At 55.4% G+C, this 57,671-nt stretch carries 48 protein-coding genes, 7 pseudogenes and 1 other annotated feature (1 of these 56 cut by a window edge); of the genes and pseudogenes, 31 read left to right on the top strand and 24 right to left on the bottom strand.

The annotated features are described in order from the left end of the window. The first annotated feature begins 133 nt into the window (after positions 1-133). Complete coding sequence (locus I8E17_RS32090) at positions 134-607, top strand: nuclear transport factor 2 family protein (protein ID WP_209160288.1); 474 nt, start codon at positions 134-136, stop codon at positions 605-607. A gap of 373 nt (positions 608-980) precedes the next feature. Here I8E17_RS32090 and I8E17_RS32085 read toward each other — a convergent pair whose 3' ends face one another. Then, complete coding sequence (locus I8E17_RS32085; RefSeq protein WP_209160286.1) at positions 981-2,165, bottom strand: acetyl-CoA C-acetyltransferase; 1,185 nt, start codon at positions 2,163-2,165, stop codon at positions 981-983. Between the two features lie 45 nt (positions 2,166-2,210). Continuing rightward, positions 2,211-2,855, bottom strand: a complete 645-nt coding sequence (maiA, locus tag I8E17_RS32080; RefSeq protein WP_209160284.1) for a maleylacetoacetate isomerase — start codon at positions 2,853-2,855, stop codon at positions 2,211-2,213. Positions 2,856-3,101: 246 nt separating this feature from the next. Here maiA and fahA point away from each other — a divergent pair, with 246 nt between their 5' ends. The 4 genes from fahA to I8E17_RS32060 are packed head-to-tail and all read left to right on the top strand — an operon-like array spanning position 3,102 to position 6,681. Beyond that, complete coding sequence (gene fahA / locus I8E17_RS32075; RefSeq protein ID WP_209160282.1) at positions 3,102-4,361, top strand: fumarylacetoacetase; 1,260 nt, start codon at positions 3,102-3,104, stop codon at positions 4,359-4,361. A gap of 12 nt (positions 4,362-4,373) precedes the next feature. Beyond that, positions 4,374-5,324: an MBL fold metallo-hydrolase gene (locus I8E17_RS32070; protein WP_209160280.1), complete on the top strand. Its 951-nt coding sequence runs from the start codon at positions 4,374-4,376 to the stop codon at positions 5,322-5,324. Positions 5,325-5,350: 26 nt separating this feature from the next. Continuing rightward, on the top strand, positions 5,351-6,055 hold the full coding sequence (locus I8E17_RS32065) for a CoA transferase subunit A (protein WP_209160278.1): 705 nt from the start codon (positions 5,351-5,353) through the stop codon (positions 6,053-6,055). Further along, a complete protein-coding gene (locus I8E17_RS32060) occupies positions 6,055-6,681 on the top strand; it encodes a CoA transferase subunit B (RefSeq protein WP_209160277.1) in 627 nt (208 codons plus the stop codon). Before I8E17_RS32065 ends, I8E17_RS32060 begins: the two co-directional genes overlap by 1 nt. A 914-nt stretch (positions 6,682-7,595) precedes the next feature. Here the strand turns inward: I8E17_RS32060 and I8E17_RS32055 are convergent. The 4 genes and pseudogenes from I8E17_RS32055 to I8E17_RS32040 form a co-directional block, all read right to left on the bottom strand. Next, a pseudogene (locus tag I8E17_RS32055) lies at positions 7,596-7,885 on the bottom strand (sugar isomerase); the annotation flags it as partial. 470 nt (positions 7,886-8,355) lie between these two features. Continuing rightward, entirely contained in the window at positions 8,356-8,877 is a 522-nt protein-coding gene (locus I8E17_RS32050) for a lyase family protein (RefSeq protein ID WP_209160273.1), read from the bottom strand. Between the two features lie 404 nt (positions 8,878-9,281). Further along, positions 9,282-10,991, bottom strand: a complete 1,710-nt coding sequence (locus I8E17_RS32045; protein ID WP_209160271.1) for an FAD-dependent oxidoreductase — start codon at positions 10,989-10,991, stop codon at positions 9,282-9,284. A 13-nt stretch (positions 10,992-11,004) separates the two neighbouring features. Further along, positions 11,005-11,757 carry a glucose 1-dehydrogenase gene (locus I8E17_RS32040; RefSeq protein ID WP_209160451.1) on the bottom strand — a complete coding sequence of 251 codons (753 nt, stop codon included), beginning with the start codon at positions 11,755-11,757 and terminating at the stop codon, positions 11,005-11,007. Positions 11,758-12,328: 571 nt separating this feature from the next. Between I8E17_RS32040 and I8E17_RS32035 the strand changes: the two genes are divergently transcribed. The 5 genes from I8E17_RS32035 (at position 12,329) to I8E17_RS32015 (ending at position 17,900) form a co-directional block, all read left to right on the top strand. After that, entirely contained in the window at positions 12,329-14,806 is a 2,478-nt protein-coding gene (locus tag I8E17_RS32035; protein WP_209160269.1) for an ATP-binding cassette domain-containing protein, read from the top strand. Continuing rightward, complete coding sequence (locus I8E17_RS32030) at positions 14,803-15,804, top strand: ABC transporter permease (protein ID WP_209160267.1); 1,002 nt, start codon at positions 14,803-14,805, stop codon at positions 15,802-15,804. The genes I8E17_RS32035 and I8E17_RS32030 overlap by 4 nt, the downstream gene beginning before the upstream one ends. Positions 15,805-15,848: 44 nt before the next feature. Beyond that, positions 15,849-16,508, top strand: a complete 660-nt coding sequence (locus I8E17_RS32025) for an EthD family reductase (protein ID WP_209160265.1) — start codon at positions 15,849-15,851, stop codon at positions 16,506-16,508. A 41-nt stretch (positions 16,509-16,549) separates the two neighbouring features. Then, a complete protein-coding gene (locus tag I8E17_RS32020) occupies positions 16,550-17,305 on the top strand; it encodes a sulfite exporter TauE/SafE family protein (RefSeq protein WP_209160263.1) in 756 nt (251 codons plus the stop codon). 370 nt (positions 17,306-17,675) lie between these two features. Next, positions 17,676-17,900: a hypothetical protein gene (locus tag I8E17_RS32015; RefSeq protein WP_209160261.1), complete on the top strand. Its 225-nt coding sequence runs from the start codon at positions 17,676-17,678 to the stop codon at positions 17,898-17,900. 202 nt (positions 17,901-18,102) lie between these two features. Here I8E17_RS32015 and I8E17_RS32010 read toward each other — a convergent pair whose 3' ends face one another. From I8E17_RS32010 to I8E17_RS31995, 4 genes are all read right to left on the bottom strand, one after another. Further along, entirely contained in the window at positions 18,103-19,197 is a 1,095-nt protein-coding gene (locus tag I8E17_RS32010) for a substrate-binding domain-containing protein (RefSeq protein ID WP_209160259.1), read from the bottom strand. Positions 19,198-19,328: 131 nt separating this feature from the next. Continuing rightward, a complete protein-coding gene (locus I8E17_RS32005) occupies positions 19,329-20,837 on the bottom strand; it encodes an aldehyde dehydrogenase family protein (protein WP_229002315.1) in 1,509 nt (502 codons plus the stop codon). Positions 20,838-20,889: 52 nt separating this feature from the next. Next, positions 20,890-21,981 carry a substrate-binding domain-containing protein gene (locus I8E17_RS32000; RefSeq protein WP_209160257.1) on the bottom strand — a complete coding sequence of 364 codons (1,092 nt, stop codon included), beginning with the start codon at positions 21,979-21,981 and terminating at the stop codon, positions 20,890-20,892. Continuing rightward, positions 21,981-23,606, bottom strand: coding sequence for a choline dehydrogenase (locus tag I8E17_RS31995; protein WP_209160255.1), 1,626 nt, complete (start codon positions 23,604-23,606; stop codon positions 21,981-21,983). Before I8E17_RS31995 ends, I8E17_RS32000 begins: the two co-directional genes overlap by 1 nt. 520 nt (positions 23,607-24,126) lie before the next feature. Here I8E17_RS31995 and I8E17_RS31990 point away from each other — a divergent pair. Both I8E17_RS31990 and I8E17_RS31985 read left to right on the top strand, forming a co-directional pair. After that, complete coding sequence (locus tag I8E17_RS31990) at positions 24,127-24,930, top strand: helix-turn-helix domain-containing protein (RefSeq protein ID WP_209160253.1); 804 nt, start codon at positions 24,127-24,129, stop codon at positions 24,928-24,930. 20 nt (positions 24,931-24,950) lie between these two features. Further along, a complete protein-coding gene (locus I8E17_RS31985) occupies positions 24,951-25,769 on the top strand; it encodes an IclR family transcriptional regulator (RefSeq protein ID WP_209160251.1) in 819 nt (272 codons plus the stop codon). A 151-nt stretch (positions 25,770-25,920) separates the two neighbouring features. Here the strand turns inward: I8E17_RS31985 and I8E17_RS31980 are convergent. Continuing rightward, positions 25,921-28,304, bottom strand: a pseudogene (locus I8E17_RS31980) (penicillin-binding protein 1A). Positions 28,305-28,523: 219 nt separating this feature from the next. On the opposite strand from I8E17_RS31980, the gene I8E17_RS31975 reads away from it, so the two are divergent. Next, on the top strand, positions 28,524-30,284 hold the full coding sequence (locus I8E17_RS31975) for a penicillin-binding protein 2 (protein WP_209160250.1): 1,761 nt from the start codon (positions 28,524-28,526) through the stop codon (positions 30,282-30,284). On the opposite strand, the gene I8E17_RS31970 is transcribed toward I8E17_RS31975, so the two are convergent. Continuing rightward, positions 30,278-30,895 carry a TetR-like C-terminal domain-containing protein gene (locus I8E17_RS31970; protein ID WP_209160248.1) on the bottom strand — a complete coding sequence of 206 codons (618 nt, stop codon included), beginning with the start codon at positions 30,893-30,895 and terminating at the stop codon, positions 30,278-30,280. The two genes, I8E17_RS31975 and I8E17_RS31970, sit on opposite strands and share 7 nt — an antisense overlap. A 415-nt stretch (positions 30,896-31,310) precedes the next feature. Between I8E17_RS31970 and I8E17_RS35335 the strand changes: the two genes are divergently transcribed. The 3 genes from I8E17_RS35335 (at position 31,311) to I8E17_RS31960 (ending at position 34,058) form a co-directional block, all read left to right on the top strand. Then, complete coding sequence (locus tag I8E17_RS35335) at positions 31,311-31,592, top strand: gluconate 2-dehydrogenase subunit 3 family protein (protein WP_209160246.1); 282 nt, start codon at positions 31,311-31,313, stop codon at positions 31,590-31,592. A gap of 178 nt (positions 31,593-31,770) precedes the next feature. Continuing rightward, positions 31,771-32,727: a glyoxylate/hydroxypyruvate reductase A gene (locus I8E17_RS31965; RefSeq protein WP_209160244.1), complete on the top strand. Its 957-nt coding sequence runs from the start codon at positions 31,771-31,773 to the stop codon at positions 32,725-32,727. Between the two features lie 99 nt (positions 32,728-32,826). Then, positions 32,827-34,058, top strand: a protein-coding gene (locus tag I8E17_RS31960; RefSeq protein WP_229002307.1) for an IS3 family transposase whose coding sequence is annotated in 2 segments (ribosomal slippage) — positions 32,827-33,121 and positions 33,121-34,058 — 1,233 coding nt in all. Because the reading frame shifts where the segments join, the coding sequence is not laid out codon by codon here. Beyond that, positions 33,111-33,227 (top strand) — a sequence feature (AL1L pseudoknot). It overlaps the preceding gene by 117 nt. Positions 34,059-34,153: 95 nt before the next feature. On the opposite strand, the gene I8E17_RS31955 is transcribed toward I8E17_RS31960, so the two are convergent. Together I8E17_RS31955 and I8E17_RS31950 are read right to left on the bottom strand one after the other, a co-directional pair. Next, the gene (locus I8E17_RS31955) at positions 34,154-34,564 is read right to left on the bottom strand and encodes a TetR/AcrR family transcriptional regulator (RefSeq protein WP_209160242.1); all 411 of its coding nucleotides are present in this window, start codon (positions 34,562-34,564) and stop codon (positions 34,154-34,156) included. Between the two features lie 9 nt (positions 34,565-34,573). Beyond that, entirely contained in the window at positions 34,574-34,678 is a 105-nt protein-coding gene (locus I8E17_RS31950; protein ID WP_229002314.1) for a TetR family transcriptional regulator, read from the bottom strand. A gap of 10 nt (positions 34,679-34,688) precedes the next feature. On the opposite strand from I8E17_RS31950, the gene I8E17_RS31945 reads away from it, so the two are divergent. The 3 genes and pseudogenes from I8E17_RS31945 to I8E17_RS31935 all read left to right on the top strand — a co-directional run. Beyond that, on the top strand, positions 34,689-35,366 hold the full coding sequence (locus I8E17_RS31945; RefSeq protein WP_209160240.1) for a hypothetical protein: 678 nt from the start codon (positions 34,689-34,691) through the stop codon (positions 35,364-35,366). Continuing rightward, a pseudogene (locus I8E17_RS31940) lies at positions 35,248-35,846 on the top strand (reverse transcriptase/maturase family protein); the annotation flags it as partial. The gene I8E17_RS31945 and the pseudogene I8E17_RS31940, both read left to right, overlap by 119 nt. A gap of 61 nt (positions 35,847-35,907) precedes the next feature. Further along, positions 35,908-36,435, top strand: a pseudogene (locus I8E17_RS31935) (DDE-type integrase/transposase/recombinase); the annotation flags it as partial. A gap of 102 nt (positions 36,436-36,537) precedes the next feature. On the opposite strand, the gene I8E17_RS31930 reads toward I8E17_RS31935, so the two are convergent. Next, positions 36,538-37,446 carry a LysR family transcriptional regulator gene (locus I8E17_RS31930; protein ID WP_209160235.1) on the bottom strand — a complete coding sequence of 303 codons (909 nt, stop codon included), beginning with the start codon at positions 37,444-37,446 and terminating at the stop codon, positions 36,538-36,540. Between the two features lie 168 nt (positions 37,447-37,614). On the opposite strand from I8E17_RS31930, the gene I8E17_RS31925 reads away from it, so the two are divergent. From I8E17_RS31925 to I8E17_RS31905, 5 genes and pseudogenes are all read left to right on the top strand, one after another. Further along, positions 37,615-38,961 carry a VCBS repeat-containing protein gene (locus tag I8E17_RS31925; protein ID WP_209160234.1) on the top strand — a complete coding sequence of 449 codons (1,347 nt, stop codon included), beginning with the start codon at positions 37,615-37,617 and terminating at the stop codon, positions 38,959-38,961. A 670-nt stretch (positions 38,962-39,631) separates the two neighbouring features. Further along, positions 39,632-39,859: a transposase gene (locus tag I8E17_RS31920; RefSeq protein WP_209160237.1), complete on the top strand. Its 228-nt coding sequence runs from the start codon at positions 39,632-39,634 to the stop codon at positions 39,857-39,859. Continuing rightward, complete coding sequence (gene tnpB / locus I8E17_RS31915) at positions 39,856-40,200, top strand: IS66 family insertion sequence element accessory protein TnpB (RefSeq protein WP_012478067.1); 345 nt, start codon at positions 39,856-39,858, stop codon at positions 40,198-40,200. The genes I8E17_RS31920 and tnpB overlap by 4 nt, the downstream gene beginning before the upstream one ends. A gap of 74 nt (positions 40,201-40,274) precedes the next feature. Continuing rightward, positions 40,275-41,409 (top strand): annotated as a pseudogene (locus tag I8E17_RS31910) (IS66 family transposase); the annotation flags it as partial. 247 nt (positions 41,410-41,656) lie between these two features. After that, positions 41,657-41,941, top strand: a complete 285-nt coding sequence (locus tag I8E17_RS31905) for a helix-turn-helix domain-containing protein (protein ID WP_209160233.1) — start codon at positions 41,657-41,659, stop codon at positions 41,939-41,941. Here the strand turns inward: I8E17_RS31905 and I8E17_RS31900 are convergent. Beyond that, a protein-coding gene (locus I8E17_RS31900; protein ID WP_209160232.1) for an IS630 family transposase occupies positions 41,913-42,859 on the bottom strand; the annotation gives its coding sequence in 2 pieces (ribosomal slippage) (positions 41,913-42,520 and positions 42,520-42,859; 948 coding nt in all). The two genes, I8E17_RS31905 and I8E17_RS31900, sit on opposite strands and share 29 nt — an antisense overlap. A 27-nt stretch (positions 42,860-42,886) precedes the next feature. On the opposite strand from I8E17_RS31900, the gene I8E17_RS31895 reads away from it, so the two are divergent. Beyond that, complete coding sequence (locus I8E17_RS31895) at positions 42,887-43,420, top strand: hypothetical protein (RefSeq protein ID WP_209160231.1); 534 nt, start codon at positions 42,887-42,889, stop codon at positions 43,418-43,420. 172 nt (positions 43,421-43,592) lie between these two features. On the opposite strand, the gene I8E17_RS31890 is transcribed toward I8E17_RS31895, so the two are convergent. The 3 genes from I8E17_RS31890 to I8E17_RS31880 all read right to left on the bottom strand — a co-directional run bounded on the left by I8E17_RS31890 (position 43,593) and on the right by I8E17_RS31880 (position 46,610). Then, entirely contained in the window at positions 43,593-44,768 is a 1,176-nt protein-coding gene (locus I8E17_RS31890; protein ID WP_307777826.1) for an alkene reductase, read from the bottom strand. Positions 44,769-44,821: 53 nt separating this feature from the next. Continuing rightward, positions 44,822-45,547 (bottom strand): EthD domain-containing protein, encoded by a 726-nt coding sequence (locus I8E17_RS31885; protein WP_209160230.1) that lies wholly within the window; start codon positions 45,545-45,547, stop codon positions 44,822-44,824. Between the two features lie 301 nt (positions 45,548-45,848). Next, positions 45,849-46,610 (bottom strand): FadR/GntR family transcriptional regulator, encoded by a 762-nt coding sequence (locus I8E17_RS31880; RefSeq protein ID WP_209160229.1) that lies wholly within the window; start codon positions 46,608-46,610, stop codon positions 45,849-45,851. Between the two features lie 129 nt (positions 46,611-46,739). Between I8E17_RS31880 and I8E17_RS31875 the strand changes: the two genes are divergently transcribed. From I8E17_RS31875 to ugpC, 6 genes are all read left to right on the top strand, one after another. After that, the gene (locus I8E17_RS31875) at positions 46,740-48,044 is read left to right on the top strand and encodes an extracellular solute-binding protein (protein WP_209160228.1); all 1,305 of its coding nucleotides are present in this window, start codon (positions 46,740-46,742) and stop codon (positions 48,042-48,044) included. Between the two features lie 23 nt (positions 48,045-48,067). Next, complete coding sequence (locus tag I8E17_RS31870) at positions 48,068-49,003, top strand: sugar ABC transporter permease (protein ID WP_209160227.1); 936 nt, start codon at positions 48,068-48,070, stop codon at positions 49,001-49,003. Positions 49,004-49,107: 104 nt separating this feature from the next. Next, positions 49,108-49,884, top strand: coding sequence for a carbohydrate ABC transporter permease (locus I8E17_RS31865; protein WP_229002325.1), 777 nt, complete (start codon positions 49,108-49,110; stop codon positions 49,882-49,884). Positions 49,885-49,888: 4 nt separating this feature from the next. Continuing rightward, positions 49,889-50,440, top strand: a complete 552-nt coding sequence (locus I8E17_RS31860; protein WP_209160225.1) for an RpiB/LacA/LacB family sugar-phosphate isomerase — start codon at positions 49,889-49,891, stop codon at positions 50,438-50,440. Continuing rightward, entirely contained in the window at positions 50,437-51,225 is a 789-nt protein-coding gene (locus I8E17_RS31855) for an RraA family protein (protein ID WP_209160224.1), read from the top strand. The genes I8E17_RS31860 and I8E17_RS31855 overlap by 4 nt, the downstream gene beginning before the upstream one ends. 122 nt (positions 51,226-51,347) lie before the next feature. Then, positions 51,348-52,469, top strand: coding sequence for a sn-glycerol-3-phosphate ABC transporter ATP-binding protein UgpC (ugpC, locus tag I8E17_RS31850; RefSeq protein ID WP_209160223.1), 1,122 nt, complete (start codon positions 51,348-51,350; stop codon positions 52,467-52,469). A 92-nt stretch (positions 52,470-52,561) separates the two neighbouring features. Here ugpC and I8E17_RS31845 read toward each other — a convergent pair. From I8E17_RS31845 to I8E17_RS31825, 5 genes and pseudogenes are all read right to left on the bottom strand, one after another. After that, a pseudogene (locus tag I8E17_RS31845) lies at positions 52,562-53,449 on the bottom strand (IS3 family transposase); the annotation flags it as partial. Positions 53,450-53,454: 5 nt separating this feature from the next. Next, complete coding sequence (locus I8E17_RS31840; protein ID WP_219256749.1) at positions 53,455-54,816, bottom strand: IS110 family transposase; 1,362 nt, start codon at positions 54,814-54,816, stop codon at positions 53,455-53,457. Between the two features lie 230 nt (positions 54,817-55,046). Continuing rightward, positions 55,047-55,280 (bottom strand): annotated as a pseudogene (locus I8E17_RS31835) (transposase); the annotation flags it as partial. Positions 55,281-55,423: 143 nt separating this feature from the next. Continuing rightward, positions 55,424-56,854, bottom strand: coding sequence for an aldehyde dehydrogenase family protein (locus tag I8E17_RS31830; protein ID WP_209160220.1), 1,431 nt, complete (start codon positions 56,852-56,854; stop codon positions 55,424-55,426). 159 nt (positions 56,855-57,013) lie between these two features. Next, positions 57,014-57,671: the 3' portion of an alcohol dehydrogenase gene (locus I8E17_RS31825; RefSeq protein WP_209160219.1), read on the bottom strand. It continues 392 nt past the right edge of the window; only the last 658 of its 1,050 coding nucleotides appear in the window; its start codon lies off the right edge, out of view; its stop codon occupies positions 57,014-57,016.

Here is a 57,671-nt window from a genome sequence, read left to right as displayed (position 1 = left end):
TTCCCTGACGCGGCATGCTGCTACTTCAAAAGCAAAGACGCTCTCTGCCGCGCACGCTGGTGACGCACGCCTAATAAAGCAAGTGGTCTCTGGCCACGCTATTCCCTGCTTCATTCAATGAAAGGACTACGAAATGTCGGAACAACCCAATATCGCCGAGCAGCTACAGAGGCTCATTGATATCGAGGAAATCAGATCACTTCGAACCCGCTACAGCCATGTGCTGGACAGCGGAAAAGTTGAGGGTTTCCATGATGTATTTACGGATGACGCTGTTGTCGCTGTCACTGTAGGTAAGATGGAAGGCATCGAGGCGATTAAAATGGGGCTCGGAGAGGCTTACGAAACGTTCGACTACCGCAAGGCCCGCAACTATCCGTTCATGCACGCCGTGACTAATCATTCAGTTTCGATCACGTCGACAGTTGAGGCCGAGGGTTTCTGCTACCTCCTAGATTGGGTTACCGGGCGAGAGGCTGGACACCCAGTCCTCCTTCTCGGCTTGTACGCTGACAAATACAGGCGAGAAAACGGGAAATGGAAAATTTATCACACGAAACTTGATGTCGTTTGGCAGCACGAAGACTTGGGGCCACTCAGCCGCTAGTCCGTCATCCCTCATAGCTGCGCAGCAAAGAGCTGCGCGGCTTAGAAGTCTTTCGCGTTCTGACTCATCTGAGACCTTTCACCGGGTTCGACCTACAGGCTTTCATTTGCGGTGATGCGTACTCTCCAGTCATCTTCGAAAGATACGTTTGAGCGAGATATGCTTGTGTGCTGACAGAGTCGCTTTGAACGGCGCTCTCGTTTCTTTCGTATCGATGAAGTCTGAGCATTGAACGTCGCAGAAGACGCTTCACGCCAACCGGCCCCATATCAGACTACGCAGTGACAAATTCTTGCGGCGTAACAGGGCGAGGATTTGCCCTGCCCGTGGTCGGTGGTTCTTATTCCTTGAAGTTGCCCTCAGCTCAGCCCCTTCATCGAAGGGCTTCAAAGCACATCGCAATGCCCATCCCGCCTCCGATGCACAAAGTGGCTAGTCCCTTCTTTGCGCCACGCCGACTCATTTCGAAGAGGAGCGTGTTTGCTATTCTGGCTCCTGAAGCTCCGATCGGGTGACCGATAGCGATTGCGCCGCCGTTCACGTTCACGATTGCTGGGTCCCAGCCAAGTTCCTTCCCTACCGCGCAAGCCTGAGCAGCGAAGGCTTCGTTTGCCTCAATGAGATCGAGGTCGGCGATACGCCAGCCTGCTTTCTCAAGCGCCTTTCTCGACGCGGGAGCAGGTCCGATGCCCATCACCGAAGGATCGACGCCTACGGTTGCCCAAGAGGCAATCCGCGCAAGTGGCGTAAGGCCTCTGCGAGCAGCTTCAGCCTCGGTCATCAGCACGAGAGCTGCTGCACCGTCATTAAGTCCCGAAGCGTTTGCAGCTGTGACTGTTCCTTCTTTATCGAAAGCAGGTCTGAGTTTACTAACGCTTTCCAAGGTGGCGCCATGGCGAATGTATTCGTCGCTGTCGACGATGGTGTCGCCTTTTCGGTTGGGCACGACAACCGGAACGATCTCGTCTTTGAAGCGGCCCGCCGTCTGGGCAGCCTCTGCCTTTTTCTGAGATGAAACCGCGAACTCGTCTTGAGCCGACCGCGAGATATCGAACTGTTTGGCGATGTTTTCGGCAGTTATACCCATGTGATAGAAGTTGAAGGCGTCCGTGAGACCGTCTTTGATCATTGTGTCAATGAGCCTCAAGTCACCCATTTTTGCCCCCGCCCGAAGGTGAGCGACATGCGGTGCAAGTGACATCGATTCCTGTCCGCCAGCGATGACAATAGACGCGTCACCCGTTATGATTTGCTGCATACCCAAGCCTACTGAGCGAAGCCCGGAGCCACAAACCTGATTTACACTCAAGGCCGTTGCTTCTTTGGGGATTCCGGCCTTAATCGCAGCCTGGCGCACAGGGTTCTGTCCTTCGCCAGCTTGAAGCACTTGTCCAAAGATAATTTCGTTAACTTCGGCAGCATCGATTCTGGAGCGCTCGATTGCCGCCTTAATCACCGTTGCACCTAGTTCATGAGCAGGCATGTTCGCGAAAGCACCGTTGAACGCACCAACGGCGGTGCGGGCCGCGCTCGCAATAACGATTGATGGAGTGGTCATGGGTTCTCCTGTTTGCAGATTGTCGGCCTGTCGAACCGGTTGTCGTCAGGCCGTTTCGGTGTTTGCCACGTCGGGATGAGCGGCTCTGAATGCCTCCAGTTCCAGCAAACGGGCGTTGATTTGGGTGGTCAGAGGATACGCCGATAAGTTAACCCCCCAACGAGCTGCATTGTAGATCTGGGGAACGAGGCAGATATCCGCGATTGTTACAGAATCCCCACCACAATAGAGGGTCGGCGGGGCTTGCTCCAACATCCCTTCAAAGCCACCCAGCCCCAGCGAGATGAAGTGTTTCATCCAATCCGTTGTTGCAATTGCCGAATTGGAACGCTCGTTTGCAAATTTGGCGACGCGCTGATTGCACACGGGAGCGATGTCCATGGCAATTGCATGCGCAAGCGCCCTGACCCTTGCACGGGCTTCAGTAGCCTCTGGAAGGAGGCTCAGTTTTCTTGTCTCATCAAGATATTCGACTATGGAAAGCGACTGGGTTAGCAGGAGCCCGTCGATCTCAAGTGAGGGAACAAGACCCAGCGGGCTCCTCGATAAGTTGTCACTGCTGACTTGCTCGCCGCCTAGCAAGTCGACTTTCGTCGTCGAGTAGGAAATGCCTGCAAGGGCAAGCGCAATCCTGACTCGATATGTAGATGATGATCTCCAGTAACCGTAGAGCCGGACTTCCGCGGTCATGACCACCTCCCTTTTTTGATGGCGCGACATTTAGCTTGACATAGTTACGCTTTCAACTATCCCTAACAAATAAATTCGCTATTATCAAATTCATTTGTTTGTAAGCGCTGGCCCGGTCCTCAGCATTTGCGAACGATAAGGCGACCGGATGCCGTCGGGGGCTATCCCCAACCGGCGGCTCGGAAAGGACGTTGCGGAAGTCGGTGCTATTGCCTGCTTCCAATGTAAAAAAGGGAGGAGGCAAGAATGCCCTTACTTCGGTCTTGGGTGGATAGTGCTAATTCTGCGACATGCGCGTTTCCGCTCAATAACTTGCCATGCGGCGTATTTTCGACAGATACGAATTTGGCGCATTGCGGCGTCGCGATTGGCGACAAGGTTCTCGACGTCACCACATTGGAGGAGGCTGGTCTTCTCAAGCTTGGGAAACCGGCTTTCGAAAAGCCTTCCTTCAACGCACTGATGGCCTTGGGTCCCGACAGCTGGCGGAATTTTCGCCAGCTTTTGGTTGAGTTGCTGCTTGATGGATCTCGTTGGCAAGCAGCTGTTGCTCCGCACCTGCACGATCTAAAAGACGCGAAGCTGCATCTCCCCTTTGAGGTCACGGAGTACACCGACTTCTATGCTGGACGAAATCATGCCTTCAACGTCGGCACGATGTTTCGCGGCCCGGAAAACGCGCTTCCGCCGAACTGGCTTCACATCCCCATTGGCTATAATGGGCGGGCCTCCTCGGTCGTGGTATCGGGCACAGAGGTTCGTCGCCCATGGGGGCAAGTCAAGGGTCCTAATGATCTCCAGCCGCGGTTCGCTCCGTCGAGCCGATTTGATATCGAGCTTGAACTTGGAGCGATCGTCGGAACACCTTCAACCTACGACGAGCCCGTTTCCGTCGAGCAGGCCGACGCGATGATCTTTGGCTATGTCTTGCTCAACGATTGGTCTGCGCGAGACATTCAAGCGTGGGAATACCAGCCACTCGGTCCCTTCCAGTCCAAGGCAACCGCGACGACGATTTCGCCATGGATTGTGATGAAGGCCGCCCTGGAGCCATTCCGCGTCTCGACGCCGGAACGAGAAGTTCCACTGCTGCCGTATCTAAACGAGCCGCGCCCCCTGCTGTACGACATTTCGCTTGAGGTCGGGCTTCGGCCGAAAGACGGAAATGAGACAATCATCTCTACTACAAATTACCAGGAGATGTACTACTCCGCAGCTCAACAGCTTGCCCACCACACGACGTCCGGCTGTTCGATGCGGACTGGCGATCTCCTTGGCTCGGGCACCATTTCTGGTCCGACCAAGGAAAGCCGCGGCAGCCTCCTGGAATTAAGTTGGGGAGGCAAAGAGCCGTTTGAGCTGCTCGACGGCGCGACGAGGTCATTCATCGAGGATTACGACACGTTGACACTTCGTGGATCGTCGCAGGGCGATGGCTACACCATTGGCTTCGGCGAATGCGTCGGCACCGTAATCCCGGCACGCACCAATCCCTACTCTTCTTGAAAGGAACCCCCAATGGCTAAGGCATTTGCGTCGCAAGGCGACATGACTGAGAAGAAGATCAGCTTCACTGAGATTGGTGAAGGCCTGTATGCGTTCACGGCGGAGGGTGACCCAAACTCCGGTGTCATCATTGGTGACGATAGCGTGATGATCGTTGAGGCCCAGGCAACGCCCCGTCTCGCGCAGAAGGTGATTGATTGTGTTCGAACCGTCACGGATAAGCCGATCAGCCACGTGGTTCTTACGCACTACCATGCCGTCCGCGTTCTGGGTGCGTCGGCTTTCAAAGCGCCCCAGGTCATTATGAGCGAAAAGACCCGCTCGATGGTTGTTGAACGCGGTCAGGAAGATTGGGATAGCGAATTCCAGCGTTTCCCGCGTCTTTTTGAAGGGCACGAAAGTATTCCTGGTCTGACGTGGCCGACAACTACCTTCAACGGCAAGATGACTGTTTTCCTTGGAAATCGTCGTGTCGACATCATGCAGCTCGGCCGCGCTCACACTGCAGGTGATACGGTCATTCACGTCCCGGACGAAGATGTAATGTTCACAGGCGACATCGTCGAAGCCCATTCGGCTTGCTACTGCGGCGACGGACACTTCGGAGATTGGAGCGGCACGCTTGAAGCAATTCGTGACTTCAACCTTCATGCGATTGCGCCGGGCCGTGGCGATGCGCTGATCGGTCATGAGGCTGTGAACGGAGCAATTGACCGGACGAAGGACTTTATTGAGTCCACCTACCACCCCGCCAAGCGCGTGGCCGCACGCAATGGAACCCTGAAGGACGCCTGGAACGCAATCCGCGAGGCTTGCGATCCGAAGTTCAAGGACTACGCGATCTATGAACATTGCCTGCCCTTCAACGTATCTCGTGCTTACGACGAAGCTCGGGGCATCGATACTCCGCGGGTTTGGACCGCACAGCGGGACATGGAGATGTGGGAGGCCCTCCAGGGCTGAGGTTCGGCGATCGGAGGAGGACTGATATGAAAAAAATTCATCCGGATGCCGCAAGTGCGGTGCAAGGTTTGCTGAAAGACGGCATGACGATTGCCGCAGGCGGCTTTGGTCTGTGCGGCATCCCAGAGCTGCTTATCGCTGCATTGACCAGAAGTGGCGTCAAAGATCTCACTATTGCCTCAAACAACGCGGGCGTTGACAACTTCGGCCTTGGTCTGCTGCTGCAAAACCTTCAGGTCAAGAAGATGATCTCCTCCTATGTGGGCGAGAACGCCGAGTTTATGAGGCAATACCTGAGTGGAATCCTCGAAATTGAATTCAATCCGCAGGGAACCCTGGCGGAGCGAATGCGAGCTGGCGGCGCTGGCATACCGGGCTTCTACACAAAGACTGGTGTTGGCACACTTGTTGCTGAAGGCAAGGAGCACAAGGAATTCGACGGTGAAACCTACATTCTTGAACGGGGAATCGTCGCAGATCTTTCCATCGTGAAAGCTTGGAAGGCCGACACGACCGGCAATCTTGTCTTCAGAAAGACCGCTCGCAACTTCAATGTCCCGGCGGCCACCTGTGGTCGCGTCTGTATCGCCGAAGTCGAGGAAATCGTCCCGGTTGGTCAACTTGACCCCGATGAAATCCATCTGCCCGGCATCTACGTACACCGGCTTATCCAGGGCGCCCATGAAAAGCGGATCGAGCAGCGAACGACACGACAGCGGGAGGCGGCGTAATGGCTTGGGATCGCAACCAGATGGCCCAGCGGGCTTCCAAGGAACTTGAAGATGGCATGTATGTAAACTTGGGGATCGGCATCCCTACGCTCGTGGCAAACTATATTCCCGACGACGTTCACGTTACGCTTCAGTCGGAAAACGGAATGCTAGGCATGGGACCATTCCCGATCGAGGGAGAAGAAGACGCCGACCTGATCAACGCTGGCAAACAGACGATCACGGAACTTCCCCACTCGGCCTTCTTCGACAGTGCCACTTCATTCGCTATGATCCGGGGTGGCAAGATCGATATGGCAATCTTGGGTGCGATGGAGGTGTCTGAGAATGGCGATCTTGCCAACTGGTTGATCCCGGGAAAACTTGTTAAGGGTATGGGCGGCGCGATGGATCTTGTCGCTGGGGTTCGAAAAGTCGTCGTTGTTATGGACCATACGAGCAAAACCGGCGAGCCGAAGGTCTTGAAGAGTTGTTCCCTGCCTCTCACGGGGAAAGCCGTAGTCGACAGGATCATCACCAATCTGGCCGTATTTGATGTTGTCGATAACGGCTTAAAACTCGTGGAGATCGCACCAGGTGTGACGCTCGAAGAGGTGCAGAAAAATACTCAGGCAAGAATTGTCTAACGCTGAGAAGGCTTTAACCGGCAATAAAGCGTCTTTGCGGGTTAGCAGCAACTCAGCTGAATCGCCCGTGACCCTAGGTCGCGGGCGATTCGTCACCTTATTCGGCGTCCTCAAGTCCTGGTTCAAACGGCAAAACTTCATTCCCAAATCGAAGCTTCCTTCACAAGGTCGCTTCAACAAACTAGGCCTACAGTTGCGCACTGCCCGGTAACTCGGGACTAAACTGCCTGGCTACACCAATGAAGCATCGCCCTTTCTTTGCAGGCGAACCGAATAGTTTCCAAGATTTCGCCACTGCCACGACGTATACCAGGTGGAGCGCCAGCTTCTGGCGAAGCCATGCAAGTTTCCGGACGGTAATCACGATCCTAGACCAAAGCAACCGATCGAACTTAGGTCAGGGCAATTATCGACAAGGCTGTCAATACAGCGGCCCGTATCGATGTACCGCTCAACAACGCCCGTTTGATATCTTGGCGTCATTGGATCGGATCAAGGTCGACGCATGGGCCACATGAGCAACGTCAACTTCCAAAGCCAACAGGCGCAACGTGGACTGTCTTATCCAGACGATGTTGATCTTTCTATATCTTGCGGAAACAACCGATATGCGTACAGGTTATCGCCGCCGCATCCCTACCTGCTTCGAGTGCCGCCTGAAGCGAGCCACCAACGAGACGACGCGCAACAAAGTCGGCTGTGAACGTGTCTGCGACACCCGCTTTGCCAACGACCGTCACAGGAACGATGCCGGTTTCAGCAAACTCGGCTCCGTTGCTCGCGACACTTTTATGCTGACCTCGTGTGACCACGACGAGTTTGCTCCTTTTGACGGATTATCGTGCATTATCTTTCCCGCGTCTGGGGATTTTCACCTTCATGATCGAAAGAGCGACCAACAACGATTGCGATTAAAAGGATTCGCAAGAGGTGTCGTCTTCAGCGAAGTTAACGAACACCTGATCTCCGCCCTTCCCAAGAGGCGTCTCCTGGTGATCGACAAAGGTCACTACAGTTGCACCAATCTCTTTGAGCTGTCCCGGAAAGCGCGATTTGGAGGTTAGATTGTGCGAGCCGCTGATGACGAGTTTGGCGGGCTAGTCAAGGAAAGGCCGGAAAGGACGGCTTCCGCTGCAGTAACTGGGCTGCCGGCTGCGTCAGGTAGGCAACGCCGCCAGGTGCCGAGGAAGTAAATGTTCTCTGCGTCGTCGAAATTTAGCATTTTCAGGTTCCATCATGATATTGCAGGGTGGAGAATGGTTAGTGTCAATGCCGCGTGAACGTTCCCCAGAAATGCACTAATGGGGGTATTGCTCCGGTACTGACAGTTAGAAAGCGGCGAGTGTACAGATTTCGACGGCAAGCTTTGTTGAGGTGGCGGCTAAAAGTTCCTGGTGATCGCGAACGAAGGATGAATGCGCCACCGACGACGTGATGAGCGTCGCGGAGAAACATTTTGAATCGCTTGACCAAACCGTTGGCTTGGTCGGTCGCCGTCGTGAAGTTATTCTAGCACCGTTTGCGCAATAATTCCAAATTGGGTTCCGCCGTTTCGAAGACGACACGCAGCAGATCGAGGCCATCTTCGAACAGGTGAAGCGACGCCCATACCTCGGCTATACCCTCGCGCACCGAGGCCAGACCGATCCAATAATTGCTGCCCTTGACCAAAGCCTAGCTTCCGATGAGCGCTCCAATGATACGGCCCGGCGTTGCCCGGAAACACTCAAGTGCGAGCATGTTCTTCTTTTTTGGCATGATGCTGGACGTGCCGGCCACATGATCGGGAAAGGAAAGCGCTGAAAACTCGTTGGTGCAAAACACGTAGAGGTCCTGCGCCACGCGACTCAGCATCGAAAGTGTGCCGATGACAAAATCACGCCAGCCGACCGTGTCAAGGCAGTGTGCAACGATGCCATCAAAGCCGAGTAGCTCAGCGGTCAGTGAACGACTAATGGCAAACGTCGTGCCGGCCATGGCTGCGACGCCCAGCCTGCAGAGGTTGATCCGCTTGAAGTATTCCTTGAACCGTTCGTTTTCGCGTTCGAGGGCTCCAGAAACATTGGTCAGGTAGTAGCCGGATGTGATTGTCTGCGCTGGCTGCAAGTGCGTATAGCCAGGCATAATGGTGGAGCGGGCTGTGCCAAGCTTCTCAATGACGCTGAGACAAAAAGCGCGGGCATGCAGCCGATCCAATTAATGCCTGATGGCGATCCCCGGCCTTCTCAATGAAAACGACCGACCCCATGCTGGTCCCAGCCGGACAGTACGTGTTTATGAGGGCAAGATTTCGTCTCGGTATATTCGTCGGCATCAAGATCGGCAACTTCCCAATAGGCCTAATCATCAAGTCGCACGCCTATGATGCCCCTCCGAATATGTCTGAGATGCTCCCATGAGAGGAAATCGGTGGCTCAAACGAAAAGCCGAAGCGCTCACTCGCCTTGTCCAAATAACAAAGAGGGCGTGCAAGACGAAGCCGTGCGGAATATCGAAATATTTGCAAGGTTTTACAGAGCGCAGTCTGCCTATTGAACCGCCACAACGACATGACACTCGAGCGTCTGGGAGCATCCATGGCCCGGATGCTCCCGTCTTAGTCAGGTATTTGATCCCGACATGTGGCGGGCCGCAATATACCCAAACGTCAGAGCGGGACCAAGCGTGATTCCGCCACCTGGATAGTTGCCGCCCATGATAGATGCGGCATCATTGCCCGCCGAGTATAGGCCCTCAATCGGCCTCCCGCCCGCGTCCAGAACTTGGGCGTTTTCGTTGGTCCTGAGACCAGCGAATGTTCCGAGATCGCCTACATAAAGACGGACAGCATAGAACGGGCCATTCTGGATGGGAGCAACGCACGGGTTTGGTTTATGCTCGGGATCACCTAGCGAGCGGTTGTAGCTGGTCGACCCCTTGCCGAATTCCGGATCTTTCCCGTCCTTGGCGTGAGCATTGAAATTCGCCACCGTCTTTTCGAGAGCGGCGGGGTCTGCGCCAATTTGTCGAGCAAGATCCGCGATCGTCTTGCCGCAGAGCAGGTAGCCCTGCTCAATCAGCTTCTTGTATGGCACTGGAGCGGGTTTGGCGAAGCCCAGGCCGTACTTTCTGAAAGTCCGATGGTCAGCAATGAACCAGGCAGCGTTCTCTGCACCCTCACCGCCTTCTTCTTTGCAACGATTTATCATTGCCTGGCAGAAGTCATGATAGCTGTTCGCCTCGTTGACGAAACGCTTGCCGGAGCGCGTAACAGCAATCACCCCGGGCTTCGAGCGGTCAACGAAGTGCGGGAATGTGCCGAGCGTTCCATCGCTCTTTAAAGGCCTTGAGATCGGCACGAGTGCTGAAGAATATGGTAGATCGGTTTGTACCGTCGCGCCCACCGCTTCTCCCATGCGAAGACCGTCGCCGGTGTTCCCTGGAGGTGCTGGCGAGACATGTTCGTAGCCAGAGGGCGAGTGAGGCATCAGTTCGCGTCTCCGAACCGGGTCCTGTGGGAAGCCGCCCGCGGCGAGAACAACGCCTTTGCGGGCGATGACCTCTACGGGACCGTTCGGGCGATTAACGATTGCGCCCGTCACACGCCCCTTGGCGTCGCGGACAAGCGACTTGACCGGAGACGAGGTCCAAATCGGTACGTTCTTATCGAAAGCCGACTTCGCAAGGCGCCCAATCAGGGCGTTGCCATTGGTAAGCCGCATTGGGCGCCCATAAAAAGCAACATCTCGAAGGAATTTCGCGAACAGCTTGCCAACATAGAAAGCTGAAATTGGAGAGCGCATTACGTTGAAAAAGTGAAGCAGCTCTTTGCCTGAGCCGATCATCATCCCAAGGATCGTGATTTCGGCGAGTGGCGGGCGGAGATACTGCACGTTCTTGCCGAGTAGTCGCGCATCAAATGGACGAGCGACGATGGATCGACCACCGTCAATACCGCCAGGAGCGGTCGGGTGATAGTCCGCAAAGGTAGGGCCAAGATCAAACTCAAGGCTGGTGTCATTCTCAAAGAATTCGACCGCCTTCGGTCCGGTTTCCAAGAATGCGTCCACCTTTCGCTCATCAAAGAATTCACCAGTTTCGTGCTTCAGGTAGGTCTTTGCCTTGTCAAAGGAGTCCTGCACCCCGGCTCTCTTTGCAGGAGCATTACAGGGAATCCACATCCAGCCGCCCGACCGGGCCGTGGTTCCGCCGAAGACAGGCTCTTTCTCGGCGACAACCACGCTAAGCCTGCGGTGAGCCGCCGCGACGGCCGTTGAAAGGCCACCCGCGCCTGATCCTACGACCAAAACATCAACTTCATGACGCTCCATTTTTAAAACTCCATCAAGATGCAAGGTAGCCGCCGTCAACGGGCAGTAGGGCGCCCGTTACGTAGCTTGATGCGGCTGAGCAAAGAAAAAGGATCGGACCGACAAGCTCTTCGGGTTTGCCAGGACGACCCAAAGGAGTATGGGCCATGAAGCGGCCAATAGCCTCCGGATTTTCCCTCGTTGCAACCGTCATGGGAGTCTCGATGACCCCCGGCGCCACCGCATTGACGCGGATCCCGTGCTTCGCAAGGTCGTGGGACAACGCTTTAGTGAGCTGAAGAACTGCGCCCTTGGAAGCCGCATATGCAGAAAGTCCAGGCCCAGCAGAAACCGACATGATCGAAGCAAGGTTGACGATCCGTCCGCGTGTAGTTTTCAGTTGCGGTAAGAACGCCAAAATCATCTGCATGACGCCCGTAGCGTTCACGGCAAGGACAGCGTCCCAATCGTTTGCGAACGTCTCAGACTCGGGCGCGGTTCGCCGAATGATGCCTGCATTATTGACAAGAATACTCACTGGGCCGAGCGCCATTTCTATGGCGGCTGCAACTGCGAAACAGCTTTCAGTCTTGGTGACATCGAGCGCAACCGCGACGGCGTCTCCACCCTGGGATTTGATCTCATCGACAACCGCCTGCACGGCGGTTTCCTGGATGTCGCAGCAAGCGACCTTTGCTCCGGCGGCCGCAAGACCTATAGCGATGGCCTTGCCATTCCCTTGAGCGGCTCCCGTTACAACGGCAACCGCTCCCTGAATATCAAGCATGTTTCCTCCCTCGCCCAGCGACTTCTTTGTCACGCCAGCGCGAATTCGATAGTTACGAACTCTTTTGATTATATCCAACAAAATGACTTTGCCAATACCGAATGATCGGTGAGGCGGTTTAAATCGACAGAGGGTGGCGTTCGGCACGCCCGTTCGGGTGGCGTCGAATGTTTTGCAGCAAGCAGTTCACGCGCAAACAAGTCCAGCAGCGACGTCAATCGAATCCATCCGTCGATATTGCGCAGCGGCAGACTAAGTCACCGACAACATCACATCTGCGTTTGGCAAGGCCACTAGGAGTACAGGGGCCCGTCAGATCTCAAGGCCTCGGTCGGGATGGCGGCCATTCTCCCAGATATTCACAACCGCCTAATCACGAACTAATATCATATTGACAAATCACTTCATTAATAGAGAATAAAAATTGGAGGAAGGCCATTAAGGTGGCCCTACGGTCGCTATGGCGGCCGGGTATTGGAGAGATTCGGGAGGAACTCATGAAGCGCCATTCCACGAGCCGGCGGCGCGTAGTCGCCGCCTCGCATATCAATTTCTTGAATGGGGTGCTGTCATGAAGGACAACGCCGTTATTCTGGAAATGAAAGCCGTTTCGAAGCACTTCGGTGCTGTCAGGGCGCTCCACGGGATCACATTTGATGTCCGTGCAGGCGAAGTTCACGGTCTTGTAGGGGAAAACGGTGCTGGCAAATCCACGCTCATGGGCGTTGCTTCAGGCGCCCTGATCGCTACAGACGGTAACGTCTGGGTTGCCGGAGAAGAGGTGCGCGGCGATCCTCAGAAGGCTAGAAACCTTGGCTTGGCAATTGTCCGCCAGGAGCCTGCTTTGATGCCGGACTTATCAGTGGCGGAGAACCTGTTCCTTGGTCTGCCGGAAGCTCGTAGGCCGCGCCTTGCTAGATTAAATTCTTGGGCTAGAACCCTCTTACAGCGCTGGAGTGCCAACGTGGCAATCGATGTTAGGGCGCCAATCACTACGCTTAACGCAGAACAACGCTTTATTGTTGAAATCGTCAAGGCACTCGCTTGTGAACCAAAGCTCTTGGTCCTCGATGAGCCAACTGAGCACCTCGCCACGGAGGACGTGGAGCGCCTCTTCGCTCGTATTCGTGAGGTTACCGCTCGCGGTGCTTCGGTAATCTATATCTCGCACCGCATCCGAGAAGTTCAAGCGATCGCCAACCGCTTAACCGTCCTTCGTGACGGAGAAGGCCAAGGGACGTACGACGCCGCCTCCCTTTCCGAAGACCAGATCGTGTCTCTCATCGTCGGCACCTCCCTAGACAGGACGTTTCCGTCGAAAGCTGAAGGGCGCGAAGGCAAGGTCGTGCTTGAAACCGCTCAATTCTCCGGCCCAGGCTTTTCTGAAGTCAGTCTAACTGTACGCGCTGGCGAGATTGTTGGTCTAGCGGGGATCGACGCGAACGGCCAACGCGAGTTCATGCGAGCACTTGCCGGTACCAATCGTGGAAGCGGAACAGTCGCTATTGATGGCCGAGACGTCAAGATACCGTCGTCCAAGGCTGCGATGGCGCTTGGAATCTCGTACCTGCCAGGCGATCGTCACCGGGAAGGTATCTTTGCTGACCTAGCGGTACGCGAAAATTTTTCTATCCGGAGCCCAAGACAGGACTTAAAGGGCGGTCTGATCAGCGCGGCCTCGGAAGAGCGTCGCGCCAATAACGCAGTTCGGCGCTTCAACGTCAAAACGCCTGACATTGAGACGCCTATTCGCTCCCTTTCAGGTGGCAACCAGCAAAAGGTGGTGCTTGCCAGCGTTCTCGCGTCCAACCCGAAGGTCCTTCTGGTCGACGAGCCCACACAGGGCGTTGACGTGGGCGCCCGCGCGGAAATCTACAAAACACTCCGCGAGGTCGCGGCGAAAGGGATCGCAATCATACTTGTTTCGTCCGATCAGCAAGAGGTTGCAGGACTGAGCGATCGAGTGGCAATTTTTTCCCGAGGCCGGATCGTCGAGACCCTGGCAGGCGAGCGGGTCACCGAAGACAACATAACGGCTTCCGTGCTGAAGGCTACCGGTCAGCGTGACAAGCACCATAGAGCGGTTGGGGCAGTATGGAAGTGGGCCGCTGGCAACAGCGCTCCTCTCATCATGGTTGCGGTTGCTATCCTCATTCTAGGCGCTGCCGCAGCCGTATGGAACCCCTTTTACATTTCACCACGAAGCCTCACAGGCATGATGACGCTTGTTGCAACGCTTGCTCTTGTCGCGTACGGGCAGCAATTGCTTCTACTGGTTGGTGGTATCGACCTCTCAGTCGGTCCCTTAATGGGCCTTTGCCAAGTGGTTGCGTCCTTCTACCTACTTGAGGAACTCGGACCTGGATCTCACCTGACGGGTTGGACACTCCTGATTCTTGTTGCCATCGCAGTCGGTCTGATCAATTGGCTTCTAGTTGAGCCGCTAGGCCTTCATCCTATGGTAGTAACGCTGGCCACGTTCATGGCAGTGCAGGCAGTTTCCCTCATTCTGCGTCCCGTGCCGGATGGCATGATCGACTCCGACATCATGATGGCGCTGGGCACAAAGATTGGCATTTTACCCGTCATCTTTATTGTGGCACTGCTGGTTGGCCTCTTCCTGGAGTTCGTCCTTTATCGAAAGACCTTTGGCCTTTCCTTGCGGGGTCTAGGCTCGCGCCAGGAGGCCGCCCGCACAGCCGGTATTCGGCCCGCCACCACCCGCCTTCTGGCTTACGTCGGGTGCTCTTTGCTCGCTGGTATTGCTTCAATCACGATGATGCCTCAGGTCGGTATTGGTGACCCGCGTGCGGGCCTCGGCTACACACTAGGTTCGATCGCAGCCGTGGTTATCGGCGGCGCTAGCCTGTTCGGCGGACGTGGTTCGTTTGTAGGCGCCTTCCTCGGTGCGATCTTCATCACCCAGGTAAACTCAGTGACCTCATTCCTGAGCCTTGACCAGGCTTGGCAATCATACCTGCTGGGGTTCCTCATTCTCGCAGCGGTGGCGCTCTATTCTAAGAGCCGCCAGAAAGTGGTGCAGGCATGACCCAAGCAGCAGTCCGTGAGAAAAATGTTGTGACCACACTCACGACCGGCGAGCGGCTCCGCCGCACGACGTTCAATGAATTCACCTGGATTTGGGGCGGAACCGCGTTGATCTTCATCGTCAGCGCAATCCTTGCGCCCGGTACAGTGCGAGTTGCATCCATATCTTCTATGCTTCCCTTTGCGGCGATCCTTGCCATCGCCGCGGTGGGACAGACCATCGTTATTCAGCAGCGCGGTCTCGACATGTCGCTGCCTGGCATCATGACGATCTCTGGATTGTTGCTGGCCAAATTCGGGTTCATGACAGGCTCGCTCCTACTCGCAGTACCCTTGACGTTGGTTTGCGCTTGCCTTTTCGGAATTCTGAACGGGCTGCTTGTTGCCAAAGTCAACATCACTCCGATTGTTACGACTCTGGCGGTCAATGCGATCCTGCTTGGTGCTGTTCGAACAATCTCGGGTGGCAGCCCGATGTCGGCTCCGCCTGAACTGGCCGCGTTCTCGCACTATCAGATTCTAGGCGTCCCCATGACGCTCATCCTGGCACTGCTTTTCATCGTCTTCATCAGTGTAGCCACAAGACGCACGGTCTATGGTCGCCGCTTCGTTGCAGTTGGCGCCAACCCTGCTGCAGCAGCTGCCGGGGGTATGCCAGTGCTTCCCTACCAGGTGGGAACCTACGCAATAGCTGCGATCTGCTTTGCAGTCGCAGGTATGCTCTATACTGGCTTCATTGGTTCAGCGTCGCAGACAGCCGGTAACGACTACCTCCTCCCCGCCATCGCGGCAGTTGTCGTGGGCGGCACGCCCTTCACTGGTGGACGCGGAAGTGTTGTGGCAAGCGGCGTGGCCGCTCTGTTCATGGTTCAGCTTGGCCAGATGGTGCTGGCCCTTGGCGCGGATACATCCGTGCAGCTACTCGTTCAGGCGCTTTCAATCATCATTGCGGTTACGATCCGCTACATTCCCTCGGCGCTGAGCGTGTTGCGAGCCTGAAGGTCGCAGGGGGGGCGGTTCTAGGTATGCGAATGGAAAGTGGAATGATCTCTGTTTTTGGCTTGATGCGCTTCAACGATGGCTACACCATAAAAGACGCAAAAGGTTCGGCGGCTAACCGCTCTGAGACTAACCAAAAGTCTCAGCTACCGGGTTCGAAATTGAATCTCGTTTCTGATCGAAATCAGCTCGGAATCACCTACCAAAGAGGTGGTCTTGAGTTGGATGCTATCTCACAGTTCAAGCTTACCGACGTCTCCGCTGGCTTCTCGGCGGCCGAGGCAGGCGAGATGGACGTTGGCGCAGGGCTGTCGCAGGAGGGTCTCAAGGATATTTTTGTGCTCACGGCTTTCGCGGACACCGTGATTGAACCGCCGACGAACGGGACATTCGTAAAGCGCATGTCACTTCTGACCAAAAGATCCGATGTCGACCTTGAGCGCTTCCGCAGCGAATGGTTTGGTGTGCATAGTATCCTGCTGCGACGCATGCCGGGCATTTTGGGGTACCGTCAGAATTTCATCATCGATTCGCCGCCGCATGGCGACCGGACGCCTATTCACGGGATCGCGGAGCTTTGGTTCGAGACCCGGGACGCGATCGATCCAGCGTTTCGGTCCGACAAGGGGATTACCACGATGACGCATGCCAAGGAGTTCATAGGCGAGATAACAACGTTCATAGTCGAGCCGCTCGACCTATAAGACTAGCGCTCTCCTAATAGCGACTTCCTGAAGGTGGCACGATGCATCCGGATCTTTGGTTTTTCGTGGTCGCTACAATTGCGATCATCATACTTGGTTTATCAAAAGGTGGATTTGCGGGCATCGGCATGATCAGTACTCCGATGCTGGCGCTCGTTATGGGGCCGCTTGAAGCCGCCAGCTTCATGCTCCCGGTCATGCTCAGTCAGGACGCAATAGCGGTCCTTATGTATCGGCGTATCTACAATCGCAAATCTCTCGCCGTTTTGCTCCCAGGTGCCGTTCTAGGTGTTATCGCCGCGTACCTTCTAGCTTCAAGTGTGGCGGAATGGGTAGTGGAGCTTGTCCTCGGCGTCGTCTCATTGGCTTTCGCACTTTGGCAGCTGTTAACGACTTGGCGCGGCGCGCCCATAAAGGCGGACTCGAAAGGAAATTCTACGCTGGGCATTGCTTGTGGTGCCGGGGCGGGCTTCACCAGCACTATCGCTCACGCGGGTTCACCGCCGTTCCAATTTTATGCGATGCCGTTGCGACTTAGCCGGGACGAATATGTCGGTACGAGCGTATATTTCTTCGCCATCTTGAATGTCATGAAGCTTCCAGTATTTTTCTCATTAGGACAGTTCAATACGGCAGAGTTGCCCCTCATTGCAATGTTCATTCCCATTGCGATGGTCTCCAGTTGGGTGGGCGGCAAGCTCGTTCGGTACGTCAGTCCCGAAAAATTCAATATGCTGATTATTATCTTGCTGATTGGGGTGAGTTTTGCGCTGATCTTTCAAGGGCTAATGGGTTAACCGACACTGCGCGGCCTTGCCATCTCCTACTTGATGTATCTGATCATCTTGGGTGTACTCGGTGTCGCCGTTGCGGTTTTTGTCGCCAACGACTTGACGCTCTTATTCGGAGTTCTGTGACAGGCTTCCTATGGGCTGCAATGGGCATGGCCCGGTGCGCTGTTCGCTGCGCACGACCGTTCGCAAGCGTCACATCATGGCTATCGGCATGTTAATCACGGCTTTGGCGGCTTGGCCAGTGGCAGCTGGGCTTGGATTTGGCGGGCCGGCGATTAGCCTTATGCTGGCCGGCGTCATATCCGGTCCCATCGATCTTGCTCTTCTGACGCTTCGCTAGCGTCGAACCGATCCACAACAACTCGGACGCGTCATGTCGATTTCGGTGAGCCTGAATCTGGCTGGTTTCCCTCTCGGCTCCGCCTTGGCCGGCAGGATGTCATCGCTGTCGACGACAGTCCTGCTGGCGGGCATTGCAGCTGTCGTTGCGGCCATTTCGACGATATCGATACACTTCGACGCCAAGGCTGTTGCCGATCAGATGTTGTTCAGCGGGAAACGACGTGATGTCCTCAACATCTCTAGCATAAAATCATAAAATACAGTGGGATTGACGTTGTAATCGAGCATTGCGGGATAAACGATGCTGCTACGCGAAGGGAAATATAACGGGGTAGTCATGTTAGAATGCTTCGGTTCCCAATCTCAGCGACAGGGCTAGAACGAGCCGTAAGCCGATCGGCGACCTGAAGGGGAAAGACCGCCCAGATACTTCGGGCGGCGTTCCGTGCTTGGGAGCATCACTGCTTAAACAGCGCCTGAAGCTTGTCTTGCGGAAGCGACGAGGCGAGATCCGCGTCCGGCGGGAAGTTCTTGTTGCAAGCTGGGTCCTTGCCCTGTTCGCTATCGGCGAATGGAAACGCGACCAGCGCCCGAGGCTCCGTGTTCTCGATTCCGTTAAGCTTTGCTAGCGCCGCACGTAGGGCAAACCGGGTGTCCGCCGTAGTCCCACTGAGAGCAAGTTGCTTCCACGCCTTTCCGGTCGCCTTCGCCTCCATATAGAGGCAAGAATATTCATTATTGGTTGCGATGAAGGCCATCGCAGGCACGGTAAGACCGGCAGCCTGATAAGCCTTTACAGCTGCGAGACTCGTGACGCCATAATCTGACGCAATAGCGTCGATTTTAGGATATTTGGCGATAAGACCGGAGACCGCCTTTTGCGCGTCGGCAGGGCTCCAATTCGTGACGATGAACTTGTCGTCAAGCAGTTTGATTTTCGGGTACTTCTTCAGGCCTTCCTTGTAACCATTCAAGAAGGTTACCGACGAAGCAGAGCCTGCGAGGCCGCCCAGGAAAATCGTGTTCCCCTCTCCTACGGATTTCCCTACCCACTCAGCAAAAATCTTCCCGGCAGAATAAGCGTCCTCATAGGGATTGACCGAATAGTCGACGCCGAGCTTGCCTTTCAGATCGTTGAAGTATGGCGCCATAGTTACGCCAGCCTGCGTCGCCGCACGATAGGCGGGCAGCGCGGCATCTCCGAAGTCCGTAAACGTCACAATGATATCGTAACCCTGTGCGGTGTAGCCGTTGATCGCAGAGTTGTAGGCCTGCGCATCACCGGCAGCGTCAGTGTACTGAACATCCGTGATGTTCGGGCATTTAGCAGCTTCGTCTTTCAGCTCTGCAAGTGCCGTCCTACGCCATGAGTTTCCGCCATAACCGTCAACGAGAGCGACGCGGAGCTGCTTCGTTCCGCAGAGCTTTGTGATGTCTGCATGCTTGTTGACGTAGACAAAATCCTCGGCGAAAGCTGCGTCGGTCGCTAAAGCTGCCAACGCCGTGCCAGCAGTTGCCGCCAGGATTGCCTGCTTCAAACCAGAAATTTTCATGATCACTCCTCCCAGGGCCGAAGTCCAAGTGCGCCACGCGGCCATGACATGGGCACACGAAACCACTCCGCAAAACTGCGGAGTGGAAAGTCTCGATCGCATAGAAAGCGGGTCCTCTCCCACCCTCGCAGTTAGCCCAGGAAGGCCGCTACCGACTTCACTTCGGTGTAGAGCTCCAGGGCAGGCTTGCCCATTTCTCGGCCCCAGCCAGACTCCTTGTAACCACCCCAAGGCATGTTGGCGTCACTCTGATTGTGGGTGTTGATCCATACGATACCTGCCTTGATCTTCGCTGCGAGCTTGTGAGCACGTGCAAGATCCTTGGTCCAGATGCTTGCCCCAAGACCATAGTTCGTGTTGTTGGCTTCGCGAGCGAGAGCGTCGATGTTGTCGGAGGTAATCTTCATGGCGCTGATAACAGGGCCGAAGATTTCCTCCCTATAAACAGTCATTTCGGGGGTGATGTTGGTGAGTACGGTCGGCTTAACGAAGTAGCCCTCACCTCCAAGCGGACCGCCCGTAACGACGTTTGCGCCCTCATCGATGCCTTTCTGAAGAAGCCCGGTGACTCGTCCGAACTGCTTTTGCGAGATGATAGGTCCTAAATTCGTCGATGTATCAAGTCCATGGCCCAGCTTGAGGCCATCGGCGTACCGAGCAACGCCTTCGACGACACGATCAAACACATCTTCATGGATGTATAGGCGTGATCCGGCCGTGCATGCTTGCCCGCTGTTAAGGAAGACCGCCTCGGCGACGCCAGGTATTGCCGCATCGATATCAGCGTCCGGGAAGACAAAAACAGGGCTCTTGCCGCCGAGCTCAAGGCTGACTCGCTTGAGATTGCCTGCAGCCGCACGAACAATCGCCTTGCCTGTTGCCGTACTGCCCGTGAAGCCGATCTTGTCGATGTCGTGGTGATCGACCATTGCCGCACCTATTGCACCGTCACCGGTGATGATGTTAACGACGCCTTCCGGAACACCAGCCTCAACGCAGATTTCTGCCAGACGCAGCGCAGAAAGCGGCGTATCTTCAGCGGGCTTGACTATGACGGTGCATCCCGCTGCAAGGGCGGGCGAAAGCTTCCATGCTGCCATCAAGAACGGCACGTTCCAGGGCAGGATCTGGCCTACAACGCCGACCGGTTCGCGAAGGGTGTACGCATGCCAGTCACCTGCCATGTTAACGCTCAGAGTCTCGCCGCCCAACTTGTCGGCCCAACCGGCGAAGTAGCGGAAGTGATCTGCTGCCAACGCAATGTAGAAATTTTTGACGACGCCGAACGGTGAGCCCTCATCGAGAACATCAAGTTCCGCAAGCTCCTGCGAATGCTTGTCGATCAATTCACCGACGCGGTAGAGAATTTTCGCGCGTTCCTTCGGCTTCATGGTCCGCCAGGGGCCGTTTTCAAATGCTTCGCGCGCCGACTTCACTGCGGCGTTGACGTCTTCTTTGCCAGCATCCGCGACATTTGCAATCACCTTGCCAGTGGCAGGGTCGACCACGTCACGGCGACGGCCTTCTTTCGGGTCGTGAAACTTTCCACCGTAAAACAGCTGATGACGACGCTTCAGGAACGATTTTGTCTCTTCGCTGACACTTGCGAGCGGGTCCGAAATCTTGAACATCGAGTTCATGGCATAGCCTTTCTGTTATCTTGTCGTCTGCCGAGGCATGAGGACGACTAATCTACTGCTTGAATAGTGCTTCCAGTTTTTCTAGCGGAAGCAAGGAAGACATATCGGCGTCCGGAGGTGCAGTTTCGCTGCACTTGGGCTTTACGCCTGATGTACTGTCGGCAAATACGTAGGGTACGACTCCCAAGGGTTCCTTGGCCTCGATCTTGTTGTGGTATGCAAGAGCGTGACGGAGAGCGAACCGGATGTCGCCGTTGGAGCCGTCAAGCGCGAGATAAGGCCAAGCCTTGCCATCCTTAAGCGCACTGAGGTACTTGCAGTTCATCTCGTTGTTGGTCGCGATTGCGGCTATGGCAGGAACCTTCACTTCAGCCTGCGCAAAGGCCTTGATCGTGGCTAGGGCGGTTACGCCGAAATCGGACGCGATGGCGTCAATCTGCGGGTACTTGGCAATGAGGCCTGCTGCCGCTTTCTGAGCGTCAGCGGGATTCCAATTTGTAGTGACGAAATTTTCATCGAGAAGCTTCAGGTCAGGAAAGGCTTTTAGCCCTTCCTTGTAGCCCTTTAGAAAGTCGGCCGACGAAGACGCGCCAGCAGGTCCGCCAAGCATCAAAACGTTGCCCTTGCCGTTAAGCGCCTTGCCTATCCATTCCGCAAAGGACTTACCAATCGCGACTGAATCCTGATAAGGATTGACCGCGAAATCCACTCCGGGCTTGCCCTTTAGAACCCCGAAGAATGGCACCATCGTTACTCCAGCCTGGAACGCAGAGCGATAAGCCGGGGTAGCGGCGTCACCGAAGTCGGTGAATGCAAAGATGATGTCAAAACCCTGCGCTGCGTAGGAATTTATAGCAGAGTTATACGCTTGCGCGTCACCACCAGCGTCCATGTATTGGATATCAGTGATATTCGAGCACTTGCTCGCTTCATCTTTAAGTTCTGCTAGCGTGATCTTTCGCCACGTATCACCACCATACCCATCAATCAAGGCAAGCCGAATCGGGTTCGTTCCACAAATCGGTGTAATGTCGGCGCCTTGGTCGACACGGGCGGACTGAGCGAAGCTACCAGACGCAGCCAGCAAACTCACGGCACACGCCGTATAAAGAAGTCTGAGCTTTTGTGACGAATTGATATTCATCAGTGCGCATTCTCCATTTGGCGGTTTGAAACGGAGCTCGATGCAGCAGCAATGATCATGTCAGCGGCCTTCTCGCCGATCATGATCGTCGGAGCATTCGTGTTCCCGCTCGTAAGCGTTGGCATCACTGAGGCATCGACGACACGGAGACCGTCAATTCCGTGTACCCGAAGCTTGTCGTCCACGACAGCCATGGGGTCCGAGCCCATTTTGCAGGTTCCGACCGGGTGATAGACACTTTCGCTACGGGTTTTGATGTACTCGTTGAGGCCCTCGTCGTCGGTTACTTCGGCGCCCGGCGCATATTCGGTTCCTCTGATATCGTCGAAAGCCTTTTGAGCCACGATTTCACGAGACATTCGAAGCGCATCGCGCATCACCCGCAGATCGTCGGGAACTGAGAAGAAATTTGGATCGAGAGCCGGAAGCTCGCGTGGATTGCCAGATTTTGCGAGAACCGTTCCACGGCTCTGAGGCCTCGAGAGGTTGAAGTACGGCATGAAGCCTTCTTCCCAGATGATCTCCCGCCCGTGGTCATTGTACATGCACATGTTTAGATGCCACTGTACATCGGGTGCGATCACTTCAGGGCGCGTCTTCAGGAAGGACATAACCTCAACACCGTGAGCAGCTGCGGCTCCAGCGCCGGTAAGGAAATATTGAGCGACGCCGAGGACTTGGCGATGAAACTTGAGATATTTGAGGACGGAGAGCGGCTTTGTAATGCGCACCTTAAGTCCGCAACCTATGTGATCCTGTAGGTTCTGACCAACACCGGGGAGCGAATGCTCAACCTTGACGCCGATTTTTTTTAGGTGCTCCGGATCGCCGATGCCCGAAATCTGGAGCAGATGCGGCGAATTAAATGCGCCCCCTGACACGATCACTTCCTTTTCCGCATAGATCGTTTTGATGTCGCGACCCTGGAGATACTCGACGCCTGTTGCGCGGCCATTCTTTAAAATAATCTTCGATGCCAAGGCCTTCGTGATAACCGTCAGGTTTTTGCGATCCTTGATCGGCGTGATGTAGCACCTGGAAACGCTTGAACGGATACCATCAGCCAGCGTGCCGTCGCAGGGCCCGAAACCCTCCTGATTTCCGGAATTTAAGTCGTCATTGTATTTGTAGCCAGCCTGTTTGCCAGCTTCAAGCCATGCCTGTGAGATCGGGCTGGAGACAGCGGCACGCGATGTCTTGAGCGGGCCATCAAAGCCATGAATGGTGGGGTCTCCACCGCCACGCCAGCCTTCCGCTTTTTTGAAGTACGGCAGTACACTGTCATAGTCCCAACCGCGATTGCCTTGCTGGGCCCAACCATCGTAGTCGGTATGGTCTCCGCGTGTATAAATCATGCCGTTGACGGTTGTGCATCCGCCAACGCTCTTTGCACGAGGAACCAGCATGACGCGGTTGTTCACGTGCTTCTGCGGGACGGTGTAATAGCCCCAGTCAAGCTGGAGCGTCTGCATCAAGCGAAAATACCCTGCGGGCATGTGAATGAAGGGGCTCTTGTCCCAGTCCCCGGCTTCCAGCAGCGTCACCTTAACGGACGGGTCAGCAGAAAGGCGATTCGCCAGTACGGCGCCGGCAGAGCCAGCGCCAACAATAATGTAATCGGTCAATTTTCTATCCTCCCACAGGCAGCCCCGATGCGGCGGTCGAAAGCCACAAAATCGGTTGGCACCTCCCAATGCTCAAGCGGGATTATTCACCCTTGCTGAATTTTGTCAATATCAAAATTATTTGCTATGGGCGAACATCGCGTCAATATTTTCGGAAGTGCATCTGAACAATGTTCTCCAGCGACCAACATTAAAGAGGAAGGGCGACAGCAGAAACTAATCCAACGATGCGCTTTCGCTTGAACATGCCTTGTGAACCACTTCGAGCCGTACGCTTCCAGCCGTACATGGACAGGCACCGGATTGCCTCGTCTCTCAAGGTGTAGTCTCGGCAAAAGCACGCTTGAAGAGCCTTGGAGAAATTGCCATTCCCCTGCAAAAAACGCGAGGCCGTATGAACACCGGCATTTAACATTGCCAAAGCGCACTGTTCATATGTAATGTGGAAAAGGAGTGGCACGCTGCAAGCGCCTGAATTATTTGAGCGGCAGCTGTAAGAACTGCGACTTTGGGGGACAGTATGGCACGAGACGCACGCGGAATTCAATCCATCGAAGTCGGTGGGCGGATCCTGAGTGCCTTAATGCACGCAAGCGGACCCATGATGTTACGGGACTTGGCTTCTGCCGCCAACCTCGCGCCCGCGCAATGTCATGGATACCTGACAAGCTTCAAGAACATTGGCCTAGTTGAGCAAGACAGTCGATCAGGCTTTTACCAGCTTGGGCACTTCGCCTTGCGTCTTGGAATTGGGCGCATTCGGGGAGTTGAGCTGCTGAACTCAGCATCTCAAGCGATTTACGCTCTGTCAGAGGAGCTCGGCTTCATGGCACTGATGGTCGTGTGGGGCCCACATGGCCCGACTATTGTCCAAGTCAGTGAAGGTACGTCACCGTTGACGTTGAACATTCGGCAAGGAACGCTTTTCTCGGTAACGGGAACGGCGAGCGGTATAGTATTCGGTGCCTACGGCAATCATGAGGGAATGGAGCGGATTATCCATTCTGAAATTAACGGACAATCGCGCAGTCACTCATTCGGAAAAATTCCTCCTCGAAGGACATACGATTCAGCAGTGAAAAAGGCGCGGGATCTTGGCTACGCCGAGACAGTGGGAGCCCCCATACCAGGTATCAGTGCAGTCTCGGCACCAGTCTTCAACAGACAATCCAAGTTGGAGCTAGTTATTACGCTCATTGGGCGAACCGAAGATATGCCGGTCGACGAGCAGTCGGTGGCGGTGCAAAAGCTGCTTTCTGTCACCTCTACACTTTCTGAAAATTCGACAACGGGTCACAATGACACTGTCGCGGTGATTGGTTGATGGTTGACTGGAGATCCAACATGAACGTTCGGGTAAATGCTTCTGATAAGAGTGAGGCAAGGGGTATCCAATCAATCGAAGTCGGCGCGAAGCTCTTGAACGTGCTCGTCGATGAAGAGGAGCCAATGATGCTGAAAGACTTGGCTCGACTGGCCGGGATTGCTCCCGCCCAAGCTCACGCCTACTTGGTCAGCTACCGCAAGCTTGGTCTCATTGAACAGGAAGAATCAGCAGGCCGATATCGCCTCGGTCCATTCGCTCTCGAATTAGGGATTACGCGTATGCGGACCGTCGATCCAATGAGGATGGCACGCGAGGCGGTCACCGATCTTTCCGCCAAAACCGGGTTGAACGTAGCGCTCGTCGTTTGGGGCTCCTTTGGGCCGACGGTTATTCAGGTTCAGGAAAGCGGTAGCCAACTGAATATGAATACGCGTGTTGGAACGGTCTATTCTCTGACGGGGACCGCAAGCGGAAGAGCATTCGCGGCGTTCATGCCCGAAGGCATGATCCGGGAAGCCATCCGTGCTGAGCGGAAAGATGAGTCAGGTTCAGGTCGCGTCGGCAAGCCTAAGTTCCTGTCCCGATCAGAGATGGAAGGAATTCGCGCCGGCGGCTATGCAACAATCGACGAGCCACCGGTACCTGGCATCAATGCGTTGTCTGCGCCGGTTTTCGATCATATAGGCCAAATGCAATGCGCGATCACGGCAATCGGTTTGGACACGGTGATGAGCAACGCGCCCGATAGTGAATATATACCAATCCTTCTTGAAACCACACGGCAGTTGTCTTTTCAACTTGGCTACTCGGGTTCAAAATCGATTCGCAAATCATAACGCCAGAACGGTAAGAGCTTGGCTCACCGTCATCGGCGCCTCAGGAGCGCAACGATGACGGTGCATAACCATTAGCCTTGCCTATAGCGCGGGTAGTCGATGTATCCCCGACTCAACGGGGGCACGTCAGTTCGATTGCGTTCAAGTTCATCTAGAATAGTCCAACCGCTCTTGCGTCAAGGGCACGCTGTGTCTGTGGGCTTGTTTCTGAGGTCGTGCCCGGCGGATCCCCAAGCGTCGTGAAAGACATGGCTGGCCCACTGCCAGGCTTAAATGCTTCAATGATGGTGTCGGAATCTTCCTGCCGCGCTATCATGCCGGTGTGCCGTCCGATCCGATATTCAGTATACCCTCCGGCATGTGAAACCCTGAAATTGGTGTGTCTTTCAATGCGGCATTCATGAACGAATTGAACACGGGAGCAGCCAATCCGCTTCCACTACCTGCTCGCCCAAGACTTCTCGGATCGTCATAGCCTATGTAAATCCCGGTCACGAGCTCAGGAGTGAAGCCTACAAACCAGGCATCTCGGTTGTCATTCGTGGTCCCCGTCTTACCTGCCGCAGGGCGGCCCAGATTAACCCGGCGCGATGCCGTTCCCCGTTCGATAACACCTTCCATCATGCTGATCGTCTGGTATGCGGTCATAGGGTCGAGAATCCGCTCCCTTGTGTCGATCAAGTGTGGTTCGTCCTGTTCACTCCATTTGCTGACATTGCAATCGACGCATTTGCGCTGGTCCTGACGATAGACGGTCCGCCCCGTCCGATCCTGGGTGCGGTCGATGAGACTTGGAGTAACCTGCAGGCCGCCGTTCGCAATTACGGAGTAGGCTGAGACCATCTTCATCAGTGTCGTTTCCCCGGAACCGAGCGATATGGAAAGGACGGGCGAACGATGTTCGTAAATCCCGAGACGCTCCGCATATTCCATGACCGTGTCCATTCCCACGGCAGATGCGAGCTTCGCTGCCATGACGTTGCGGGAGTGTTCTATTCCAAAGCGAAGAGTGACTGGACCTTCATAATGGCCGCCATCGTTCTTTGGAGACCACACCTGGCTGCCTAATTGGAACTCAACAGGTTCATCGCGGATGACCGTTGAGGGCGAAAACCCGTTGTCCAGAGCGACGGCATAGACGATCGGCTTAAAGACTGACCCAGGCTGCCGAAGAGCCTGGGTTGCGCGATTGAACTGCGATTGGCCGTACGAGAACCCGCCAACCATAGCGACGACGCGTCCCGTATCCGGACGCATCGCGACCAGCGCGCCCTGCACCTGCGGCAACTGGCGGAGACGATAGTCGGTCGATGATTCCTTCTCGACCAGTACGATGTCGCCCGACTTGAGAAGGTCCTTAGGCCCTTTTCGGCCCAGGGCCCATTTCATCCCCGACAGGCCGATGTGTGCGGAACTTTCCGCCCCATCGATCAGCACCAGATCCACGCCGTCCGGTCCGACTGCCGTAACCTCCGCAGCTATCCACCCCGGAACGCCAAAGGCACCCCTGTATTTTTCGAGGGCTTCCGGACGGCTCGCCTCAGCGTCGATATGATCGAGCGGGCCGCGATAACCGCGCTGTTCGTCAAATGAAAGCAGTGCGGATCTCAAGGAATGCTGCGCAAGTCGTTGCATGCCCGGATCGAGCGACGTCCGAACAGAATAGCCGCCTTCGTATAGACCCTTTTCGCCGAGTTCGCCGATCATGGTCTTCCTGACGTCATCAATGAAGTAACCGGCTTCCTCGAACCTCGTGGGTGGCGGCTGGCGTGAGACGCCCAACGGTTTTTGCTTTTCAGTCTGTGCGATTTCGTTCGATATGTAACCGTTCTCGACCATACGGTCGATCACCCAGTTCCGGCGTTCGACCGCCGCGTCCGCGAACTGGTACGGGTTGTAGTTGGCGGGCCCCTTGGGAAGTGCTGCAAGATAGGCCGCCTCTGCCACAGACAGATCAGCGACGGACTTGCCGAAGTAAGTTAGTGCCGCTTGGGCGATGCCATAAGATCGCTGACCAAAGAAGATCTGGTTCAGATAGAGTTCCAGGATGCGGTCCTTGGGAAACGCTTGCTCCATCCGAAGGGAAAGCAGTGCCTCCTTCACCTTTCTCGTCATCGTTTGGTCGGGGGTGAGGAGGAGGTTCTTGGCAACTTGCTGGGTAATCGTCGATGCGCCGACCATTCTCCTGTCACTGCCCATGTTGGTGAGGTTGACGAGAACGGCTCTTGCGAGACCGCTGAAATCAAGGCCCGCGTGGTGATAGAAGTTCTTGTCCTCGGCCGAGATGAATGCCGCCTTCACACGATCCGGAACGGATTGGATTGGCAGGAATATGCGCGGCTCCGAAGCAAACTCGGCTAAGACTTCGCCATTTGACGCGTAGATCCTGGACTTAACCGGAGGCGAATAGTCGGCAAGGTTCGTGTAGTCCGGTAGCTCTCGCTGAGCATTGGCAATGAAGATCCCAACAGCGATCGCGCATACGAGCACGAACACGCTGGCCAGGGAGAATAGGTATCCAATCAATTTCAGCAAAATTGCCTCCTGCGTCAGGTTTAGGACCGGAAGTGGAGAGCCTTGGCTTCCGAGAGGCGGTCGATATACGTTCGCGCTTGCTATTGCAATTAGAATCGCATTAAGGGATTGGCAACATGCTAACGCTACTGGAGATGCATTAACATTTTTCCGGCACTCGAGGCTTCGTCGACGATCGACGGCCTGAATGCAAATTCATGACGATTCCACGGATCACCGATGACCTATATTTCCAGAATTGTGGCGTCTCGAAGCCAGTCAAACTTCGAGCTTTCCAAGCCTGGGACCGCTCGTATTTCGATCGGTGCGGCAAAGTCGCGCACCCGCGTAACGCGGTCTCGAATCCTGGTCCTCAGTATGTGCTTTCTGGCTCTCTACGGAATCATCGGTGTAAGGCTGATGCAGTACGGATTGGCCTCACCCATCGTCACCGGTTCGCATGGAAACGTGGCAGTCCCTGCATCCCGACCTGAAATCACTGACCGAAATGGTGAGATGCTCGCCACTGATCTCGACATGGTGTCGCTTTACGCCGAACCAAGACGTATCGTGGATGCGGATGAGGCCATCGAGAAACTCGCATCTGTGGTCCCGCAGCTAGACTGGCAGGATACATACCGGAGGCTCAGGTCGCAGTCTGCGTTTCAATGGCTCCGCCGACAGCTCACCCCGCGACAACAGGCCGACATTCTTGCACTGGGAATTCCGGGCATCGGGTTCCGGCCTGAAAAGCGGCGCTTCTATCCGGGTGGCTCGACCGCGGCCCATATCCTTGGTCATGTTAACGTTGACAACCGCGGCCTCGCGGGGATGGAGCGTTATCTCGACCAGCAGGGCCTGATGGACCTGCGAGCCAGTGGCATCACTGGAGGCGCTGCTCTTGAGCCGGTCCGCCTTTCGATCGATCTACGCGTTCAAAGCATCGTCCATGAAGTCATCACCAAGGCGATGATCGACTATCAGGCGCAAGCCGCCGGCGCGGTGGTGCTGGATGCCGATACCGGAGAGGTTCTCGCTATGGCCTCGGTTCCGGACTATGATCCAAATCAGCCGTCGAAAACCCTTGCCGATGGATCGGTCGACAAGGAGTATGAGAAAGGCTGGTTCAACCGCATGAGCAATGCGACGTTCGAGATGGGCTCAACCTTCAAGAGCTTTACCCTTGCCATGGGCCTTGATGAGGGTAAGATTACTCTGAATTCCGTGATCGATGCATCTAAACCTCTTCGGATGGCCGGCTTCACGATCAAGGACGACCACGGCCAGTATCGCCCCCTCACCGTTCCCGAAATCTTCCAGTATTCGTCCAACATCGGCACGGCCGGCATTGCCTCGATGGTCGACATATCAGATCATCAGGCTTTTCTGACGCGCCTTGGTCTGCTGTCGAAAATGAACACAGAGCTTCCGGAGGTCGCCACACCCACACAGCCACGTGTGTGGAGGAAGATCAATCAGGCGACAATCTCATTTGGTCATGGCGTGGCGACGACGCCGTTGCAGACCGCCGTGGCTGGCGCGGCCTTGGTTAACGGTGGCAAGCTGATTGAACCAACGTTCCTTCCGAGAACCCGTGATCAAGCAAACGCGATTGCGCAGCAGGTCGTCAAATCGACGACGAGTTCCGACATGCGCTACCTGTTCCACTGGAACGGAGTGAAGGGTTCCGGTCGAAATGCTCGTGTCCCCGGTTACAACGTGGGCGGCAAGACTGGCACTGCCGATAAGGTCATTAACGGCCGATATGCCGCGCATTTAAATTTTAACGCTTTCCTGGCGGCGTTCCCTATCGACAAGCCGCGCTATGTCGTTCTGACGATCATCGACGCGCCGCTTACTGGAGAGAAGGGTGGCAGGCTTGCGGCATACACAGCGGCACCCATGGCCAAGGCGATCATTGGTCGTTCCGCGCCGCTTCTTGGTGTCCAGCCCAGGTTTGGGGAAGACGATGGAAGAGAGAGCCTTCTTGCGAACTATTGAGGATCATTCTCGTAGATAACGTATTCCTTGATCGACGGTTGGCTCTCGAACGGACGTGTCGTTCCCGGTGAAGAGAGCGCGTTCTCGATCAGCTCAATTTGATAGACCTTTGTGATCGATTGCCCGGTAAAGAAAATCCGGTAGATGATCGGGGCGAATATCATATCCATCAGGCGGTCGGCCACGAGCATGGCTTCCCCTTCCCTAGCCCAACGATCGATAAGGCACACAAGGTTTTGGTAGACGTAGCCGGCTGCTGTCTGTGCCATTGGGACGTTGCTAATCCTTTCGCGGAACAGTGCGTGCCCGGGGCCCGACGAAATGTCGTCGACCAGTTGCTCGAGCCAGATTTCGAGATCTCCGCGTAAGCTTCCCGTGTTCACTGGTATGCTATCGGGGATAAAGTGCTCGTTGGCGACATCTTCAAGGAGTTTCGGGAGGGTTTCCCACCGCCGATAGATTGTGGATGGCGGGACTTCGGCTCGATCAGCGATCATAGCGACCGTGATCTCTCGGCCATGATGCTCTTCGAGTAACGCCCTGACTGCGGCGTGGACCGCAATCTGGATCCGTTCGCTTCGTCCTCCGGGTCTTATGAGTTCTCGCGCCAACAGTCACCTCCACACTCAGCGTTTAGAAAGCGACTAACACGGCAGACAAGTTTCCGAAACCCACGCAAGGCGGGGACTTGTTTGCCGAGCCATTTTGAACGCGGGCATTGAGTTTCACCTTAAAGGCTCCGGATAATTGGCAAGTCAGCGAAAGCACTTCCCCCGAGGCCCAGGGTGTTCGCGACAAGTGTCATGCACCATAACGAAGATGAACCGGCAAACAACGTCTCGCACCGACCCTAAGTCGTAGTCCGTCAAGCCCATTATCGGAGCCTTCGCGTCCGTATAATTCAGTAACCCTCTTTTAATGCAATTCAAATTGCATTAATATACCGCAAGTCGCGAGACGAATTATTGCGGCATCACAAGCACTCATACAGCGCGGATACGACCGCGCTCCCATAAGGAACATCCTATGCGAGACGTCCCGGGGCTGCCCTCACGCAGAATTTTTCTGAAGGCATCTGCGGCAAGCGCAGGTATCACATCAGTCCCGGCTAGAGCAGAGCAAAAACCAGAACCGATTGCACTCGCCGAATACAAGCCAGTGTGTCTTACACCGGTTGAGTGGGCCTTCGTCCTGGCAGCCGTTGCCAGACTAATTCCATCGGAAAGCGCAGGCCCTGGCGCGATCGAAGCCCGCGTCCCTGTCTTTATCGAAACGCAGCTTGCCGGTGACTACGAGTACGAGGTCTGATCGTTCATGGTCATTTGCGATGTCGTGATAGATGGCGGGGGATGGGGCGACGTGGGCCTTGCTACCGACCCTGGATAGTGAACTGATGCGCCTTCGGTCCCAGAGGCTCCTTTTCCCTGGAGCTTTTGGCCCGACGTGTACTGCGGGAACCCTTAAACTAGAGCCGAGATACCAAGCCATGACGATAGCCAACGTAGTCAACTCACACAAAGTCCTGATGCTGTTGACGTCTGACTTTGTAACTGCTCGCTACGAAGCGTTGCGCGCGCGGGCGCCAGAACTGAAGATCATAACTGAAATAGGAAGTAAATCTGATCCTGATGTCACTGCGCTCTTCGCTTTTAAATTATCGGCCGGTGTAGCACCGCTTCTGCCGAACCTGCGGCTTGCTGCGTCGGTGGGTGCTGGTGCTGACGGGATACTGTCGGCACCAGACCTGCCGTTACATGTAAAAGTAACCCGTGCAGTTGAGCCGGGTCTTGGGTTCAGCATGGCCCAATTTGTTTGTATGCAAATCTTGAGACATTTCCGGTCACTTCCGACAATAGAAGAACAACAAGCGGCGGGCGAATGGAAGCGGCTGCAGATTCCCGACGCACCACAGACAACAGTGGGCATTATGGGGCTGGGCTCCATTGGTTCGGTCGTTGCCAACGCTGTCGCTGCACTGGGTTTCAACGTGATCGGTTGGGCCCGCTCTAATAAGCGCACGACGAACATTCCTGTCTTCGTCGGTGCTGAGGGCATGGATGCATTTCTGAGACAGTCCAATTATTTGGTTTGTCTCCTGCCGGCTACACCGCAAACCTGCGGACTTCTCGACCGGATAAGCCTGTCAAAGCTGCCCAGGGGAAGCTATTTGATCAACGTAGCGCGCGGGGGAATTCTGGTCGAACAGGATCTCCTTGCCCTTGTTGATGAGGGCCATTTGAGCGGCGCAGCTTTAGATGTCTTCGCAACTGAGCCACTGCCACCAGCCAGCGCATTCTGGGGGCACAAAAAGGTGCTTGTAACGCCCCATATCGCAGCTCAACCCTCGGTATCTCCAGTAGTCGACCAGTTTCTCGACAACCTTCAACGATTGGTCAACGCCGAACCATTGATAAATGAGGTTGACCGCAGCCTTGGATATTGACGTCACGAGACACTTCTTCTTGAATTGAGTTTACGACATCGCAAAGGGATGAACCGCGCCGGGTTTGCCGGAGACCTCAACTCGTGAGAAGTAGGGTCTATGACAAGCAAGACGACAAACAAATTCTCCCCTGAAGTCCGCGCCCGCGCCGTTCGAATGGTGGCGGAACATGAATCCGAGCATCCGTCCCGTTGGGCGGCGGTTTCCTCGATAGCGGCCAAGATCGGCTGCTCGGCGCATACGCTCAATGAATGGGTGAAGAAGGCGGAAGTCGATACTGGCAAGCGGGCCGGGTTGCCGAGTGATGTGGCCGAGAAGATGAAGGCTCTGGAACGCGAGAACCGCGAGCTTCGTCAGGCCAACGAGATTTTGCGCAAGGCCAGCGCTTATTTCGCCCAGGCGGAGCTCGACCGCCCACTGAAGCGATGATTTCCTTCATCGACGAACATCGTTCGGTGCTCGGGGTCGAGCCGATCTGCAAGCTGCTGCCGATTGCCCCGTCCACCTATTATGACGCCATCGCCAAGCGCGCGGACGTGGATCGATTGTCGGTCCGCGCCCGTCGCGACATGGCGATGAAGATCGAAATACGTCGCGTGTTCAATGAGAACTTCCAGGTCTACGGTGTGCGGAAAGTGTGGCGGCAACTACAGCGGGAGGGATTCGATATTGCCCGCTGCACCGTCGCACGGCTCATGAGAACGATGGGTCTTCAGGGCATCATTCGAGGCAAGCCGGTCAAAACCACCGTGTCGGACAAGGCTGCGCCATGCCCGCTCGATCGCGTCAATCGCCAGTTCAAGGCTCCTGCGCCAAACATGCTCTGGCTCTCTGATTTCACCTATGTCGCGACCTGGCAGGGCTTCGTCTACGTGGCCTTCGTCATCGATGCCTTCGCCCGCCGCATCGTCGGTTGGCGGGCAAGCCGGACCGCACATGCGGGCTTCGTGCTCGACGCTCTCGACCAGGCACTTCATGATCGGCGGCCCGTCCATCGCGGCGGGCTCATCCACCACTCCGACAGGGGCGTGCAATACGTGTCGATCAAGTATTCCGAGCGGCTGGCGGAGGCAGGCATCGAGCCGTCGGTCGGCAGCGTTGGCGATTCCTATGACAACGCTCTCGCCGAAACGATCAACGGCCTTTACAAGGCCGAGGTCATCTATCGTCGGGGACCATGGCGCAACTTCGAAGCGGTGGAGTTCGCCACGCTCGAATGGGTCGATTGGTTCAACCACCGCCGTCTTCTGGAGTCCATCGGAAATATGCCTCCAGCCGAGGCCGAGGAACGCTACTACGTCATGCTGGACGAACCAGCCATGGCCGCATAACTTAAACCAACCGGTCTCCGCTAAACCCGGCGCGGTTCAGGACATCAGTTTGCAACTAACCCCTTGCACTCGAATACGCGCTCCATCTTATGGCTTCAAATGGCTGGCGGCCACACGAGCATCGCTGGGTCAGCTATATTGGGGAGATTACTCTCGGTGGCACCGACCTGCGGCAGGTTCATGATAGCCTGAAGCACACCGGAATAATGCCACACCATTGCTTCAACGTCTGTCGCCGCGCTCAGTTTTCCCTCTGAAAACGCAGATGTGATTATGGTTCTAAACAGCGCGCGTTGTGCCCCAGCCCCCTTCAATGCCATCGCCCTGCCACCCGGAGGCAACTTCGTAATTTCGACGCAGGCCTTGACGAGCACGCAGCCGCTGGGTTTCTCTAGGTTCGGATCGCTCGTCACGTAGTCAAGAAGTAGCGCCTGAATCTGTTCTCTTCTTGTTTTGGCTTGAACGGCACTCATACGACGCAAAACGCGTTCGTTGTAGTGTGCCAAGACCTCCCGTTAGAGCCCTTCCTCGTCACAAAATCGGTTGTAGAGACTGGATCGGGACAGGCCCATTGCTGCCGTCAGTTCATCAATCGACGCTGCCGCATAACCGCGGCGCAAAATACGTGCATTGCGCCCGCTATTACAGCCGCATCATCAAACCGTTGTTTTCCGCTCATTTTTTAACCGTCTTGACAACTTCGGGCGTGATCGCGACGAAGCACCCGCGCCGGTCGATCCGGACATTCCTCATCGAGACCGGAAAGTGCCAAAATCCGCCTGGAGCGCTTTTCTGGCGCATCCACGCGACATAACGGAGATGTCGACCGGCGAGGCAGCGAACTTCGTTGGCCGTTCGGTGATGACGCCCCGCCTTTGGTCGCTTGCACGGTTTCTGATCAGCAAGATGGCCGAAATCCCAGCTCTCGGGTGGGCGACAGGGCTACGCGAGGTTCATCCCTATCTCGTACGTGGACTTGAACAACACCTGCGGTATCAATTGAAAGACGACGGCCGCAAGCTTCCCCACTACTGGCGCTATCTTCTCGCACGCTGGGCAGAGTCTGAGCGCGACCCCGATCAGATATTTTTATACATACAAAATCGCGTCAAACAGGAGGGACGGTCTGCAAGCATTATCAGGGAAGCAGTCGCACGGTCGCAACCGGTGATCTCCATCAACCGCACCTATGGTCTCGCGCCTCCAATGGCGGCGAAGCATACTTCGGCTGATTGCCAATCGGGAATGGCTTGCCGAGGCCGCCCGGATGGTTCTTGCGTCAAGTGGCGCACGAACGCCGGGTATTGACGGAATGGACAAGCAAAGACTGCAGGTCAAACTGGATCAGCATCTGGACGACCTGCGGACAAGCCTGCTGGAGGAGAGCTATGAAGGTGATCTGGCCAGCTACTTCGACACGGTCCATCACCGGCTGCTTCTGAGATGTGTGCGGCGACGGGTGCAGGACCGACGGTTCGTCGATCTTCTCTATCGGTTCTTGAAAGCAGGCCACATCGACCGTGGCCTGTTTACAGCCTCAAGCGAGGGTGTCCCGCAAGGTGGCGTTCTGTCACCGCTCCTGTCCAACATCATGCTCTACGAGTTTGATATGTTGCTGGAGGCGAAATACCTGAACAAGTAGGCACGCAAAGACCGATGGGCATGGAACTTCGGCATAAAGCAGGGTCGCCCCATCAGGGTTCGCGAGAACCGGCAATGGAACCGGCTGTTGCCTATTGCCGATACGCTGACGACTTTGTCGTGATCGTAAAAGGAACCAGAGCTCGTATGCGCTGAAAGGTGCACGTACGGTTCGGGGAGGAGAAGCGCTTCTGCGCTTCTTACTCCACTGAAGGTCATCGGCTGGGGATGGTTCTACCTGTCGACCATTCTCGATGATTATTCCCGCTACATCATCGCGTGGAAGCTGTGCACCAGCATGAAGGTGGATGATGTCACCGATACGCTCGACCTGGCGCTGGCCGCCTCAGGCTGCGACAAGGTCAAGGTCGAACATAGGCCGCGCCTGCTTTCGGACAACGGCCCCTGTTACGTCGCTTCCGATCTCGGTGAAAGGCTGGAGAAATACAAGATCGATCAGGTGCACGGCGCTCCCGGCCATACGCAAACTCAGGGTAAGATCGAACGTTGGCACCATACGCTGAAGAACCGCATCCTCTTGGAAAACTACTTCTTCCAGCAGGACCTCGAAACCCAGATCGCGGCCTTCGTCGAGCATTACAATCATCGACGATACCACGAGAGCCTCGACAATCTCACCCCGGTCGACGTCTACTTCTGGCGAGGCCAGGCCATGCTGCTCGAACGCGAAAGGATTAAACGAGACACCATAAAACAGCGCCGCTTGAACCACTAGGCCAATCGACCCGCAAGCCGAGCCGGAAACTCCAGCTTCCAAAGCCTAAAAAGTCTCAAATAATTCGACGACGGACAAAGCATGGATAGATATACGGTCGGTTTAGCCGCCAACCTTGCTGCCACGATAACGGATCACGTCAATCAAGGCATTTAGCGCTGGCTGCTTTTGTCGTTTGCCGGGATAATAGAGGTGGTAACCCGGCATTTCCGGGGTCCAATCAGGCATCATGGTTGCAAGCTGGCCGGAATCAAGATAGGTCTGTACCTGCGACTGTAGCATGTAGGCGATGCCAAATCCTGCCACTGCGGCGTCGATAATCATCTCAGGCTTGTCAAAAGAAAGCGCACCGGACACTCTTACGTTCTGGTTCCTCCCCTCTTTTTGGAACGTCCACTTCGTAACGCCATCCAGCGATGGCATACGGCGATTGATGCATTGATGGTAAGGCAAATCTTTAGGCGTAGATGGTGTGCCGTGTTTTGAAAGATAGGCAGAGGACGCGACGACGACCGCCTTTTCCGGCGGACCGATCGGAACCGCAATCATGTTATTGTCGAGATTATTGCCGAGCCGTATCCCGGCATCGTAACGCGCAGCCACGATATCCACCAAGCGGTTATCGACGCTGACCTCTATCGAAATCTGGGGATGGTCGGACACGAGTTTCTTTAACGCGGGCCAGAGGATGGTTTCAGCAGCATGATCCGCTGAATTTATACGCAGCATGCCAGCGATTTCCGCGTCGTTGCCTTTGATAGCATTGAGCTTGTCTTCTATATCGAGAAGCGCCGGGCCAAGTGTTTCTAGTAACTTAAGCCCGGCCTGCGTGACTGCGACACTCCGTGTGTTTCTTGACAAGAGCGACATGCCCAGTCGCTCCTCCAGCCGGCGGATTCGATGGCTGAGCGCGGATTGCGAGGTACCAAGACGACCAGCGGCTCGTGTGAAACTCTTGGCTTCAGCGACGGCGACGAAGGCAGCAAGACTTCCCAGTTCATCCCGGATCACATCAGTTCCTTCTCGGTCTTATGATTTAATGGCGCTTCGATATATTCATTCATGACATATCGTCATAAGGCCATTCATATCAAGAAAGTTGCGAATTTGAGTTGCCGTTACGAAATCTGTTGGGCGCCTGCATTAGCGCGCTACGATTTGATTTGGAGGAAGGATATCATGACGAAACGCCCGAACGCCGGAATCGCCCTTGCTCTAAGTGCGACGTTGATGGCAAGTTATCCAGTTTACGCACAGACCGTGTCCAATACGGTCCTTGATGGCGACTATGTTTTGATCCCGGAGCAGCCATCCTCGGCCTATGTCGATGCGACCGGCACACGCGTTCCTGTCATGGCTAATCTTCACGCCACGGATTCGACCTTTGTCGACGTCGATAAGGATGACGATCTGGACGTCATCGTATCCGTGGAATATGGCGCGAACCGTCTATATGAGAACGACGGCAAAGGTCGCCTCACCTACAAGCCTGGTGTCTTTGGCACGGGTATTCACGATAGCGAACATGTTCGCGCTGCGGACTTCGACGGCGATGGCAATATGGATGTAGTGTTTGTCGCCGAGTCTGACGAAGTTCATCAGCTTTTTCTAGGCGATGGAAAAGGCGGCTTTACTGACGCAAGTGACCGACTTCCCGCTGGAAGCCAGGGCAACGGCCTCGCCATTGGCGACGTCAACGGCGACGGTTTGCCTGATATCGTCGTGGGAAGCACCGGCGAAATCGGGCACGGTCCCAACATGAAATTGCGGCCTGCGCGCAATCTTCTGTTCCTGAACGACAAGGATCGTCCGGGTCACTTTATCGATGCTACGGAAACGCATCTTCCTAAAGCGGATGACCAGACCGAAGGCGTCGTACTGGCAGACATGGATGGCGATGGCGATCACGATATGATCATTGCAAGCCCGGCCCACCCGAACCGGCTGCTCATCAATGATGGTTCAGGCAAGTTTACAGACGGTTCCGACCGCCTCGAACTGTCTGTGCCAATGGAAACACGCGACGTTAAAGTCATGGATGTGAACAAGGACGGGCATAGCGATATCGTCTTTTTCAACATCACCAGCAACAATATGGGCTGGGATAAGGATCCGCAAACCAGACTGCTGATCAATGACGGCAATGGCCGGTTCAAAGATGAGACCGAAGCACGATTGCCCAAGCACAAATTCTCCAGCTGGGCCGGAACCGTTCTCGACTGGAACGGCGACGGCGCGCCGGATATTCTTGTTGGCGCAATTCAGGTGCCGGGCTTCGTCCCGCTTCAGCCGCGCGCCTGGCAAAATGACGGAAACGGCAACTTTACCGATGTCACGGCGGATGTCGTTCCGGGGATTACTGTCGGTCGAAGCTGGAGCGCAGGCAAGGGCGATCTTGATGGTGACGGCAAGGATGATGTGTTCATCGGTGCCTGGGGTACTCAGGCGAGACTACTGTTGACGGATATCAAAGGCTATCAGAGCCAGTTGCCGAAGTTACAGGAAATAGAACCAGCCAAACGCTAATTGAGACAGGGGCAGGAGAGATATTATCCTCCTGCCCCTTCAAATCAGCGGCATTCCCGCTACATACTGCTAAAACGAGCAATCAATTCCGCCGCATTCCCTATGCCTGCTGCTTTCATAAGTCTGGCTCAATGGCTTCCGACAGTTCTGACTGAAAGAGACAGTTCCTGAGCGATCATCGCATTGGCTTTGCCTCAAGCCACCAAGGTGACAATTTGTCTTTGACGGTCCGTCAATTGCAGCCTGTCTCCCAAAACAGAACGCGCAATGGGCTGAAAGCAATGGAGCGCCTCGGCAAAAGGGTCTGCGAGATTTCGACTTCGCCCGTAAACCTGTCAACAAAACGAACGCCCGCTTTCGCTCGTCATCATTCGCTCGTCATAATAAACCCGACCTTGAGGCAAATGTGCGCTCCACATTCGACCCGTTCGAATAAAGTCGTCGTGCTTTGGATAAAGGGTAAGCGGCAAGCTGACCCCATCTGGCGTCAGTAGCGCGGGCTCAGCTATTGCGTAATGACTATCCACCAGCTGTGAGCTTCTATGTCTGCGCCTATCTCTGGAACTAGAAACTTTCATATGATCGAGGCCGTTCCAGAACGTTTCGAGGGCGCGCCGCGGCAGTTTCGGCGGCGTTGGTCCGATGATTTCAAGGAGCGAGTGTCTCGGCAATTGCGCGTCGCATCGGCATACACCCATCACAATTATTCGGCTGGCGTCGTGATGCTCGCGCCAGACAAGAGGGCTCTTCGGTGCCTGCGGCTGTCGAGGCGTGTTTGGGGCCGGTTTGTGCGCGGGCGGTGATCGAGGTGGTTATCGGCGACATGATTATCCGGGCGGGGGTGGATGCCGATGAAGCACACCTCAGTCGCGTGATCCGAGCGGTGCGGTCGGCATGATCCCGTCGAACGTAAAAGTCTTTCTGGCGAGCCATCCGATCGACTTCCGTAAGGGACCTGACAGCTTGCTATCGCTGGTTCGAGATGCTGGCAGTGATCCGTTCAACGGAGCTCTTTATGTCTTCCGGGCGAAACGAGCAGACCGTATCAAGATCGTATGGTGGGATGGCTCCGGCGTTTGCCTTTACGCCAAGCGGCTGGAGAAAGCCCAGTTCTGCTGGCCGCGCATCGGACATAGCCGGGTCCAGCTCAACAATGCCCAGCTTCTGGCTTTGGTGGATGGGATGGACTGGAAACGCGTTCGATCAACACCCATCAAGCCGCCCGAGATTGTTGGGTAAAACCCCTGCGGCGAATTGAATCATGCACCTGAAACTGCGGGCGGATCACAGCAAAATATGCTCTGATCATACCCATGAAGCGACCCGATATAGAGCTCCCGGATGATGTAGAGGCACTCAAGGCCATGGTTCTTGCCATGGCCGAAAAGGCCGCTCGCGTCGAGGCTTTGGAAAAGCAGGTTGACGACCTCGAGGCCCGAAATGCTGATGCCGATGAGCGCATCGAGCGGCTGACACAGATACTGAAAGCTTTTGACCGCGCGCGCTTCGGACGGCGTTCAGAGAAACTTGCAGCGGCCAGTGTTGATGACGAGCAGCATGCTTTTGTCTTTGAGGAGATCGAGACCGGTATTGCGGCGATCAGGGCCAAGGTTACGAGTGGCATCAACAAAGATGGCAAACGTCCACCGAGGCCACGCAAGGGCTTTGCGGCGCATCTGGAGCGTATCGAGGTGGTGATCGAGCCGGAAGACTTGCCGGAGCATACGGGTAAGACCAAAATCCTGATCGGAGAAGACATATCCGAACGCTTGGATGTCGTTGCAGCGAAGTTCCGTGTCATTGTTACGCGCCGTCCCAAATACGCTTTTAAGAACGAAGACGGCGTGATCCAGGCTGCGGCCCCGACACATATCATTGAGGCGGGCATTCCAACAGAAGCGCTTCTGGCTCAGATCGCCGTGTCCAAATATGCCGATGGCCTACCACTCTATCGGCAGGAGGCGATTTACGCCCGCGACAAGGTCGAACTCGACCGCAGGCTCATGGCTCAATGGATGGGAAAGCTGGGGTTCGAGCTCGACATCCTCGCCGATTACATCCTGAACGAAATCAAGAAGGCGGAACGAATATTTGCCGACGAGACGACCTGCCGACACTGGCGCCTAGATCCGGGTCGGCGAAAACCGCTTGGTTATGGGCCTATGCCAGGGATGACCGAACGTTCGCAGGCAACAGCCCGCCCATGGTGGCCTATCGTTTCGAAGACAGTCGGCGACCGACTGCGTGGCACGACACCTCAGCGGCCATCGCGGGATTCTGCAGGTTGACGGGTACGGGGCCTACAGCAAACTCGTCCGCAAGGACGGCGTTATTCTGGCTGGCTGCTGGGCACATAGCCGTCGCAAGTTCTATGAATTGCATGTCGCCAAAAGCTCCAAGGTGGCAACAGAGACAGTCGAGCGAATGGCAACGCTCTGGGAAATGGAAGTGACCTGAGACCCATCTCCCCTCCAGTTTTCAGGAGAGTCTTGGATTTTCAATCGGCACTCCAATCTCGAACTGGTGATCACGCTCATCGGCCGGACTGAAGATATGCCCGTCGATCAAGGCTCAGTTGCCGTCGCGAAACTCCTGTCCGTCACCACGGCGCTGTCGCAAAGTTGGCAAAATGACGAGATCGGCCACCTCAGCTGTGCAGTGAGCGCATGATGACAGGCCTCGAAACGAGGTCCAGATGAATGTCCGCGCCAGCGCTTCAGATAAAAACGACGCGAGAGGCGTCCAGTCGATCGAGATGGGCGCCAAACTTCTAAACGTGCTCGTCGATGAAGAAGAGCCAATGATGCTTAAAGTCCTCGCGAGACTTGCCGGAATAGCTCCGGCACAAGCCCACGCTTATCTAGTGAGCTACAGAAAACTTGGCCTAATCGAGCAGGAAGAACCTGCCGGACGCTATCGCCTCGGCCCGTTTGCGCTAGAGCGTTTCCCTTTCATGTTGGATCGTATCCGCATGCGGTGAAGAAGTTTCTGGCCTCCTGAGGCTCGATGATATCGATCAGTTTTCCGATCCTGTCCCAAAGGCCGGTCACGGTGCGTTCTGCCGCTTTGCGCAGGAGCGCCTTCAGCTTTGAGAATGCCTTCTCTATGGGATTGGAGTCTGGACTGTAGGGCGGGAGGAACAGCATGCGCGCACCGGCAGCCTCGATCATCTCACGCGCCGCCGGTCGTTTGTGGCTGGAGAGATTGTCGAGAATGACGATATCGCCAGGCTTCAAGGTCGGGACGAGAACCTGGGCGACATAGGCCTCGAACCATTCTCCGTTGATCGGCCCGTCGATCACGAGCGGCGCAACCATTCCTGTGCTGCGCAAGCCAGCCACCAGCGTCGTAGTCTTGCGGTGACCGTGTGGGAAACCCATTCGCAGGCGCTCTCCCTTCCTGCAGCGTCCATGCGTGCGCGCCATGTTCGTCGCGGTCCAGGTTTCGTCGATGAAGACGAGTTCGGCAGGATCGAGGTCCAACTGTTTATCGAACCAGCGTTGGCGCTGCTCCGATATGTCGGGACGGCTCTGCTCTATCGCGTGACCAGTCTTTTTTTGCGGGTCTGGCCGTGACGGACGAGGAAGCGTTGCAGCGCCGATTTGCTGATCGTGATGCCTTGAGCGGAAAGCGCGTCGCGCAGTTCGAACAAGGTTCCATCGCGATGCTCGGCGAGCCAGGCCATGATCGCGTCACCATGGGCCTCGGTCTTGCAGGAATTTCGATCGCCACCGAGAGGACCAGGCAACACATCACCCTGGCGCAATTGCAGATTTCGCCAGCGGCTGACGCTTGCGGCACTCACGCCGAAACGGGCGGCGGCTTCCCGATGGGTCGCACCAGCACTGACAGCAGCCAGAACGCGAACACGCAGATCGACAGAAAGTGATTTCGACATATCCGCCGACCTCCATCGGCAGATAGTTTGAATCAGACCACACCCGATTTGCAAAGCCCCGCAGATTCAATCAGTCAGGGAAACGCTCTAGAGCTTGGTATCACCCGAATGCGCACAGCAGATCCCATCCGACTGGCGCTCGAGGCGGTGAGCGATCTGTCTGTCAGAAGCGGCTTGAACGTGGCGCTCGTGGTCTGGGGTTCGTTTCGCCCGACAGTCATTCAGGTTCAAGAAAGTGGAAGTCAGCTCAATATTAATACCCGATTGGGGACCGTTTACTCGCTGACCGGACCGGCGAGCGGAAGAGTCTTTGCTGCCTTTATGCCTGAAGGCATGATCAAGGAAGCGATCCGCAACGCGCGAAAGGATGAGATCGGCTCCAACCGCGTGGGTAGACCGAAATTCCTTTCCCGTATCGAGATTGAAGGCATTCGAGCAAATGGATATGCCACTATTGAGGATCGCCCGTGCCAGGGATCAAAGCCCTCTCCGCCCCCGTGTTTGACCATATGGGCCAAATGCAATGCGCCATCACATCAATCGATCTTGATAGCGTTATGAGCAACGCCCCGGACAGCAAATATATTCCCCTACTCCTCTAAACGAACCGGCAACTTTCGTTCCAGCTTGGATATTCCGGATTGAAATCGATCCGCCAGCCACAACCACACTTGCCCAACGACAGAAGAAGAACCGGTGCGCGTGTCCCGCAGCACCGGTTCAAACGCATTACTTATGCTCTTTTGTAACGTGGGTAGTCTATATAACCACTATCGCCTTCGCCGTAATAGACACCTCGGTCCGCCGGGAAGGTCGGCCAGTCATTTTCCAAACGCTCCACAAGATCTGGGTTGGATATAAACGGCCGCCCGATCGCGATAAGGTCCAGCAGGCCCGCATCCAATGCTTCCTGTCCTGAAGTCTTGTCGAAGCCGCCCGCCGCCATCAAAGTTCCGGTGAAAGCCTGCCTGAGAGACTTCAGGAAATCAGCCGGGATGCCGGGAAGGCCTGCACCGCCGATCGTATGCTGGTCGCTAAGATGAAGGTATGCGATCGGCCGTTTGTTCAACTCTTCCATAAGCGCAAGCCAAGTTTCCGCTTCGGTATCGAAAGGCTGCATATCGTGAAGTCGTCCGAAGGGCGATATTCTCAAGCCTACACGATGATCCCCAATAGCGTCGATGGTTGCATCGATGACTTCGAGTAGAAAACGTAGGCGATTCTCAATTGAGCCACCATATTCATCTGTTCTGTCATTCAGCGCATCGCTTATGAATTGCTCGAATATATACCCATTCGCGCCATGAAGCTCGATACCATCGAATCCTGCGTCGATGGAATTAAGGCCAGCCTTAACAAAGTCCTGAACCAGACGGGAAACCTCTTCGGTTGCAAGCGCACGCGGGACGCTGCATAGCTGTTTTCCGGCCACTTCATTCTCATCGTAAGCGAATGCAGTTGATGTCGCAGCCACGGTAGACACCGATGACACCGGCTGTCCCCGCCCCGGCTGCAGCGATGTGTGAGAAATACGACCGACATGCCAAAGCTGCGCGTAGATGCGGCCCCGAGCCATGTGGACAGCATCCGTCACCAAACGCCAGCCTTTAATCTGCTCGTTGTCGTAAATACCCGGGGTGAACAAATAACCGCGCCCCTCCGGCGTGATTGGAATGCCTTCGGATATGATTAGTCCCGCGCTTGCTCGCTGAGCGTAGTAGAGTGCAGTAGACGCATTTGGAACAAGGCTCGGAGACCGGGACCTCGTCATTGGCGCCATTACAATACGATTGGGTAATACAAATCCGGACAGGTCGTAAGGTTGAAAAAGGCTTGCCAATTGGAACTCCTTGTATGGTGGGATTTGCCGCAACGGGCAACGGTTGGCCTCAACAAAGTCTTTTGTCATTTTCGAACCTGAGAAGGTAGAAGCCCGATGCAAGCATCTGCTTCATTTCCGTATCAGGCGGCCTTTAGCCGTGAGATTTCGCGCTCAGGAATAATTTCCACCGGATTGACGACGTAGGTGGATATCTGTCCGAGGAACTCCTTGGCGTGCGTCATTGCCGTCTGGCCTTGAGCCGACTGGAAACCGCGCTCTATGGCAGCTTCGTCTTCGAACCAAAGTTCTACGACGCCGTCTAGGCCGGTCTCGCCCTCAGGTCCGTCGTCGGCGAAGCGGTTTGGCTGCCAATCGATGATGATGTTCTGACGATAGCCAAGCAGTCCAGGGAGACGCTTTACCAGCGAGGAATGATCATTGAACCACTGATCCTGAAATTCCTCCCGACTGATCCCCGGCCTCCTTTTCAGAAGCGACATCCGCTTGACTTTCTTTTCTGCCTTGCGGACCGGCACAACTGTATTTTGAAAGGCTGTGGCGACAACCAGATCGGTCAGGAAATTTTGCTCGTCTGCTTGAAGGTCTTTGAGATTCTCCGCGTTGACGCTACGGCGCATTGCAGTCAGCGATGGAAAGAATAACTGCGAGATCGCATCGATTTCGAGGTCATTTCTTTCGTAGGCAATGCCCTTTTGGGTCCTGTCCGTCACCAGATTCTGCACATAGGCCTCAAGCGTTCCGAATGTTTTCTTCACGAGAGAACCATGAGTTTCACGCCAGTGTTTCTCAAACTCAACCGTGCTCAATTCAGGCCTTCGCCGGAACAGTCCCATCCGAACAATCATATCTTCCTCCCTGAACTTGCAATTTTCCAACCCAGTAAAAATTCGATTTAAACAAACTCTTATGTAAATGGCAAATATTTTTATTGCCTTTCTTAGGAAGTTTAAGCTAACTTCAATCAACGGTGAGGCTCATTCTCGCAGAAGCGAACAGAAACGGCGTGTGACTTCGGGCGGACACTATATGGCGCAACAAGGACCTCTGAATGTTCACCGATCGAGGTTTGAAAAGAGCACACCTCGACAAGTCAGTACGCATTGGGCCTGCCATTGCGAGCTGTCGTTTTTTGAAAATATGGAGTACTTACGGATTAACGGCCAAAGCCAGGTCACCAAATTTGGCCCTTCGCCGAAAGGCCGCGCCGATGTCAAAATGCGCCTGCAGCAGTTCGACCGCCTTTGCTTCATCCCGTCGGAGAAGCGCTTGATAAATTTGCTGATGATGATCGATCAAAAAGGACTGAATGCCCTCAACGTTCAGGATTTGAGTGCGTCGCGTGACGTGCGATTGGCGAAGCAGGTTCGACGTTGCGATATAGAGGCTTAAGAGCGTTGGCGAATGCGCTGCACGCACCAGCATTTCGTGAAATTTGAAGTCGGCAGCACCACCTTCCTCGGGATTCGAGATGGTTGCGACGATTTCCAGCATCGCATCGCCGCACCTGTCGAAATCGACGGCAGTTGCCCGCCGGCAGGCAAGCCGGACAGCCTGAAGCTCAATTGCAATACGGGCTTGCATCACATCGTCTATAGCCTCTGCCTGCTGAGCGAGTATGAAACTGAAAAACTCGCCGAATATCGAGAGATCAGGCTGGCGGACAACGGTGCCTTGGCCATGCCTTATGTCGACAGCACCAAGCGCCGCTAGTGCACGCAGTGCTTCACGTATCAACGGCCGGCTGACACCCATCTGCGCAGCAAGGTCACGTTCTGACAGGAGCCTGTCGCCCACTTTCAGTTTCCCGGTAGATAACTGATCGCGGAGGAATCCGAGCACGCGCTCATAGTCACCGCCTCGACCTCCGGCCCTTGTCACCTGAACTTCATTTTCTTTTTCAGTCGTCATGTCCGCCTCAATTCCGGCTCACCCGTGGCAATCGTTATTTTTCAAAATGCGCCATTCCAGAGCGGTTGACAAGTGGGAACCCATGGACTACCACTGGTATTACCACTTTAAAGTCATGGGAGGATGACAATGAAGCGCATATCCAAGAGGATGACCAAGTCCATCTGCCTCTATGGTTTGACGTTAGGCTTGCTGGCCTCCGCCAGCTCGGCTGCAATCGCTCAGGACCTCAAGGGCGATATCGAATACGGCTACTGGGGAAATGCTGCGAGAGCGGAAGTCACCGAAAAAGTCAGCCGTCTATTCGAGCAAAAACATCCTGGTACGAAAATCACGGGAGTGTCGGCGGAATATAATGCCTACATTGAGCGGTTAACGGTACAGTCGGCTGCGAGCGAACTGGCCTGCGTTACGCAGGTGCAGAGCACGTTCCTTGCCAGCTACGCCAATCGTGGAGCTTTGTTGCCGCTTGATGAGCTCGTTCAGTCTGGAGCGATTGATCTCAAAGGCATCCCGCCTGAAATACTCGAAACCGGTAAATTCGACGGTAAGCAGTATATGGTGCCGACCGGCACCTTTGTGCGCCTTTTGGCATACAATAAGACTATGGCTTCGGAATACGCCATCGACCCGCCCGTCGGTCATGCGAACTTTGCAGACTATGAAACATGGCTGCGGGCTGCACAGAAGAAACTTCCAAAAGGCGTATACGCGACAGAGAATGAAGCGCCTATTCCATTCTCGCTATATTCATGGGTCGCCGGGCATGGCGAGACCATGTTCAAGGATGGTCAGCTATCCGCATCGCCCGAGGTCATTGCTGCATGGTTCCGGTTCTGGAACGATCTGGCCAAGGATGGCGTAGCTATTCCACCCGACCGGCTGGACGAACAATTGGCAAACCTGGAGCTGACGCCGTTTGCGAACGGAAAAACTCTCGTCGCGACCCGCGACATTCCCCATATCTCGATCATGGAGAGAGTGAGAGCCTCACAGGGTGTTCCTACTGAAATAGAGTTCGTTTCAAACCCGGCGAAAGATGCCACCGCATCAGGCAACGTCCCCGGCACCAACGGGCTGACTATCTCCGCCAACTGCGACAATGCGCCACTGGCCGCTGCCTATATCAATTTCTTCGGCAATGATCCGGCAGCAGCCATTGCCTATCAATCCTCCAACGGCGTGGTCGTGAGCAAGACAGGGCGGGAAGCTCTCCTCGACGATCCCAACACCTCAACCAACGTGAAACGCTCGCTGGCGGAACTCGACAAGGTGACGAGCGCCAGTGACATTGCGACGGCAAATTATCCCTCGGGCTATCAGGGTATGGCAGCCGTGCTGAGGCGTCAGTACGAAGAGGTCGCATTCAATGGGACCAGTCCGGAAGATGCCGCGCAAGCATTCATCGACGAAGTGAATTCACTTCTAAACTGAGGCCCTAAGCAAGGCTGACAAACATGTTACAAGTACCATCGCGTTCGTTGCAGCGGCGCGGCTTGGCTAGCCGCGTCGGCTCGGAGAACACTGCGGCGTTTCTGTTCCTCCTGCCCTTCCTATTAGGCTTGATCCTGATTGTTGCTGGTCCGATGCTGACGTCACTCTACTTCAGCTTCACGAATTACACGGCGGCAGGCACTGCCAAATGGGTTGGCTTCGACAATTACGAGCGCGCGTTCACTCGAGATCCTCGTTTTTGGCGCGCAGCCCGCGCCACTGGCCTGTATGTTATTCTGGCGGTGCCAACGGTCATAACGTTTGCGCTCATTCTGGCGGCGCTCCTCAACCGTGGAGTAAGAGGCCTTACCATTTACCGGGCGATATTCTACGTGCCCTCCCTTATCGGCGGAAGCGTTGCCATTGCGCTGTTGTGGCGTCGTATTTTCGGTGCGAACGGGCTGTTGAACGCTGGTCTCGCTATGATCGGCATCGAGTCTTCGACGTCCTGGATCGGGTCGCCGTCGACTGCCCTATGGACACTTGTAGTATTGCACGGCTGGCAATTCGGATCGGCCATGATCATTTTCCTGGCAGGTATGCGGCAGATTCCGCAAAGCCTCTATGAGGCGGCGATTATCGATGGAGCCACCCGTCGTCAGTGCTTTTTCAAGATCACACTCCCCCTCCTCACGCCACTGATCCTGTTCAGCACGATCATGAATACGGTGGGAGCATTTCAGGCCTTCAATGCAGCCTACGTCGTTAGCGCAGGCTCCGGCGGCCCTGCTGACTCCCTGCTGTTCTTCACCCTCTACATTTACCAGCAGGGTTTCGTGAACTTCAATTTCGGTTACGCATCCGCCCTCGGCTGGCTGCTGATCATAGCAATCGCGGCGGCTGTAAGCCTGCTGATATTGGCGACGCGACGCTTTATCCATTACGGGGAGAATGCATGATGAGCTCGACTGCATTGAATCCGCCGAAGCCCTATTCAGCATCACGCTCCGTCTGGTCGAACCCCTTTACGAAACATCTGGTGCTGATCGGTTTCGCGTCAATCATGTTATATCCGCTTCTGTGGATGTTGGCAGCATCTCTTAGACCGGACTCCATGATTGGTAACTTCAGCATTTGGCCCGGCCGCCACTTCACGGTCGATAACTACATTCAGGGCTGGAAAGGTGTGGGGACTGTAGGATTCGCGCAGTTTCTGACCAATTCCCTCTTCATATCCGTACTTAGCGTTGTGGGTAACGTTATCTCATGTGCAATGGCAGCTTATGCGTTTGCTCGTATCAACTTCCGCTTCAAAAAACTGATGTTCGGGTTGATGCTGGGAACACTGATGATCCCGTTCCACGCGATTTTGATCCCGCAGTATCTCATGTTCCGGGACTTTGGCTGGCTGAACACACCGTTGCCTCTCGTGGTCCCGAAATTTCTAGCTACGGACGCCTTCTTTATCTACCTGCTGACCCAGTTCTTCCGCAACATCCCGCGTGATCTGGACGAAGCAGCAAGAATCGATGGCGCCGGACACTGGACAATTTTCTTCAAGGTTATCATACCGCTTTCGATGCCAGCACTTGCTACCGCTGCAATCTTCTCGTTCATCTTCACCTGGAACGACTTTTTCTCGCCGCTGATCTACCTGACGAAGACTGAGAACTACACGGTTCCACTCGCGCTCAGGGCCATAGGGGACACCTCGGCGGAATCTGCATTCGGCGTATTGTTTGCCATGTCGATTGTTTCGCTTCTGCCCGTCCTCGGCATTTTCATCGCCTTCCAGCGCTTGCTGGTGGAGGGCATAGCTACCACCGGAATGAAAGGATAATTCTATGTCCGTTGAGGAAGAGGCTCGTCCCTCTGTAGGGATATCTGTGCCCAGACGAAAGACAATTGGGCTTGCGAACGACCATGCCGGCTTTCAACTGAAACTGTTCGTAAAGTCTTTGCTTTCCGAATATTGCGACGAGGTCATCGATGTCGGCACCATGTCCGACACACCGGTAGATTTCCCTGACGTTACCGCCAAGGCAGTGGACCTCATATCGTCCGGCAAGACGGACCGCGTGATCCTCGTTTGTGGAACAGGCGCAGGCGCTTGTATCGCAGCAAACAAGACCCCGGGTATCCGCGCCGCCGTGGCTCATGACACTTTTGTCGCCCGCCAATCGGTTGAGCACGACGATGTCAACGTCCTGTGTATCGGAGGGTGGATCGTCGGACCACAGATCGCAGGTGATGTCATCCGCACGTTTCTTGCCGCTGAATTCTCAACCAAAGAGCAATTTCGTCGACGCGTCGAAAAACTGGCCGCTCTCGACGGGTCTCTGGCCCGCGCCAATCCAACAACTGACAGGCATTCTTATAAGGAGGACTATAAATGACACCTGAACGTAGAAAAGAAATTCTCGATACCGTCGCAAAGCTGCGCGTAACCGACATTCGTGATGGTCTTGATTGGATTGGCCTTCACCACACCGGGACGGTCTCTCCAGATATCCGCCCGCTATGGCGAACAAAGACAGCGGGCTTCGCTCAAACATTCCGGCAGACCCCCACTCAAAAGTCTGTGCCAACGATGTCCCCCGATGACTACACGAAGTGGGCTTATGAATACTGGTACTTCCAGCTGTTCGATTATACCGATTTCGGCAGCCGCGTGGGCCCGGGCGACTTCCTCGTCTGCGACACTTGCGGCACGCCAAGCCCCGCGGTCGGTTCCATGGACTCGATGATCTGGGCTGCAAAAGGCATAACAGGCTGCCTGACGAACGGCGGAACACGTGATACCGACGAAGCTCTCATTCAGAAGGCCCTTCCTGTCTGGAGCCGCTGGATCGTGCAGACCATGTATCAGGGACGCGTCGAATATGCCGGGGATTCCATGCCAGTGGAAATCGGTGGAGCGCTGATCAACCCGGGTGATCTCATCGTCGCTGACGGTGATGGTGCCATCTGCGTTCCTCAAGACGTTATCGATGACGTTTTGAAATACGCAATTCAGGAGGCCGAGAACGACAAGAAGACCCGCAAACTTCTCTACGACCGCCTCGGTATCGCGCACGACCATTCCGTCGATTCTATTTTCGACGTGCCGGCTCACCCCTACGCCCTGACCCCCGATCGCCTTGAGTGGTACATCACTGGCAAGGGTACTGGCCCCAAGTAATCGTCAGCTTCGGATCGGTTTAACCGATCCGAAGTCCCCTTCCGGGTGAGAAATTATAGGCTAAAATCTCGCCCGACTATCAAATGGCGACGTATTTCATCAGCATCGATCCGAGGTTACCAATGGCAAGACTTGAACTAAAATCGCTGCAGAAGAATTACGGCAGCTTATCCGTCATAAAGGATGTATCCCTTAGTATCGACGATGGCGAGTTTGTGGTGTTCGTTGGACCTTCAGGCTGTGGCAAGTCGACATTGCTGCGCATGGTCGCAGGCCTTGAGGGCATTTCCGGCGGAGAACTTTGGATCGGCGACCTGCTTTGTAACGACATCGAGCCGCGCGACCGTGGCATCGCCATGGTTTTTCAGAACTATGCACTGTATCCGCATCTTTCCGTCTACGAGAATATGGGTTTCGGCCTGAAACTCAGCAAAGCGCCAAAGGATATCAGAGACCGGAAAATAAGGGACGCAGCTCGTATCCTCCAGATCGAGCACCTGCTGGACCGGAAGCCCGGGCAACTATCAGGCGGCCAGCGCCAACGAGTGGCTATCGGTCGCGCGATCGTCAGGAAGCCCGACGTGTTTCTTTTCGACGAGCCACTATCAAACCTTGACGCTGCCCTACGTACCGATATGCGGATGGAATTAGCCAAACTCCATCAAGACCTTGCTGCGACAATGATCTATGTGACGCATGATCAGGTGGAGGCGATGACACTCGCCGACAAGATCGTTGTGCTCAATGGCGGAGTGATCCAGCAAATCGGGAGCCCGATCGAGCTTTACAAGCGCCCAGCGAACCTGTTCGTGGCATCGTTCATCGGCTCACCAAAAATGAATTTGCTGCCCGGCCAAATCAATACGATTACAGAAAGCACGGTCGAAGTTTCGCTCGCAGGACCTGCACCGTTCAAGCTTGCAATTGATGGCTCTCGCTTCAAGGCAGGAGAAAAGGTTACTCTTGGTGTGCGGCCTCAGGCGCTGGTACTAAGCGATAACGGCCAGCTTAGTGGTGAGGTAATGTTGATCGAAAGACTTGGAAGCGAAACCAACGTCAAGATCAACCTTGCATCAGGAGAGAGCATTCTCGCCGTGATCAGTGGAGATTGTGGTATCCAGGTAGGACAGTCGATCCGATGCGGATTCTCCCTTTCGGATGTCATTGTGTTTGACGGTGCCGGGCAGGCACATTTCGCGTCTGTCTCACATGTGTTGCCTCATCACAATCAAATTAGCCGGTGATCGCGCATAGCTTTTGGCCCGATCTGAAGACTTACAGCGCTTGTTGATATGTCGTGGTTTGAATAGCCCCGAGTTTCGTAGACACCCTCGGGTTAGATTTTCTGCTGCTTCTCGAACTCGACGGGCGACAGCATCCCGTTCCTGACGTGTTTGCGTTTCGGGTTGTAGAACATTTCGATGTAGTCGAACACGTCCTGGCGTGCTTCATCGCGTGAACGGTAAACCCTGCGACGTATCCTCTCTCGTTTCAGAAGATTGAAGAAGCTCTCGGCCACCGCATTGTCATGGCAGTTGCCGCGTCGGCTCATCGAGTGAACCAGATTGTGGTGCCTGAGGAACGAGGCCCAGTCCATGCTGGTAAACTGCGAGCCCTGATCCGAATGGATCAGCGCCTTGTCTTTCGGTTTGCGTCGCCACACCGCCATGAGCAGAGCCTGCAATACGACGTCCGTGGTCTGTCGGCTCTGCACCGCCCAGCCGATGACCCGGCGAGAATAGAGGTCGATGACAACCGCAAGGTAAGCGAAACCTTCGTAGGTTCGAATGTAAGTGATGTCCGTGACCCAGGCCTTGTCCGGAGCTGCTACGTCGAATTGCCGGTCGAGCTTATTATCGACGACGACAGACGGTCTGCCGCCATAGATGCCGGGACGGCGTTTATAGCCGATCTGCGCCTTTATTCCGGCGAGACGCGTCAGGCGCGCGACCCGGTTCGGGCAGCACATCTCTCCCTGATCGAGAAGGTCGTCGTGCAGCTTGCGATAACCGTAGACCTTGCCGCTCTCTTCCCATGCCTTCAGGAGCAGATCGGTCTGTCGCTTGTCCTCATTGGCTCACCTGCTCAGTGGGTTCTTCAGCCAGGTGTAAAATCCACTCGGGTGAACCCGCAGAAGGCGGCACATCGTCCGCACCGAAAACTGCAAGCGATGCAAAGCAATGAACGCGTACTTCACTTTGCATCCCTGGCGAAATACGCGGCCGCTTCCTAAGAAACACAGTCCCCAGGCGCCAGGGGTGAGAGATCATAGCCCATAGACCGAGCGCGGCGTTGGAGATTCGCAATGACACGGCCACGATGGCGCTCAGCATAGGCAGCAGCGCCTGGATCGCGATACACCATCCCATAACGCAGCGCATTGTAGAAAAGGACGGCAATCTTGCGTGCGGTCGCCGTGACGGCTTTCTGTTTTCCAATACGCCCTGCCAGCCGCCGGTAGAATGCGCCAAGTACAGTGTCGCTGCGGCCGAGCGTGGTCGCGGCCAACCGCAGCAATGCGGCCGCCCTGCTGGATGATCGGCGAGTTCGCGAAGAAAGCACCTTGCCGCCGGAGATTTTATTACCCGGGGCGAGGCAGAGCCATGATGTGAAGTGCTTGGCCGTCGGCCAAGCCCGTAGGTCCGTGCCGCATTCGCCGATGAGCTTCAGCGCGAGAGACGAGCCCAGGCCATGGATTTGCGTCAGGTCTGTCCCAACGAGGCCATATAGGGCAGCTCGCACGTCAAATGACGGTGCATTTACCTGCTTGGTTTTTGTCCGGACATTTGGCAATGGCAAGAGCGGGGCATCGACCTCAACTGACATCGCACCAATTGCGCTCTCAAGCCGACGATCGCATTCGAGCATCTTCTGCTGATAAAAATCGTAGAGCTCTAGCGACTGAGAGAGAGCAAACACATGCTCATCACGATCGTTACCGATCAGCGATGCTCTGATCGTGTCGACAGAGGAGTGGCAGCGAACATCGCGCAATGATGCCAGGACGTCGGGATCGCGCTCGCCGGCGACAATCGCCCGTATGATCTTCATGCCTGTTACGCCGGTGATGTCGGAGACGACATGATGGAGTTGCAGGTTCATCTCCATCAGAGCCTTCTGCATGTGCTGGATATGAGCCGCCGCATACTCGACCAGCCGTTCTCGCTGTCGTAAATAGGCTCGCAACGTAGCAACCTGCGCCTGCGGACGAAAGCTTCCGCGCAGCAAGCCGTAGGAATGTAGTTGGCGAAGCCACGCCGCATCACTGACATCGGTCTTCCGGCCCGGCACATTTTTGGCGTAGCGGGCATTGACGAGGATCACCTCAAAGCCGTGCTGTTCAATTATCTCAAAGGCCGGGATCCAATAGACCCCGGTCGATTCCATCGCAACGCTTGTGACGCCGCAGGATCGGAACCAAGTGGCGAGATCATGCAGATCATGTGTGAAAGTGCCGAAGGCGCGGATCGGCATATCGTCACTCTCCGGGTCGACTGCGGCCATATGCATCGTGGATCCGATGTCGAGAGCGGCTGCTCCGGGGTTCATGCGTGTGAGATTTTGTGGATTGGTAGGTATTATCTTTGGCATGACTTCTCCTCCTATAGATTGGGAGGGGCTGGGCCGTGCAAGTTCGTCATTTTCCTAACCGGGATCGCCGCCAAAGCCGCGTCACCACTCTCAAGTCCGCAACAGCCCATGTGCCACGTTTTTTAACGGGGTCGATCGCCTCCAATAAGCAGTCGGCAACTCCCCTCCGGTGGTCAGCGTAGCACAGCCTGTTTCTACCGCGCACAGGAGGACCAAAGCCGGTGATCGCTTTTTAGGATATCGCGTTCCTCAGTGACGCGAGCCAGTTCCTTCTTCAGCCGCCTGATCTCCTCGGCCTCGTCGTTGCCCTTGGAGTCCGACCCAGCAAACTTCTTCTTCCATTCATACAGCGAATGCTGGCTGACGCCGAGACGCTGCGAAACCTCAGCCACCGGATAGCCCCGCTCCGTGATCTGCCGCACCGCGTCACGCTTAAACTCTTCGCTGAAATTCGATTTGCCCATGATGCTCTTCTTGCCTCAAAATTAGGAAAGAAGGCGTCTACAAATCTCGGGGCTATTCATCTCGGGGCTATTCAGCCATCCCCACCTGAAGGATCACGCTGCGACGGCTCATTCAGGTGAGGATGCTTATCGGATAGTCACGCTCAACCGGCTACCAGCTTCGTCTCGAGGAATTCCTCGATGCCCCAACGCCCACCTTCACGACCATTGCCAGACTGCTTGTAGCCGCCGAAAGGCGTACCGGGAGCGCGTGCAGAACCGTTGAGCTGGACCATGCCGGCTCGGACATTTCTGGCCACGCGCTTTGCCTTGGCAAGGTCTTCAGTGTGAATATAGGCGGAAAGACCATAAACGGTGTCGTTTGCGAGCTCTAGCGCCTCCTCCTCGCTATCGAAAGGTGTGATGGCGAGAACAGGTCCGAACACTTCATCGCGGAATAGCGAATGTTCTGGGGTCACGCCCGCAAATACGGTCGGGCTGACGAAAAATCCGCGTTTGTGGTGCTCGGGCCGGCCGCGACCTCCGGTGACCAAGTTCACGCCTTCGCTGACAGCCTGGTCGATGTAGCGCAGGACCTTGTCGTACTGCACCTTGGAAGAAAGCGGCCCGATGTGGTTTCCGGGGAGATCGGCTCTCTCGACGACAATGCCCTCTGCCACTTCGGTGGCGAGCTTTACCGCCCTGTCGTAGACGCTGCGCTCGACCAGCATACGAGTCGAAGCATTGCAGGACTGCCCAGTGTTGTTGAAGCAGAAGTTTGCGGTCCAGCGAACGGCCTTTTCGACGTCAGCGTCAGCGAAGATGATGCTGGGAGACTTCCCGCCGAGTTCGAGCGACACACGCTTGATACTCGGCGCAGCGGCGTGCGAAATCGCGATACCGGCGCGCGTCGAACCTGTGAAGGAGACGACATCGACGTCTGGATGGGCAACCATGGCAGCCCCGGTCACGGTGCCGGTGCCCTGCAAGAGGTTGAAAACCCCCTTCGGCAGATTGGCAGCCTCGACGATCTCGGCGAAGATCTGACCGGACACTGGCGATATCTCCGAGGGCTTAAGGACCACAGTACAACCTGCAGCCAAGGCCGCGCCGACCTTTAGGGTGATCTGATTAAGCGGCCAGTTCCATGGCGTGATCAGCGCTGCCACGCCAACGGCTTCACGCAAAATTTCCTGATTTTCGGTCCCGATGAGAGCGGGCTCGGCAAAATGGAACTCCTGCAGGGCCTTGATGAAAGCGCGCAGATGGTTCGCGCCCGCGCCGATCTGACTTGTACGAGCGAAATCGATCGGAGCACCCATTTCGGCTGCCAACGCCCTTGCCAGGTCTTCGGTCCGGGCAATGTAAGCCTCAAGAAGCCGACTAAGTGCATCGACACGCACGCTCTTTTCGGAGGCGCTCCATGCCGGCAGAGCGTTTTTGGCGGCCTTCACGGCGCGGTCGACGTCCTCTGCGGATGCAATCTGAAACTCGGCAAATGCTTCTTCGGTGGACGGGTTCACCGCCCAGAACGTGTCGCCTCCCGTGGCCGGCTGCCAAGTATTGTCGATATAGATGCTAGGACTAGGTGGCATTGCAGTACCCTTTCGTTTGATTGTCGAGGTCGGCCGGCCCAAAATCAGGGGTAGGCCGTCGATCGTAAAAATTTGGATTCCAGCCTTCCGACCAGTCTACTCTTCGGTCGGATGGCGAAGCATGAAAGAAGCCGCGGGCCGCTGCGTTCGAAGCTGCGGTCAGTTGGTCAGTACGATCCTGGCGTCGACCCGGCCCTGCTCAAGACGGGACATCGCTTCATTGACTTGAGCCATACCCATCCGTGTCAACGGAATCGGCGTCAGAACGCCATCTTCAGCCAGCCTGATGAGATCCTTGAGGTCTTCGGACGTTCCGGTGATGCTGCCGATAATCGAAAGCCCGGTCACAGCCAATGTGTAGAGCGGGAGGGCCAGTTCGCCGCCGTAAAGGCCGACCTGGATGGTCCGTCCGCCCTTGCGCAGGATACTCAAGGCCAGCCCGGACGTTTCCGAGTTGTTGACGAAATCCAGCACGGAGCTGACCTTACCACCGTTGATCTCGATAACCCTGGCTGCGGTGTCCTCGTCGGCGAGTGCCACAAAATGATCCGCGCCTTCCCCCAACACGAGATCGCGCTTAGCCTCAGATTTATCGAGGACGAGGATCTTGTTTTTCGTCAGCGCCCTCAGCATGGCGACGGCTTGCACGCCGAGCCCGCCCGCACCGATCACGACGAAGAGCTCGTCAGGCAAGAGTGGCATGATCTTGCGAATTGCCGACCGTACGGTCAGGCCGGAGCAAGCGTATGTTGCCGCCAAAGCCGGGTAGATGTTGCCGGTCGAGGCGAGGTATCTTGAGTGAGGCACTATAACCTCA

This window comes from Rhizobium sp. AB2/73 (assembly GCF_020871915.1).
GTDB classification, from domain to species: domain Bacteria; phylum Pseudomonadota; class Alphaproteobacteria; order Rhizobiales; family Rhizobiaceae; genus Rhizobium; species Rhizobium dioscoreae.
The sequence above is the reverse complement of the archived record's forward strand: the minus strand, read 5'-3'. Positions and strand labels throughout refer to the sequence as shown.

Bases quoted from the DNA above. Each gene is read 5' to 3' on its own strand.
- I8E17_RS32090 (WP_209160288.1), top strand. From the start codon at position 134: ATGTCGGAACAACCCAATATCGCCGAGCAGCTACAGAGGCTCATTGAT.
- I8E17_RS32085 (WP_209160286.1), bottom strand. From the start codon at position 2,165: ATGACCACTCCATCAATCGTTATTGCGAGCGCGGCCCGCACCGCCGTT.
- maiA (WP_209160284.1), bottom strand. From the start codon at position 2,855: ATGACCGCGGAAGTCCGGCTCTACGGTTACTGGAGATCATCATCTACA.
- fahA (WP_209160282.1), top strand. From the start codon at position 3,102: ATGCCCTTACTTCGGTCTTGGGTGGATAGTGCTAATTCTGCGACATGC.
- I8E17_RS32070 (WP_209160280.1), top strand. From the start codon at position 4,374: ATGGCTAAGGCATTTGCGTCGCAAGGCGACATGACTGAGAAGAAGATC.
- I8E17_RS32065 (WP_209160278.1), top strand. From the start codon at position 5,351: ATGAAAAAAATTCATCCGGATGCCGCAAGTGCGGTGCAAGGTTTGCTG.
- I8E17_RS32060 (WP_209160277.1), top strand. From the start codon at position 6,055: ATGGCTTGGGATCGCAACCAGATGGCCCAGCGGGCTTCCAAGGAACTT.
- I8E17_RS32045 (WP_209160271.1), bottom strand. From the start codon at position 10,991: ATGGAGCGTCATGAAGTTGATGTTTTGGTCGTAGGATCAGGCGCGGGT.
- I8E17_RS32040 (WP_209160451.1), bottom strand. From the start codon at position 11,757: ATGCTTGATATTCAGGGAGCGGTTGCCGTTGTAACGGGAGCCGCTCAA.
- I8E17_RS32035 (WP_209160269.1), top strand. From the start codon at position 12,329: ATGAAGGACAACGCCGTTATTCTGGAAATGAAAGCCGTTTCGAAGCAC.
- I8E17_RS32030 (WP_209160267.1), top strand. From the start codon at position 14,803: ATGACCCAAGCAGCAGTCCGTGAGAAAAATGTTGTGACCACACTCACG.
- I8E17_RS32025 (WP_209160265.1), top strand. From the start codon at position 15,849: ATGATCTCTGTTTTTGGCTTGATGCGCTTCAACGATGGCTACACCATA.
- I8E17_RS32020 (WP_209160263.1), top strand. From the start codon at position 16,550: ATGCATCCGGATCTTTGGTTTTTCGTGGTCGCTACAATTGCGATCATC.
- I8E17_RS32015 (WP_209160261.1), top strand. From the start codon at position 17,676: ATGTCGATTTCGGTGAGCCTGAATCTGGCTGGTTTCCCTCTCGGCTCC.
- I8E17_RS32010 (WP_209160259.1), bottom strand. From the start codon at position 19,197: ATGAAAATTTCTGGTTTGAAGCAGGCAATCCTGGCGGCAACTGCTGGC.
- I8E17_RS32005 (WP_229002315.1), bottom strand. From the start codon at position 20,837: ATGAACTCGATGTTCAAGATTTCGGACCCGCTCGCAAGTGTCAGCGAA.
- I8E17_RS32000 (WP_209160257.1), bottom strand. From the start codon at position 21,981: ATGAATATCAATTCGTCACAAAAGCTCAGACTTCTTTATACGGCGTGT.
- I8E17_RS31990 (WP_209160253.1), top strand. From the start codon at position 24,127: ATGGCACGAGACGCACGCGGAATTCAATCCATCGAAGTCGGTGGGCGG.
- I8E17_RS31985 (WP_209160251.1), top strand. From the start codon at position 24,951: ATGAACGTTCGGGTAAATGCTTCTGATAAGAGTGAGGCAAGGGGTATC.
- I8E17_RS31975 (WP_209160250.1), top strand. From the start codon at position 28,524: ATGACCTATATTTCCAGAATTGTGGCGTCTCGAAGCCAGTCAAACTTC.
- I8E17_RS35335 (WP_209160246.1), top strand. From the start codon at position 31,311: ATGCGAGACGTCCCGGGGCTGCCCTCACGCAGAATTTTTCTGAAGGCA.
- I8E17_RS31965 (WP_209160244.1), top strand. From the start codon at position 31,771: ATGACGATAGCCAACGTAGTCAACTCACACAAAGTCCTGATGCTGTTG.
- I8E17_RS31925 (WP_209160234.1), top strand. From the start codon at position 37,615: ATGACGAAACGCCCGAACGCCGGAATCGCCCTTGCTCTAAGTGCGACG.
- tnpB (WP_012478067.1), top strand. From the start codon at position 39,856: ATGATCCCGTCGAACGTAAAAGTCTTTCTGGCGAGCCATCCGATCGAC.
- I8E17_RS31905 (WP_209160233.1), top strand. From the start codon at position 41,657: ATGAATGTCCGCGCCAGCGCTTCAGATAAAAACGACGCGAGAGGCGTC.
- I8E17_RS31890 (WP_307777826.1), bottom strand. From the start codon at position 44,768: ATGACAAAAGACTTTGTTGAGGCCAACCGTTGCCCGTTGCGGCAAATC.
- I8E17_RS31885 (WP_209160230.1), bottom strand. From the start codon at position 45,547: ATGATTGTTCGGATGGGACTGTTCCGGCGAAGGCCTGAATTGAGCACG.
- I8E17_RS31880 (WP_209160229.1), bottom strand. From the start codon at position 46,610: ATGACGACTGAAAAAGAAAATGAAGTTCAGGTGACAAGGGCCGGAGGT.
- I8E17_RS31875 (WP_209160228.1), top strand. From the start codon at position 46,740: ATGAAGCGCATATCCAAGAGGATGACCAAGTCCATCTGCCTCTATGGT.
- I8E17_RS31870 (WP_209160227.1), top strand. From the start codon at position 48,068: ATGTTACAAGTACCATCGCGTTCGTTGCAGCGGCGCGGCTTGGCTAGC.
- I8E17_RS31865 (WP_229002325.1), top strand. From the start codon at position 49,108: ATGTTATATCCGCTTCTGTGGATGTTGGCAGCATCTCTTAGACCGGAC.
- I8E17_RS31860 (WP_209160225.1), top strand. From the start codon at position 49,889: ATGTCCGTTGAGGAAGAGGCTCGTCCCTCTGTAGGGATATCTGTGCCC.
- I8E17_RS31855 (WP_209160224.1), top strand. From the start codon at position 50,437: ATGACACCTGAACGTAGAAAAGAAATTCTCGATACCGTCGCAAAGCTG.
- ugpC (WP_209160223.1), top strand. From the start codon at position 51,348: ATGGCAAGACTTGAACTAAAATCGCTGCAGAAGAATTACGGCAGCTTA.
- I8E17_RS31840 (WP_219256749.1), bottom strand. From the start codon at position 54,816: ATGCCAAAGATAATACCTACCAATCCACAAAATCTCACACGCATGAAC.
- I8E17_RS31830 (WP_209160220.1), bottom strand. From the start codon at position 56,854: ATGCCACCTAGTCCTAGCATCTATATCGACAATACTTGGCAGCCGGCC.